This window comes from Bradyrhizobium sp. MI1.7 (genome assembly GCF_055811795.1).
In genome coordinates this window covers 152,790-210,460 of the sequence record NZ_JBVVPO010000004.1, presented here as the reverse complement: position 1 = coordinate 210,460, position 57,671 = coordinate 152,790, and the positions used below count along the sequence as shown (strand labels likewise).

The 57,671-nt window shown below is 64.0% G+C and carries 47 protein-coding genes; 25 read left to right on the top strand and 22 right to left on the bottom strand.

What is annotated here, in order from left to right:
- Positions 1-19: 19 nt before the first annotated feature.
- The 3 genes from AC0L3X_RS06915 to AC0L3X_RS06905 form a co-directional block, all read right to left on the bottom strand.
- Positions 20-1,687 (bottom strand): hypothetical protein, encoded by a 1,668-nt coding sequence (locus AC0L3X_RS06915; RefSeq protein ID WP_063984856.1) that lies wholly within the window; start codon positions 1,685-1,687, stop codon positions 20-22.
- Between the two features lie 4 nt (positions 1,688-1,691).
- Positions 1,692-2,396, bottom strand: a complete 705-nt coding sequence (locus tag AC0L3X_RS06910) for a cysteine hydrolase family protein (protein ID WP_063984857.1) — start codon at positions 2,394-2,396, stop codon at positions 1,692-1,694.
- A gap of 329 nt (positions 2,397-2,725) precedes the next feature.
- Complete coding sequence (locus AC0L3X_RS06905; RefSeq protein ID WP_063984858.1) at positions 2,726-3,679, bottom strand: hypothetical protein; 954 nt, start codon at positions 3,677-3,679, stop codon at positions 2,726-2,728.
- A 164-nt stretch (positions 3,680-3,843) separates the two neighbouring features.
- On the opposite strand from AC0L3X_RS06905, the gene AC0L3X_RS06900 reads away from it, so the two are divergent.
- A complete protein-coding gene (locus tag AC0L3X_RS06900) occupies positions 3,844-7,320 on the top strand; it encodes an indolepyruvate ferredoxin oxidoreductase family protein (RefSeq protein ID WP_231144390.1) in 3,477 nt (1,158 codons plus the stop codon).
- Between the two features lie 141 nt (positions 7,321-7,461).
- On the opposite strand, the gene AC0L3X_RS06895 is transcribed toward AC0L3X_RS06900, so the two are convergent.
- From AC0L3X_RS06895 to AC0L3X_RS06880, 4 genes are all read right to left on the bottom strand, one after another.
- Positions 7,462-9,192 (bottom strand): FAD-dependent oxidoreductase, encoded by a 1,731-nt coding sequence (locus AC0L3X_RS06895; RefSeq protein WP_063984860.1) that lies wholly within the window; start codon positions 9,190-9,192, stop codon positions 7,462-7,464.
- A gap of 59 nt (positions 9,193-9,251) precedes the next feature.
- A complete protein-coding gene (locus AC0L3X_RS06890) occupies positions 9,252-10,271 on the bottom strand; it encodes a S1C family serine protease (protein WP_283018522.1) in 1,020 nt (339 codons plus the stop codon).
- A gap of 106 nt (positions 10,272-10,377) precedes the next feature.
- Positions 10,378-10,827 (bottom strand): gluconate 2-dehydrogenase subunit 3 family protein, encoded by a 450-nt coding sequence (locus AC0L3X_RS06885; RefSeq protein ID WP_063984862.1) that lies wholly within the window; start codon positions 10,825-10,827, stop codon positions 10,378-10,380.
- A gap of 7 nt (positions 10,828-10,834) precedes the next feature.
- A complete protein-coding gene (locus AC0L3X_RS06880) occupies positions 10,835-12,433 on the bottom strand; it encodes a GMC family oxidoreductase (RefSeq protein WP_063984863.1) in 1,599 nt (532 codons plus the stop codon).
- Positions 12,434-12,634: 201 nt separating this feature from the next.
- On the opposite strand from AC0L3X_RS06880, the gene AC0L3X_RS06875 reads away from it, so the two are divergent.
- Entirely contained in the window at positions 12,635-13,423 is a 789-nt protein-coding gene (locus AC0L3X_RS06875) for a thermonuclease family protein (protein WP_063984864.1), read from the top strand.
- Positions 13,424-13,637: 214 nt separating this feature from the next.
- Here the strand turns inward: AC0L3X_RS06875 and cyoD are convergent, their stop codons facing one another.
- Genes cyoD through AC0L3X_RS06855 form a run of 4 tightly spaced genes read right to left on the bottom strand, consistent with a single transcriptional unit; the run spans position 13,638 to position 17,488 of the window.
- Entirely contained in the window at positions 13,638-14,027 is a 390-nt protein-coding gene (cyoD, locus tag AC0L3X_RS06870) for a cytochrome o ubiquinol oxidase subunit IV (protein ID WP_028150137.1), read from the bottom strand.
- The gene (locus AC0L3X_RS06865) at positions 14,024-14,665 is read right to left on the bottom strand and encodes a cytochrome (ubi)quinol oxidase subunit III (protein ID WP_063984865.1); all 642 of its coding nucleotides are present in this window, start codon (positions 14,663-14,665) and stop codon (positions 14,024-14,026) included. The genes cyoD and AC0L3X_RS06865 overlap by 4 nt, the downstream gene beginning before the upstream one ends.
- Positions 14,665-16,665, bottom strand: a complete 2,001-nt coding sequence (gene cyoB, locus AC0L3X_RS06860; protein WP_063986581.1) for a cytochrome o ubiquinol oxidase subunit I — start codon at positions 16,663-16,665, stop codon at positions 14,665-14,667. The genes AC0L3X_RS06865 and cyoB overlap by 1 nt, the downstream gene beginning before the upstream one ends.
- On the bottom strand, positions 16,655-17,488 hold the full coding sequence (locus AC0L3X_RS06855) for a cytochrome ubiquinol oxidase subunit II family protein (protein ID WP_063984866.1): 834 nt from the start codon (positions 17,486-17,488) through the stop codon (positions 16,655-16,657). The genes cyoB and AC0L3X_RS06855 overlap by 11 nt, the downstream gene beginning before the upstream one ends.
- A gap of 233 nt (positions 17,489-17,721) precedes the next feature.
- Here AC0L3X_RS06855 and AC0L3X_RS06850 point away from each other — a divergent pair, with 233 nt between their 5' ends.
- The 3 genes from AC0L3X_RS06850 to AC0L3X_RS06840 are packed head-to-tail and all read left to right on the top strand — an operon-like array spanning position 17,722 to position 19,902.
- A complete protein-coding gene (locus tag AC0L3X_RS06850; protein ID WP_063984867.1) occupies positions 17,722-18,534 on the top strand; it encodes an SDR family NAD(P)-dependent oxidoreductase in 813 nt (270 codons plus the stop codon).
- An 11-nt stretch (positions 18,535-18,545) separates the two neighbouring features.
- The gene (locus AC0L3X_RS06845) at positions 18,546-19,100 is read left to right on the top strand and encodes a carboxymuconolactone decarboxylase family protein (RefSeq protein ID WP_063984868.1); all 555 of its coding nucleotides are present in this window, start codon (positions 18,546-18,548) and stop codon (positions 19,098-19,100) included.
- 1 nt (position 19,101) lies between these two features.
- Positions 19,102-19,902, top strand: coding sequence for an SDR family NAD(P)-dependent oxidoreductase (locus tag AC0L3X_RS06840; protein ID WP_063984869.1), 801 nt, complete (start codon positions 19,102-19,104; stop codon positions 19,900-19,902).
- A 46-nt stretch (positions 19,903-19,948) separates the two neighbouring features.
- Here the strand turns inward: AC0L3X_RS06840 and AC0L3X_RS06835 are convergent, their stop codons facing one another.
- Positions 19,949-21,289, bottom strand: a complete 1,341-nt coding sequence (locus tag AC0L3X_RS06835) for a PQQ-dependent sugar dehydrogenase (protein ID WP_063984870.1) — start codon at positions 21,287-21,289, stop codon at positions 19,949-19,951.
- A gap of 236 nt (positions 21,290-21,525) precedes the next feature.
- On the opposite strand from AC0L3X_RS06835, the gene AC0L3X_RS06830 reads away from it, so the two are divergent.
- The 3 genes from AC0L3X_RS06830 (at position 21,526) to AC0L3X_RS06820 (ending at position 24,081) form a co-directional block, all read left to right on the top strand.
- Positions 21,526-22,716: a urate hydroxylase PuuD gene (locus AC0L3X_RS06830; RefSeq protein ID WP_063986582.1), complete on the top strand. Its 1,191-nt coding sequence runs from the start codon at positions 21,526-21,528 to the stop codon at positions 22,714-22,716.
- 152 nt (positions 22,717-22,868) lie between these two features.
- A complete protein-coding gene (locus AC0L3X_RS06825; RefSeq protein ID WP_063984871.1) occupies positions 22,869-23,726 on the top strand; it encodes a VOC family protein in 858 nt (285 codons plus the stop codon).
- Positions 23,727-23,805: 79 nt separating this feature from the next.
- Positions 23,806-24,081, top strand: coding sequence for a hypothetical protein (locus AC0L3X_RS06820; protein ID WP_063984872.1), 276 nt, complete (start codon positions 23,806-23,808; stop codon positions 24,079-24,081).
- A 157-nt stretch (positions 24,082-24,238) separates the two neighbouring features.
- On the opposite strand, the gene AC0L3X_RS06815 is transcribed toward AC0L3X_RS06820, so the two are convergent.
- Positions 24,239-25,213, bottom strand: coding sequence for a Bug family tripartite tricarboxylate transporter substrate binding protein (locus AC0L3X_RS06815; protein ID WP_354131732.1), 975 nt, complete (start codon positions 25,211-25,213; stop codon positions 24,239-24,241).
- Between the two features lie 422 nt (positions 25,214-25,635).
- Here AC0L3X_RS06815 and AC0L3X_RS06810 point away from each other — a divergent pair, with 422 nt between their 5' ends.
- From AC0L3X_RS06810 to AC0L3X_RS06800, 3 genes are all read left to right on the top strand, one after another.
- Positions 25,636-26,307 (top strand): hypothetical protein, encoded by a 672-nt coding sequence (locus AC0L3X_RS06810; protein ID WP_473316324.1) that lies wholly within the window; start codon positions 25,636-25,638, stop codon positions 26,305-26,307.
- On the top strand, positions 26,304-26,573 hold the full coding sequence (locus AC0L3X_RS06805) for an HGGxSTG domain-containing protein (RefSeq protein ID WP_063984875.1): 270 nt from the start codon (positions 26,304-26,306) through the stop codon (positions 26,571-26,573). The genes AC0L3X_RS06810 and AC0L3X_RS06805 overlap by 4 nt, the downstream gene beginning before the upstream one ends.
- 325 nt (positions 26,574-26,898) lie before the next feature.
- Positions 26,899-28,287, top strand: a complete 1,389-nt coding sequence (locus AC0L3X_RS06800) for a hypothetical protein (protein WP_063984876.1) — start codon at positions 26,899-26,901, stop codon at positions 28,285-28,287.
- A gap of 476 nt (positions 28,288-28,763) precedes the next feature.
- Here the strand turns inward: AC0L3X_RS06800 and AC0L3X_RS06795 are convergent, their stop codons facing one another.
- Together AC0L3X_RS06795 and AC0L3X_RS06790 are read right to left on the bottom strand one after the other, a co-directional pair.
- Positions 28,764-29,870 carry an FUSC family protein gene (locus tag AC0L3X_RS06795; RefSeq protein ID WP_063984877.1) on the bottom strand — a complete coding sequence of 369 codons (1,107 nt, stop codon included), beginning with the start codon at positions 29,868-29,870 and terminating at the stop codon, positions 28,764-28,766.
- A gap of 17 nt (positions 29,871-29,887) precedes the next feature.
- The gene (locus AC0L3X_RS06790) at positions 29,888-30,991 is read right to left on the bottom strand and encodes an HlyD family secretion protein (RefSeq protein WP_283018520.1); all 1,104 of its coding nucleotides are present in this window, start codon (positions 30,989-30,991) and stop codon (positions 29,888-29,890) included.
- 107 nt (positions 30,992-31,098) lie between these two features.
- Between AC0L3X_RS06790 and AC0L3X_RS06785 the strand changes: the two genes are divergently transcribed.
- The 4 genes from AC0L3X_RS06785 to AC0L3X_RS06770 all read left to right on the top strand — a co-directional run bounded on the left by AC0L3X_RS06785 (position 31,099) and on the right by AC0L3X_RS06770 (position 35,277).
- Positions 31,099-31,968, top strand: coding sequence for a LysR family transcriptional regulator (locus AC0L3X_RS06785; RefSeq protein WP_063984879.1), 870 nt, complete (start codon positions 31,099-31,101; stop codon positions 31,966-31,968).
- A gap of 142 nt (positions 31,969-32,110) precedes the next feature.
- Positions 32,111-32,428: a hypothetical protein gene (locus AC0L3X_RS06780; protein ID WP_354131731.1), complete on the top strand. Its 318-nt coding sequence runs from the start codon at positions 32,111-32,113 to the stop codon at positions 32,426-32,428.
- Positions 32,429-32,740: 312 nt separating this feature from the next.
- Positions 32,741-34,384 carry a hypothetical protein gene (locus AC0L3X_RS06775; RefSeq protein WP_473316322.1) on the top strand — a complete coding sequence of 548 codons (1,644 nt, stop codon included), beginning with the start codon at positions 32,741-32,743 and terminating at the stop codon, positions 34,382-34,384.
- Complete coding sequence (locus tag AC0L3X_RS06770) at positions 34,369-35,277, top strand: hypothetical protein (RefSeq protein WP_473316321.1); 909 nt, start codon at positions 34,369-34,371, stop codon at positions 35,275-35,277. Before AC0L3X_RS06775 ends, AC0L3X_RS06770 begins: the two co-directional genes overlap by 16 nt.
- 189 nt (positions 35,278-35,466) lie before the next feature.
- Here the strand turns inward: AC0L3X_RS06770 and AC0L3X_RS06765 are convergent, their stop codons facing one another.
- The 3 genes from AC0L3X_RS06765 to AC0L3X_RS06755 form a co-directional block, all read right to left on the bottom strand.
- Positions 35,467-38,649, bottom strand: coding sequence for an efflux RND transporter permease subunit (locus AC0L3X_RS06765; protein WP_063984882.1), 3,183 nt, complete (start codon positions 38,647-38,649; stop codon positions 35,467-35,469).
- A gap of 1 nt (position 38,650) precedes the next feature.
- On the bottom strand, positions 38,651-39,883 hold the full coding sequence (locus AC0L3X_RS06760; RefSeq protein WP_283018518.1) for an efflux RND transporter periplasmic adaptor subunit: 1,233 nt from the start codon (positions 39,881-39,883) through the stop codon (positions 38,651-38,653).
- Positions 39,884-40,192: 309 nt separating this feature from the next.
- Positions 40,193-40,600: a hypothetical protein gene (locus AC0L3X_RS06755; RefSeq protein ID WP_187387776.1), complete on the bottom strand. Its 408-nt coding sequence runs from the start codon at positions 40,598-40,600 to the stop codon at positions 40,193-40,195.
- A gap of 109 nt (positions 40,601-40,709) precedes the next feature.
- On the opposite strand from AC0L3X_RS06755, the gene AC0L3X_RS06750 reads away from it, so the two are divergent.
- The 9 genes from AC0L3X_RS06750 (at position 40,710) to AC0L3X_RS06710 (ending at position 51,441) form a co-directional block, all read left to right on the top strand.
- Positions 40,710-41,954, top strand: a complete 1,245-nt coding sequence (locus tag AC0L3X_RS06750) for an MFS transporter (RefSeq protein ID WP_063984884.1) — start codon at positions 40,710-40,712, stop codon at positions 41,952-41,954.
- 258 nt (positions 41,955-42,212) lie between these two features.
- Positions 42,213-42,974 (top strand): outer membrane protein, encoded by a 762-nt coding sequence (locus AC0L3X_RS06745; RefSeq protein WP_063984885.1) that lies wholly within the window; start codon positions 42,213-42,215, stop codon positions 42,972-42,974.
- 174 nt (positions 42,975-43,148) lie between these two features.
- On the top strand, positions 43,149-44,342 hold the full coding sequence (locus tag AC0L3X_RS06740) for a M20/M25/M40 family metallo-hydrolase (RefSeq protein WP_354131730.1): 1,194 nt from the start codon (positions 43,149-43,151) through the stop codon (positions 44,340-44,342).
- 90 nt (positions 44,343-44,432) lie between these two features.
- On the top strand, positions 44,433-45,194 hold the full coding sequence (locus AC0L3X_RS06735) for an alpha/beta fold hydrolase (protein WP_283018517.1): 762 nt from the start codon (positions 44,433-44,435) through the stop codon (positions 45,192-45,194).
- Between the two features lie 163 nt (positions 45,195-45,357).
- On the top strand, positions 45,358-46,446 hold the full coding sequence (locus tag AC0L3X_RS06730; RefSeq protein WP_063986583.1) for a mandelate racemase/muconate lactonizing enzyme family protein: 1,089 nt from the start codon (positions 45,358-45,360) through the stop codon (positions 46,444-46,446).
- 229 nt (positions 46,447-46,675) lie between these two features.
- Positions 46,676-47,824, top strand: a complete 1,149-nt coding sequence (locus AC0L3X_RS06725; RefSeq protein ID WP_231144387.1) for an amidohydrolase — start codon at positions 46,676-46,678, stop codon at positions 47,822-47,824.
- A gap of 293 nt (positions 47,825-48,117) precedes the next feature.
- Positions 48,118-49,545, top strand: coding sequence for a sodium:solute symporter family protein (locus tag AC0L3X_RS06720; protein WP_473316320.1), 1,428 nt, complete (start codon positions 48,118-48,120; stop codon positions 49,543-49,545).
- Positions 49,542-50,756, top strand: a complete 1,215-nt coding sequence (locus AC0L3X_RS06715) for a sialidase family protein (RefSeq protein WP_231144386.1) — start codon at positions 49,542-49,544, stop codon at positions 50,754-50,756. The genes AC0L3X_RS06720 and AC0L3X_RS06715 overlap by 4 nt, the downstream gene beginning before the upstream one ends.
- A gap of 4 nt (positions 50,757-50,760) precedes the next feature.
- Entirely contained in the window at positions 50,761-51,441 is a 681-nt protein-coding gene (locus AC0L3X_RS06710) for an SDR family NAD(P)-dependent oxidoreductase (protein ID WP_231144385.1), read from the top strand.
- A gap of 95 nt (positions 51,442-51,536) precedes the next feature.
- Here the strand turns inward: AC0L3X_RS06710 and AC0L3X_RS06705 are convergent, their stop codons facing one another.
- The 4 genes from AC0L3X_RS06705 to AC0L3X_RS06690 form a co-directional block, all read right to left on the bottom strand.
- Positions 51,537-52,469, bottom strand: coding sequence for a dihydrodipicolinate synthase family protein (locus AC0L3X_RS06705; protein WP_084795241.1), 933 nt, complete (start codon positions 52,467-52,469; stop codon positions 51,537-51,539).
- A gap of 93 nt (positions 52,470-52,562) precedes the next feature.
- Complete coding sequence (locus tag AC0L3X_RS06700; RefSeq protein ID WP_084795242.1) at positions 52,563-53,921, bottom strand: ABC transporter substrate-binding protein; 1,359 nt, start codon at positions 53,919-53,921, stop codon at positions 52,563-52,565.
- A 214-nt stretch (positions 53,922-54,135) separates the two neighbouring features.
- Complete coding sequence (locus AC0L3X_RS06695) at positions 54,136-55,191, bottom strand: LacI family DNA-binding transcriptional regulator (protein ID WP_063984892.1); 1,056 nt, start codon at positions 55,189-55,191, stop codon at positions 54,136-54,138.
- A 105-nt stretch (positions 55,192-55,296) separates the two neighbouring features.
- Entirely contained in the window at positions 55,297-56,484 is a 1,188-nt protein-coding gene (locus tag AC0L3X_RS06690; protein WP_063984893.1) for a CaiB/BaiF CoA transferase family protein, read from the bottom strand.
- A gap of 171 nt (positions 56,485-56,655) precedes the next feature.
- Here AC0L3X_RS06690 and AC0L3X_RS06685 point away from each other — a divergent pair, with 171 nt between their 5' ends.
- Entirely contained in the window at positions 56,656-57,543 is an 888-nt protein-coding gene (locus AC0L3X_RS06685; RefSeq protein ID WP_473316319.1) for a VOC family protein, read from the top strand.
- The last annotated feature ends 128 nt before the right edge of the window (positions 57,544-57,671 follow it).

Sequence of the window (57,671 nt, the reverse complement as noted above, 5' to 3'; positions counted from 1 at the left end):
GATCAATACTGGCCGATGCCTACTCCGCCGGCGCGGCGTGCATCTCCGGATGGGCGGCGTAGCGCTCGGTGGCGCCGAGCTTGCTGGCGGAAAACAGTCCCGCCGCCATCACCGCGTAGGCGAACGCCACCGCGGGCGTGACGCCGAAGCCGCCGCCAATACCCACGGCCTCGCCATGCATGAAGCCGAAGTAAGTGAGCACGGCACCGACCAGCGCGAAGGCCGAGGCCTTCTCGAAGTCGCGCTCGATGATGAAGACACCGATCGCACCCAGGATGAGGCCGCCGAGGATGGAGCCGCCGCCCATCACCTCTAAGCCGTGATAGAACACGCCCTGCTGTGGCAATGCTGCGATCGCCGCGGCCTTGACCGCGTCGGCCTTGTCGGCGGCGAGACCGCCGACAGTGGTCGCCGCCATCATGGTCGAGCCGAGCATCGTGTCGATCTGGAGCTTGGCCCAGGCAGCAAGATGCGGCGTCAGCGCCAGCACGATCGCGGGCGCGTGCTTGACCGGTGTGGTCTGGAACGCCTGCGCGCCGATCAGCATGCCGATATAGAGCAGGATCGGCGAGATCGCGACGACGGGCACCAGTGCCAGCAGCACCGAGATGATGCCGAACCAGGCCAGCACCACCACCATGATGCCGGTCGCAGCCGAATAGCCGATGCGGCCGCCCATCGCCTTCCAGCCGGGATGACCGATATAGACGGCGTTGATGAAGGGGTTGCCCATCAGGCAGCCGATCAGGCTGACGACGCCGTCGGCGGTCAGCACCCGCGTGGTGGGATATTCGTCGCCGGCCGCTTCCGCGCTCTCGACATTGTCCATGGCCTCGACGAGGTCGTAGATGCCGAAGGGAATGGCGGTAACCAGGATGACGCCTAGGAATTCGAAGCCGGAGAAGACATAGCCTACCGCCGGAATCGGCACCGAGAAGCCGAAGTTCGCGAAAGCGTCGCCGACGCCCTTGACGCTCAGCCCACCGAGACCGAGGCCGAACAGGTTCGAGCCCCAGGCGATGACCATGCCGACCGCGATCGCGACGAGGCCTGCGGGAATGCCGCGCCAATATTTCACGCCGCCGAACCAGCTCACCAAGATGATGGCGAAGCAGACCAGGCCGATTTGCGGCGTCATGTACATCTCTAACGCCGGACGCATCGAGATGAAGGTGACGGAGACGCCGGCGAGCGTGCCGAGCAGCGCCGCGCGCGGCGTGATCTTGCGGATGAACGGTGCGATGAAGCCGCCGATCATCAGGATAAAGCTCTGGAAGAACACCCAGACGAGGCCGGCCGACCAGCCCTTGAGCGGATCACCGGTCTTGATCGTGATCGGCAGCATGATCACGAAGGTGACGATGAACATGTGCGGTACGCTGACGCCCGAGGGCAGTGCGCAGACGTCGTTACGGCCCGTCTTCTGCGCCAGCCGATAGGCGAGATACGCGTAGTAGAAGGTGGAGAGACACATCATCAGCCCGAGCGCGGGCAGGATGCGGCCGAACACGAGACTATCAGGCATCTTCAGGACGAAGCGCAGCAGGCCCGTGAGCACCAGCATGTTGACGAGGATGTTGGTGCCGAAGCCGAAGAACGCGTTCCAGTCGCCCGATGTCCATAGTGCCGGCTTGAACTCGGACTTGCTCAGATCAGATTTACCGGCCGTCCCCGTCAATGTGCTCATGACATTACCCCTGTGTGGTCGAAGTCTTCATTGCCTCCAGTACTGCGGCTGAGTCCGCGACCCAGCCGAAGATGCCGCCCTGGGCCTTGATCATCTTCAGGCCCATCTCGTGAAATTGCGGGAAGTAGGATGCGCAGCCGTCCGAGATGACGACACAGCGATAGCCGCGGTCATTGGCCTCGCGCACGGTGGTGTTGACGCACACTTCCGTTGTGACGCCGCAGACGAGCAAGTTCTCGATGCCGTATTTCTCCAGCACGTCCGTGAGCTCGGTGGCGTAGAAGGCACCCTTGCCGGGCTTGTCGATCACGACTTCGCTGTCGAGCGGATAAAGCTCGGGAATGATGTCGTGGCCGGCCTCGCCGCGAATGAGAATGCGCCCCATCGGGCCGGGATCGCCGATGCGCAAGGACGGCGCGCCGCGCTCGACTTTTGCGGGCGGCGCGTCGGACAGATCAGGTAAATGCCCCTCGCGCGTGTGGATCACCAGCATGCCGGTGTCACGCGCCGCCTTCAGCACCGCGCCGATCGGCTTCACCGCGCGCGCGAGCTGGCTGACATCGTTGCCAAGCGTCTCGCCGAAGCCGCCCGGCTCCATGAAATCCCGCTGCATGTCGATGATGAGAAGTGCGGTGGCAGGCCAGTCGAGCCTGATCGGCTCGGGCTCGGCGCTGATGACGCCCAGTGTCGGCTTGGTTGAGTTCAACATAACTCAAGGCCCCCGCGAGAACTCTCTTTGCCAGGAGTTCTGCAAACGCCGTGCCATTGTGTACAATAGCGGTGGGGCACAGGCCGCGAGAGAATTTGCTGCGCACTCAGAAGGTTACGTCAGCGGCTGACGGCTGCTTATTCCCTGTGCGACGGCTTTGCGACGTGCAGTTGCTTAAAGGATGAGCGGGCAGCGACGGACTCGCTCGCCGTCATTCCGTGGCGACGCGACAGCGTCGAGCCCGGAATCCATCGGGCCGCAGTACGCGAGGAAAGTGGATTCCGGGTTCGCGCTGCGCGCGCCCCGGAATGACGGCGGAGGCCGTAGCGCTACCGCCCCGTGCCGTACAGCTGCCGATACTCCATCTCATACGGCGCATACGAATCCTTCAGCGTCGCCATGTTGAGCAGCATGGTGGCCACCACCGCGCCCGTCTTGCCGAACACGCGCGTTTTAATCCAGGCACTCTCGGTGCGGCGGCTGCCGGAGAGCGCGACAACCTCACGCTCGATTTCGTACTCCTCATCGACGAAGAGCGGCCCCTTGATCAGCCTGATCTCCTGATCCGCGAACAGGCCGACCGCCGGCCCCTTCGCCGGCAGCGGATCGTCCTTGGAACGGTACTGGAAGAGTACGCTCAACATCTCCATCGGGATGATGGCCTTCCCCCACGGATTGTCGGCGCCTGAATAATATGGCGAGTTCTCGGTGATGACGGCGAGCTTCTGCCGGAGAGAGAACGGATAGAGGTCGCCCATGTTCTGGTCCAACGCCATCCGCACCGTCTGCCGTTTGCTGGTCTGCGCCACCTTCACATCGCGCAGGATCACGGGATCGGCGAGCGGCTTGAGCTCGGTGAGGCGCGCCTCGAGCGCGGTCGCCGCATGAGGTTCGCCGACCGAGGCCGTGCCGCGCAGCACCTCGGTGCCGTCGCGCTTGACCATCTGGATCTGGCACTGGCTCGTGCCGGGCAGCGGCTTCGACAGCATCGCCTGCACCTCCTCACCTTCGAAGCAGGCGTTGCGGTAATGCGCGGACAGGCAACCGCTCTCGAACCAGGCCTGCCCCCACAGCCGCGCGCCGAGCGGGGCGAACTGGCTGAAATGTGTCGGGCCTTCGATGGTGCCGCCCTTGAAGCCGAGCTTTTGCGCGGTGGCATCGTCGTGGATCGAGGCGTGCGCGTCGTAGACTTGCGCGTGAAGCATCTGGCGCGGCTGGCGCCACGGGCCAATCAGCGCCTCGGCCGTCTCTGTAATCTCGGTGTCGAATGCGTTTGCAGCCATGGTGTCCTCCACAGGCAGCCATGACTAGCAGGAGCGCCACGGATGCGGCTAGCCGTATTGACTTCGCCGGCCCATGCTCTTGACTGTCGCAATTCGCGTCGCGCCGCCGCTATCCCTCCCGCAGCGCAACCCCCCACGCCGAACGAGAGACGAGGACTCCTGAAATGACGCTGATGCAGGTCGAGCTGGACGACAAATACCGGCTCGAATCGAAGCGGATCTTCCTGTCCGGCACGCAGGCGCTGGTTCGGCTGCCCATGTTGCAGCGCGAACGCGACCGGCTTCAGGGCCTCAACACCGGCGGTTTCATCTCGGGCTATCGTGGTTCCCCGCTCGGCATGTACGACCACGCGCTGTGGCGCGCGAAGTCGCACCTCCAGCAGCACGACATCGCCTTCGTCCCCGGCCTGAACGAGGACCTGGCTGCGACCGCCGTCTGGGGCAGCCAGCAGGTCGGCCTGTTTCCCGGCGCCAAGGTCGATGGCGTGTTCGGCATCTGGTACGGCAAGGGCCCCGGCGTCGACCGCTCGGTCGATGCGCTCAAACATGCCAATGCGGCCGGCACCTCGCTCAATGGCGGCGTGCTGGCACTCGCCGGCGACGACCACGGCTGCCAGTCCTCGACGCTGGCGCATCAGAGCGAGCAGGTGTTCGCGGCGGCGCTGATCCCCGTGATCAATCCGGCAACGCTCCAGGATTATCTCGACCTCGGCCTCTACGGCTTTGCGCTGTCGCGCTTCTCCGGCTGCTGGGTCGGCTTCAAGGCGATCAGCGAGACCGTGGAAAGCTCGGCCTCGATTGACAGCGATCCCGAGCGCATCAAGATCGTGCTGCCCGATGATTTCGAGATGCCGCCCGGCGGCCTCAACATCCGCTGGCCCGATCCGCCGCTGGACGCCGAGAGGCGCCTGTTCGGCCCGAAGATGGCCGCCGTGCAGGCCTTTGCCCGCGCCAACCAGCTCGACCGCATCGTGCTCGATTCCAAGCCGGCACGGCTCGGCATTCTCGCGACCGGCAAGGCCTATCTCGATCTGCGCCAGGCGCTGGCCGATTTGGGCATCACCGACAAGGAGGCGCAGGACCTCGGCCTGCGCATCTACAAGGTCGCACTGACCTGGCCGCTGGAGGAAAGCGGCGCCAAGCGTTTCGCCGAAGGTCTTCAGGACGTGCTGGTGGTCGAGGAGAAGCGCGGCTTCATCGAAGACCAGCTGATGCGCATCCTCTACAATATCGATGCCTCCAGGCGGCCGACGGTCACCGGAAAACGCGACGAGCGCGGCGCGCCGCTGCTGCCGAGCGAGGGCGAGCTGACGCCGACCATCGTCGCGGGCGCGCTGGTGGCACGCTTGCGCAAGCTCGGGCATCACAGCCCGGTGCTGGAGCAACGCCTCGCCCGGCTCGAGGCCTTCGACAGTCCCGTCACATCAAGCACGCAGATCAAGCTCGCGCGCACACCGTTCTTCTGCTCGGGCTGCCCGCACAACTCCTCGACGCGCGTGCCCGAGGGAAGCCGCGCCATGGCCGGCATCGGCTGCCACGGCATGGCCTTGAGCATGCCGACCCGCCGTACCGATCTGATCTCGCATATGGGCGCCGAGGGCGTGAACTGGATCGGCCAGTCGCCCTTCACCACCGAGAAGCACATCTTCCAAAACCTCGGTGACGGCACCTACACCCATTCTGGCCTACTTGCGCTGCGCGCGGCTTCCGCCGCCGGCATCAACATCACCTACAAGATCCTCTACAACGACGCGGTCGCGATGACCGGCGGCCAGCCCGCCGAAGGCGCCTTCAACGTCGCGCAGATCGCGCATCAGGTCTGGGCCGAGGGCGTCAAGCGACTTGCGATCGTATCGGACGATCCGACGAAGTATCCGGAAGGCAACTACTTCCCGCAGCGCGCGACCATCCATCACCGCCGCGAGCTCGACGCCGTCCAGCGCGAGCTGCGTGACATCAAGGGCCTCACGGTCGTGATCTACGACCAGACCTGCGCAGCCGAAAAGCGCCGCCGCCGCAAGCGCGGGCTCTATCCCGATCCCGCAAAGCGTGCCTTCATCAACGAGCTGGTCTGCGAAGGCTGCGGCGACTGCTCGCAGGCCTCCAACTGCGTCTCGGTGCAGCCGCTGGAGACGGAGTTCGGCCGCAAGCGCCAGATCGACCAGTCGAACTGCAACAAGGACTTTTCCTGCGTCGAGGGTTTCTGCCCGAGCTTTGTCACCGTGCACGGCGGCAGCCTGAAGCGGATGAAGACGTCGGCGGTCGATTCCGGACAGTTGTTCGCCGACCTGCCGCTGCCTCCTGCCCGCGAGCTCGAGGCGCCGTACAACATCCTCGTCACCGGCATCGGTGGCACCGGCGTCATCACCATCGGCGCGCTGCTCGGCATGGCCGCCCATGTCGACGGCCGCGGCTGCTCGGCGCTCGACTTCACCGGCCTGTCGCAGAAGAACGGCGCGGTGATGAGCCATGTCCGCATTGCACGGAGGCCGGAGGACATCTCCGCGGTCCGCATCACCACCGGCGGCGCCGACGTCATTCTCGGCTGCGACATGATCGTCTCGGCAGGTCCCTCCGCGCTGAGCCGTGCCGAACGCGGGGTGACGAAGGCGTTCATCAACGCCGACCTGCAGCCGACCGCGAGTTTCGTGCAGAATCCCGATCTCGACTTCGAGATGGGCACGATGCAGACCGTGCTGCGTGACGCCGTCGGCGACACGAACCTCGACATCATCGACGCGACAGGCATTGCCTCGGCCCTGATGGGCGACTCGATCGCGACAAATCCCTTCATGCTCGGCTTCGCCTTCCAGAAGGGCGCGATCCCGCTGTCGCTGGAGGCCCTGCTCCGCGCCATCGAGATCAACGGCGCGGCGATCGAGATGAACAAGCTGGCCTTCACCTGGGGACGGCTGGCCGCCCACGACATGTCGCGCGTGCGCAGCGTGCTGCAGTTCAAGAGCCGCGCTTCCGCGCCGACGAAGTCGCTCGACGACGTGATCGCGACCCGCGCGGAGTTTCTGACCGGCTATCAGGACAAGGCCTACGCCGACCGCTATCGCACGGCCGTCGCCAAGGTGCGCAAGGCAGAGAGCACAGTCTCGCCCGCGTCCACGGAGCTCACCGAGGCGGTCGCCAAAAACCTGTTCAAGCTGATGGCCTACAAGGACGAATACGAGGTTGCACGGCTCTACACCGACGGCAGCTTTGCCAAGAAGGTGTCGGAGAAGTTCGACGGCGACTTCACGCTGAAGTACCACCTCGCCCCGCCGATCTTCGCGCAGCGCGACAAGACCACCGGACACCTTCAGAAGAAGGAGTTCGGCGGCTGGATGATCCACGCCTTCCGCCTGCTCGCCAAGCTGAAGGTCCTGCGCGGCGGCGCGTTCGACCCGTTCGGCCGCACCGAGGAGCGCCGGACCGAACGGAAGCTGGTCGCGGATTATCTCGGCATGATCGACCAGCGGATGGCCGGGCTGAAGGCGGAGCAGATCCCGCTGCTGGCGCGGCTCGCCCGCGTGCCCGAGACGATCCGCGGCTTCGGGCACGTCAAGGAAGCCAATATCAAGCTGGCGGCGGCCGAGACAGCGCGGCTGGAGGCCGAACTGGAGAACAGCCGCTTTGCGGCGGCGGCGGAGTAGCGGGGGTGCTGTCGCCTCATTCTCGGTGTCATCGCCCGCGAAGGCGGGCGATCCAGTACTCCGAGGCGGTTGTGGTTGAATCGATAGGCCGCGGCGTACTGGATGCCCCGCCTTCGCGGGGCATGACGGTGGAGGTAGTGGCTAGACCGAAGCTGACACGCCGGCAGCCGTCTCACGCGCCGCACCACCCTCCGCCAGATGCCGCCCCGCGATATACCCGAACGTCAGCGCGGGCCCGAGCATGATCCCCGGCCCCGGATAATTCCCGTTCATGATCGACCCCATGTCGTTGCCGCAGGCGTAGAGACCTGCGATCGGGGCCCCGTCCTCGCGCAGCACGCGCGCCTGGGCATCCACCTTCATGCCGATGGCCGTGCCGAGATCGGCCGGATGGATGCGCATCGCGAAGAACGGCGCGCGGAGGATCGGCGCGACGCAGGGATTGGGCTTGTGCGTGGCATCGCCGAGGTGGCGCTGATAGATGGTGCTGCCGCGGCCGAATTCGGGATCGCGGCCCTGCTTCGCATCAACGTTGTAACCAGCGATCGTCGCCGTGAGCACGGACGGATTGACGCCGATCTTCGCCGCGAGCTGCGCGATGTCTGGAGCCTTGAGCAACTCGCCGCTCGCCAGATAGCGCCGGAGGTTGAGCGTAAACGGCTTGATGCGGCCGAGGCCATAGCTCCACAGGAACTGACGGTCGCAGACGAGATAAAACGGCCGGTCCGGCTCGCCATTGCCGTCGCGCAACATCGCCAGCACGAACTCATGGTGCGACTGCGCCTCGTTGACGAAGCGACGGCCGGCCGCGTTGATGGCGATCACGCCGGGCTTGGCGTGGTCGGTCACCGTATGCGGAAAAACGCCACGGCTGCCATCGTCGCGACGGAACAGCGAGGCCGGCACCCAATAGGCCGGACTCGTCGCCTCCGTGTTGAGCGCGGCACCGGCCGTGGCCGCAAGCCGGAGCCCGTCGCCAGTGCCAGCGGTGCTGGCCGCCGAGACGAAACCAGCCGCGGCCGGGAAGAAGCGTTTGCGCAACACAGCGTCGTGCGAAAAGCCGCCGGTCGCAACCACCACGCCGCGACGCGCTGAGATCAGGCGGTCGCGGGAGCCGTGGCGGATGACAACGCCGCCGACGTGATCGCCCTGCATCGACAAGTCCTCAACATCGGCGCAGAAGAGAATCTCGACCTGCCGCGCCAGCAGCGAGGCATAGAGCCGCGCCGCGAGCGCGTTGCCGAGATGCAGCGTCGTGCCGCGCCGATTGCGTAGCCGCTGCAACGCGTATTCCGAAACGAGCCGCGCCGCGCGCAGGGTCGAACGCAACGATTTTCCGGCCCGGCGCAGATGCGGGATGTCGAGGCGGTTGACCATCATCCCGCCGAACAGCGTGAGCTCCGGCAGCGGCGCGCGCAGCCGCGCGAAAGGCGCGCCGAGCCGGGTGCCGTCGAACGCGACCGGCTCCAGCACGCGCCCGCCTGATGTCGCGCCCAACCGCTCCGGATAACAGTCCGGACAGGCTTTCACCGGCTGGAGGCGCACTTCCGTGTTGGCTTCGAGATAGGCGACCGCCTCCGGCCCGCGCGCGAGGAAGGCTGCGCGCAGGCCGGCATTGGCAGGCTCCGGCACCGTGCTCGACAGATACCGGACCGCGTCCGTGATGCTGTCGGACAGCCCGACGTCCTTCATCTTGGGATTGGCGGGGATCCAGACCATGCCGTCGCTCCAGGCGGTGGTGCCGCCGACGAACGCCGTCTTCTCGATCACCAGCACGCGCAAGCCTTCAGCGGCGGCCACCGCCGCGGCCGTCATGCCACCGGCGCCAGCGCCGACGACAATGACATCGTAGGTCTCATGCGCCGGCATCATGCGGCAAGGGTCCGGGAAAGAGGCATGACGCCGTCATACCTCGCCCGGAGGCACCAACGCTAGCGCGCCGGCTTGCGCTCGATCGGGTCGATATCGATCGCCCGCAAGCGGCCGAGCCGCAGCACGTCCATGGCGAGCCGCCGGCCGATCCGGTCGCGGTCGAGCACGCGGATCAGATCGTCGACGCCGTTGATATCGACACCATCGAGCTTGATGACGACGTCGCCGGGCAACAGGCCCGCCTTCGCCGCCGGTCCATTCGGCTCGATCTGCATCAAGAGCGCGCCCATCTTGTTGTCGACGCCGGCCAGTACCGCGTGCCGCCGCGGGACCGGTGCAGTCTGCCCGGCGACGCCGATAAAGGCGCGGCGGACATAGCCGTGGCGGATGATCTCCGACAGCACGAACTGCGCGGTGTTGCTGGCGACCGCGAAGCATATGCCTTGCGCGCCATTGATGATGGCGGTGTTGATGCCGATCACCTCGGCATTCGACGACACCAGCGGCCCGCCGGAATTGCCGGGGTTGAGCGCAGCATCGGTCTGGATCACGTCCTCGATGGTGCGGCCGCTCACTGAGCGGATCGAGCGCCCCAGCGCCGAGACCACGCCGGCGGTCACGGTCGACTCGAAGCCGAGCGGATTGCCGATCGCGATCACGAGCTGGCCGCGCCGCAGGGTCTTGGAGTTGCCGAGCGCGGCATAGGGCAAGTCGCGCACACCATTGGCGCGCAGCAACGCAAGGTCGGTGTCGGGATCGACGCCGAGTACGCGGGCCTCACCGACGTTACCCTCGACGTCCCGCAGCCGGATCTCCCTGGAGGAACCGACCACGTGGCTATTGGTGAGCACGAGCCCGTCCGGCGAGATCACGATGCCGGAGCCGAGCCCGCCGCGCTCGCGGCCGTTCGGCACCTTTGGCCCGGTCTCGACGCGCACGACGGCGGGGCCGACACGGTCGGTCACGTCGATCACGGCATTGGAATAGGCGTCCAGCAGAGCCCGGTCGTCGACCGGGGCAGACGCTGTCGCTCGCGATGACGCGGCGTCATCGACGATGTCTGAGGTAAAATCCAGCATGGCAAGAGTCCTTGAGGCTCACACAGATGGTGGCCTGTTCCTGCCAACGCAAGGGACCCGCCTGGGGCGCAAGGCTGGGCTGTCAGGACTTGACCTACCAAGGTGGCTAGGGCGCCCGCCGCAGCGTGCCCGCCCTCGCCTTGACCGGGTCGAGCAGCGACCAGTCGCCGTCCGGGAGCACGTAACCCTTGGGGAACGGCGCGCGCAGCTCGAGCCCGAGCGAGCGCAGCACCCGGTCGTCGCGGTAGTAGCATTGCAGGACGACGCGGACGAGCGTTGCGGCAGCCGCGCCGCCGGAGCTGCGGAACTCCTGCGCCACCGCATCGCGCCTGGCGGCATCGAGCTCGGCGAACGGTTGCCCTGCGAGCCGGGCCAGATGGTCCAGCGCCGCCGCCACCAATTTGGTGTCGCGGCCCAGCGTCGTCAGAATATCGGCCTGGATCGCGGGGTCGTCGGCGCCGGGCACCTTGTACTCGTCGCTGGCGGGCACGATCATCGCAGCGATGGTGCGGAGATCGTTGCATTGGGCGCGCGTGAGTTGATTGTCTGCGGACATGACGGCCTCAGTCGAACAAGTTTGCGAGGCGCTGCTTCATCTGGTCGGCGATGTAGAGCGCGAGGGCCTGGATGGTGGACGTCGGGTTCACGCCGCCCGAGGTGACGAAGATGCTGCCGTCGACGATGAAGAGATTTTTGACGTCGTGCGTGCGGCCCCATTCGTTGACGACGGAGCGTTCGGGGTCGGTGCCCATCCGCGCGGTGCCGAGCAGATGCCAGCCGCCCCACGGGATCGGCGAGTTGACGCAGATGTCGGTCGCCCCCGCCATTTCCAGAACCTCGCGGCCGCGCGCGAGCGCATGCTCCATCATCTTCCGGCTGTTCTCGCTGATCGAGTAGTCGATCTTCGGTGCTGGAATGCCGTGGCTGTCCTTCAGGACAGGATCGAGCGTGACGCGATTGTGCTCCTCCGGCAGGTCCTCGCAGATCGCGGAGAATCCCAGCCGATGGCCATTGAGCTTGCGGAAGACGCGGTGATGATCCGCGCCCCACGGCAAAATGCCCCTCTGCTCGCTCACGACAGCCTCGAACACCGGTCCTGCCCCGCGCACGAACTGGACGCCGTAGCCGCGTACGAAACCGCGCGACAGGTCGGTGTCATACCATTCCTTGCTCCACAGGCAGGTCGGCGGCGCGCGGTTGCTGTCGGTCGGCTCCTTCACATAGCCGTAGATCTGCGCATAGGGATGGAACATCAGGTTCTTGCCGACGAGGCCCGACGAATTGGCAAGACCGTGCGGGAAGCGGTTGGATGCCGAGTTGAGCAGCAGCCGGGGCGTGCCGACGCCGTTGCAGGCGATGATGACGACATGCGCCGGCTGGAACTGCTCGACGCCGTCCTTGTCGTAATAGACCGCGCCTGAGGCCATGCCGTTCTCGTCGGTGGTGATCTCGCGCACCCGGCAATGCGTGCGCAGCTCGACGCCGGCACGGATCGCGTGCGGCCAATAGGTAATGTCGGTCGAGGACTTTGCGCCTTGGGCGCAGGCCGGCGTGCAATGGCCGAGATTGATGCAGCGCGCGCGGCCCTCATAGTCCGTGGTCGCGACTGTCGTGTCCGACGGCCACCAGTGCCAGCCGAGCTTGTTCATGGCCTTGCCGATGATGGCGCCGGACAATCCCATCGGCTGCTGCGGCATCGGCGGATGCGTCAGCGGTGACAGCGGATCGCCCGATAGCCCAGACGTGCCCATGATGCGGTCGTTCTCTTCGAAGAACGGCGTCAGCGCGTCGTAGTCGATCGGCCAGTCGTCAGCGACGCCGTCGAGCGTCTTCACCTTGAAATCGGAGGGATGCAGCCGCGGCCAGTGCGCGGTGTACATCACCGTCGAGCCGCCGACCGCGTTGTAGTTGACGACCTTGATCGGCGAATTGTCGTCGTTGATCGGATAGTCCTCGGGCCGGCCGCGGACATTCGGGCTCGACGACCACTCCCCGTAGAACTTGGCCTCCCAGTCGCGGCCCGTGCTGGGATATTCCGCCGGGTTCATCCAGCCGCCCTGCTCCAGGCAGAGGATGTGCATCTTGGTCTCGGCCAGCGACCACGCGATCGCGGCACCTGAAGCGCCGGCGCCGATGATCAGGACGTCCACGGGGTCTTTCATCGAACTTTCTTCCTCCCGCCCTCGCCGCTTCAAGGGCGATTCGGTCTACGCAGGTTTTTGATCGTGCCGAACGATAGGGGCAGACCGGCCGGTCAGTAAAGGCTGGCCCGCGAATGTCGCACTTCGCAGGGCGCAGACCATTGGTATCGCGACCTCCGGATGCTAGGAACGAGGCGCCAGAGCAATCGATAGCGAGACGTTATGTCCTTTAGGAATTCATTTGCCGCCGCCCGCGCCTTCGCGCTTGTTTCGTTTCTCGCTCTGTCCGGGTTTCTGGCCTCTTCCGGGCCCGCCTCCGCGCTGACGGCGGCCGCGACCGTCCGGGACGCCAATTCGATCCAGCTCGGCGACGTCACCTACCGCCTCGACGGCGTCGACGCGCCCGAGCTGGACCAGGTCTGCATCGACGATCACGCCGATCCCTGGACCTGCGGCATCGAGGCCCGCGACCAGCTGGCGAAGCTGATCAACAAACGCAGCGTGCGCTGTGACGATGTCGGGCCGGAAAAGAGCTTCGGCAAACGGCACCGGGCGATCTGCACCGCCGAGGGCGACAAGGTCTCGTTGAACGAGCAGCTGGTCAAGCTTGGCTATGCCATCGCCCGCGAGCCGATCAAGGCGAACGTCAAGGCTGCCGCGGCCGATGCCAAAACCGCGTCAGCCGGCATCTGGAAGGGCTGCTTTGTTGCACCGCAAGAATTCCGCATGGGCAAGAAGGACGGCACGCTGCTCGGCGCCGCCTGCCGCGCCGACCGCGACAAGGAAATCCGCGCGGCGCTGTTTCCGGAGGAGCTGACCATGCCGCCGAGTTGCAGCATCAAGGGCAAGCTCGCCGTGCGCGCGCGCGTCACCGGCAATATCGGCATCTATCACTTGAGAGGCTGCCCAAGCTATCCCGCGACCACCAAGCCGGACCGCTGGTTCTGCTCGGAGGACGACGCGCAGGCCGCCGGCTTCCGCAAGGCCTACAATTGCCGCCGGCCGAAATGAGGAAGCCCGTCACGAGCATGTGAGCGGTAGCCGGAGACAGTATTGATCCGGAATTGAACTCTCTCGGTGGTTGCTACATCTAATATGTACGCAAGCGCTTTGCGCGAGCGTTCCTTGGCAGCAATCCGGCTTCGGTCCGATTGCTTTGCTCGGGCGTTTCCTCCCTAGACTTGGGCCGCTTGTCACAACAAGCGGCTCTTCTTTTTTGTGCGCCCTATTTCCGCATCGGCATGATCTGGTCCATCGGCGGCATGTTTGCATTCAGATGCCCCATGATCCAGACGGTGCCGCCGACGACCAGGAAGACGACCAGAAGGCCGAAGGCGAGCGCCAGCACGTTGTTGGTATTGTCAGGCCCGGTCGTGATGTGCAGGAAGAACACGAGGTGCACGCCCATCTGCGCGATCGCCAGCACGATCAGAGCGACGGGGATCGATGGCTGCCAGACCAGGTCGGTTCCGGCGATGAAGAATGACGTTGCCGTAAGCAGCAGCGCGAGGCCGAGCCCAACGACATAGCCGAGCACCCGCTCGCCGACGCTGTGTTGCTCTTCCTCGCCCGGTGCGAGATCGTGTCCGGTCCGCACATGCGTCTGATCGCTCATACGGCACTCCCAAGCAGGTAGACGACGGAGAAGACCCCGACCCAGACGATGTCGAGCGCATGCCAGAACAGCGCAAAGCACATCATCCGGCGCAAGACGTCGGCGCGAAAGCCCTTTGCGAATACCTGGGCTATCATGGTGAGCAGCCACAATATGCCGGCCGAGACGTGCAGGCCGTGGCATCCGACCAGCGAGAAGAACGAGGTCAGGAACGCGCTGCGCGACGGGCCATAGCCGCGTGCGACGAGGTCCGCGAATTCGCGGAACTCGATAGTGAGAAAGATCAGTCCGAGCACGCAGGTCACGGTCATGCCGAGATAGAACCAGAACCGGTTGCGCACGTCGGCGGCAATGCTGGCCATGCCGCAAGTGAAGCTCGACAGCAGCAGGCAGACCGTCTCGATCGCGACGTTGCGCTGCTCGAAGATCTCCGAGCCGCTGGGGCCGCCCGCGGTCTGGCCGGACAGCACCGCATAGGCCGCGAAGAAGCAGGAGAACATCACGATATCGGAGAGCAGGAAGACCCAGAAGCCGTAGGCGGTCACGATCCGCTTCGATGCCGGACCTGGATGCTCGACAACGAGCCCGATATGGTGGGGGTCGGCATGCGCGCGGCCCGCGGTCGCCGTCATCGACATCAGAGCGCTCCCGCCATGCTGACGAGGCTGCGCCGTTCCTCGATATTGATGCGATCGATCGCTGCGACCTCGTCGGCCGGAATGACGTATTCGTCATGGTCGCGCCAGGCGAACACGACGAAGGTCGCGAAGGCGCCGATGCCGCCCAGGATCACCATCCACCAGATGTGCCAGATCAGCGCGAAGCCCATGATGGTGGCGAAGAACGCGCAGACGAAGCCGGTCGGCGAATTCCTGGGCATCTCGATATCCTGATACTCCGGCCGATCATGCTCGAGCTGCTGCTGCTTGGCATGGGCCTTCTGATCCCAATAAGCATCCTCGCCGCGCACATCCGGATAGAAGGCGAAGTTGAACACGGGCGGCGGCGACGAGGTCGCCCATTCCAGCGAGCGGCCGTCCCAGGGATCGCCGGTGCGGTCGCGCAGGGCCTCGCGGTTGCGGATGCTGACCACGAGCTGCACGATCTGGCAGATCACGCCGATCGACAGCACGGCCATGCCGGCGGCCGCCACGAACATCCATGGCCGCCAGGCCGCGACGTCGTAGTGCTGCATGCGCCGGGTCATGCCGAGCATGCCGGCGATATAGAGCGGAATGAAAGTGACGTAGAAGCCGAGGAACGTGAACCAGAACGCCGCCTTGCCCCAGCGCTCGTCGAGACGAAAGCCGAACGCCTTTGGGAACCAGTATTCGAAGCCGGCGAAGGCGCCGAACAGCACGCCGCCGATGATGACGTTGTGGAAGTGCGCCACCAGGAACATGCTGTTGTGGAGCATGAAGTCGGCCGGGGGCACCGCGACCAGCACGCCCGTCAGCCCGCCGATGATGAAGGTAACCATGAACCCGACCGCCCACAGCATCGGCGTCGCAAAACGGATGCGGCCGCCATACATCGTGAACAGCCAATTGTAGATCTTCACGCCCGTCGGTATCGCGATGATCATGCTGGCGATGCCGAAGATGGCGTTGACGTCGGGGCCAGCGCCCATCGTGAAGAAATGGTGCAGCCAGACCATGAAGGAGATGACGCAGATCGCCATGGTCGCGAGCACCATCGAGCGGTAGCCGAACAGCGCCTTGCCCGAGAAGGTCGACACCACCTCGGAGAAGATGCCGAAGGCCGGCAATACGAGGATATAGACCTCCGGGTGCCCCCAGGCCCAGATCAGGTTCATGAACATCATGACGTTGCCGCCGGCTTCATTGGTGAAGAAGTGGAAGCCGAGGTAACGGTCGAGCAGCAGCATCGCGAGCGTGGCGGTGAGGATCGGAAAGGCGGCGACGATGAGCAGGTTGGAGGCCAGCGTGGTCCAGCAGAACATCGGCATGCGCAGATAGTTCATGCCCTTGGTGCGCAGCTTCAGCACGGTGGTGACGAGGTTGATGCCGGCGACCAGCGTGCCGACGCCGGAGATTTGCAAAGACCACGCGTAATAGTCGACGCCGACGCCGGGCGAATAGGACAGTTCCGACAGCGGCGGAAAGGCCAGCCAGCCGGTGCGCGCGAACTCGCCGACCACGAGCGAGATATTGACCAGCAGCGCGCCGGTCGCGGTCAGCCAGAAGCCGACCGAATTCAGCGTTGGGAAAGCAACGTCGCGCACGCCGAGTTGAAGCGGCACGATCAGGTTCATCAGCCCGATCACGAACGGCATCGCCGTGAAGAAGATCATGATGGTGCCGTGCGCCGAGAATATCTGGTTGTAGTGCTCCGGTGGGAGATAGCCTTGTGACTGGTAGGCGACCGCCTGCTGGAGCCGCATCATGATGGCGTCGCTGCCGCCGCGCAGCAGCATGACCGAAGCGAGCAGGATGTACATCACGCCGATGCGCTTGTGATCGACGCTGGTGATCCATTCGTGCCAGAGATAAGGCAAATGACCTTTCACGACGACCCAGATCAGCACGCCGAGGATCGCGACCAGCACGACGGCACCCGCGACGAGGGGTATCGGCTGGTCGAACGGAATCGCCGACCAATCGAGCTTACCGAGCATCGTGGCCTCCACTATGCGGCCTGCCGGCATCGGAGAGTAGCTCCGGGCCGGGCCCTGGCGGAATGTGCTGGGTTGCGATCAGGTCGAACAGACGGGGATCGTCCAGGCGAAAGGTCAGCCTGTTCTTCTCGATGCCCTGCTGCATCAGCTTCGTATAGCTCTCCTCGTTCAGCACGGCATCGGTCTTCGCAATGGTCGCGACCCAATCCGGGAAGGCGAGCGGCGAGATCACGTTGACGTCGAACATCATGTCGGGAAAGCCGTCGCCGGAGAAATGCGCCGACAGACCCTGCAGCTTGCCCTCATTGTCGGCACGCAGGTTCAGCTTCGTCACCATGCCGTTCATGGTGTAGATCATGCTGCCGAGCTGCGGGATGAAGAACACGTTCATCACGCTCGACGACGTCAGCTGGAAATTCAGCTCGGCACCAGCCGGCACCGTCAGCGTGTTGACGGTGGCGATGCGCTGGTCCGGATAGATGAAGAGCCATTTCCAGTCGAGCGAGACCGCCTGGATGCGGACCGGACTGCCGGTGCCCGGCACGGGCGCGGCGGGATCGAGCTGGTGCGAGCCGATCCAGGCGACGCCGCCGAGCAGGATCACGGTGAGCGCTGGGATCGCCCACACCACCATCTCGACGCGGCCGGAATAGACGAAGTCGGGCTGGTAACGTGCTCTCGGATTGGACGCGCGAAACCAGAACGCAAAGGCCAAAATCGCGAAAATGGTCGGCACCACGATCACGAGCATGATGAAGACGGAATCGACCAGGATGGTGCTGTTGGCGGCAGCCACCGGCCCTTTTGGATCGAGCAGATTCATCGGCAAGCCACTGGCGATTGGGAAACCCCAGGCGAGAGCCTAGCGCGGAAAAGCCCCCGCAACAAACGCAAGCTCGGCAGAACGGTTCCGCGATACGCCCGCTTAATTGTGCGCCGTGCCGCCCGGCGGCATGCAATTCCATGCGATGTCAATGACATCTGCGCGGGACCATCGGCCTTCTCTCCTGTCAGGGCGATTGCTAATCTGCACGAAAATAATTGGGATGAAACGACATGCAGGGCCCCGAGGACGATGCCGGCCTCGCCGGCAGGGTGGCACTGATCAGCGGCGGTGGCGCCGCTGGCGACGGCATCGGCAACGGCCGCGCTGCAGCAATCCTATTGGCCCGCGCCGGCGCAAAAGTGCTGGTGGCCGATCGCGACCTCAGGCTCGCCGAGCGCACGGTGGAGATGATCATGGCCGAGGGCGGCACGGCAGCAGCACATGGCGGCGACGTCACCAGCGAAGCCGATTGCAAGACACTGGTCGAGGCTACGCTCGACCGCTGGGGCCGGCTCGATTTCCTCGACAACAATGTCGGCATCGGCAGCCGCGGCAGCGTGGTCGACGAGACTCCCGAGCAGTATCGCCGTGTCATGCAGGTCAACGTCGAGACCATGTTCCTGCTCTCCAAGCACGCGATCCCCGCGATGATCAGGACCGCCAAGGGCGGCGCGATCGTCAATATCTCCTCGATCTCGGCGCTCAGGCCGCGCGGGCTCACGACCTACACGACCTCAAAAGCTGCGATCATCGGCCTGACCCGCGCTATGGCGGTCGATCACGGTCGCGACAACATCCGCGTCAACTGCATCTGCCCCGGACCGATGTACACGCCGATGGTCTATGCCCGCGGCATGAGCGAGCGGGCGCGCGCCAACCGCGCCAGGGCCTCCCTGCTCAAGACCGAAGGCACCGGCTGGGATGTCGGCCACGCCGTCAAATTCCTGCTCAGCAATTTTGCGCGCTACATCACCGGCCAAGTGCTGGTGGTCGACGGCGGCGTGACGCTGCAAGCGCCGGAACGTGAATCACAGGAACACTGAAAGGAACACGGATGGCCCGCCTGCCCTATCTCGAGGCCGACCAGGTCGCGCCCGAATATCGCGACATGCTCAAGCGCAACACCAACCTGCACAAGCTGCTGGTCAACTCGCCGGAGATGGCGCGCGCCTTCAACGGCATCGGCAGCTATATTCGCTTCAAGAGCAAGCTCGACCCGCGGTTGCGGGAGCTCGCGATCCTCCAGGTCGGCTGGATGGAGAAGTCGGAATACGAATTCACCCACCATGTGAAGATCGGCAAGGAGTTCGGCGTCACCGACGAGGACATCGCAGGTCTGATGGCGGAGACCGACGGCAAGCCGTCGAAGCTGGAGCCGCTCGCCAGGGCGATCCTGAAAGGCGCCCGCGAGATGGTGCGCGAGCTCGCGATGTCGGACGCGACCTTCGCCGAGATCAAGAAAGATCTCTCTGACGAGCACATGGTCGACCTCGTGCTCACCATCGCCTTCTATTGCGGCGTGGTACGCGTGCTCGCCACTATGAAGATCGACAACGAACCGTATTACAAAGAGGTACTCCAGCAGTACCCGATCCCGGGAGTGAAGTGACATGCGCTTGAAGGACAAGGTCGCGATCGTCGTCGGCGCCGGCCAGAGCCCCGGTGAAGGCATGGGCAACGGCCGCGCCACCGCGCTGACCTTCGCGCGCGAGGGTGCCAAAGTGCTGTGCGTCGACCACCACCTGGAATCGGCGCAGGAAACCGTCGATCTGATCGCAGCGGAGCAAGGCACCGCCGCGGCTTTCAAGGCCGACGTGACCAAATCCGCGGACATCAAGGCGATGGTCGCGGATGCGCTGGCGCGCTGGGGCCGCATCGACGTGCTGCACAACAATGTCGGCGTCAGCCTGTCCGGTGGCGATGCCGAGCTGCTTCAAATCACCGAGGAGGCGTTCGACCGTGTCGTCGCCATCAATCTGAAGAGCTGTATTCTGGCAGCGAAGGAAGTGATCCCGATCATGCGCACGCAAGGAAGCGGCGCCATCGTCAACATCTCCTCGATGGCCGCGATCACGACCTATCCTTACGTCGCCTACAAGGCGACGAAGTCGGCCATGATCGCCTTCACCGAGCAGCTCGCCTACCAGAACGCCGAATACGGCATCCGTGCCAACGTCATCCTGCCCGGCCTGATGAACACGCCGATGGCCGTCGACACCCGCGCCCGCGAATGGTCCAAGCCCCGCTCTGAAGTCGAAGCCGAGCGCGACAGCAAGGTGCCACTGCGCAGGAAGATGGGCACCGGCTGGGACGTCGCGAATGCCGCACTGTTTTTGGCGTCGGACGAGGCGAATTTCATCACCGGCGTGACGCTGCCGGTGGACGGTGGCGCGAGTGTGAGACGGGGGTAATTCGAGCGCGCTGCTTACCCTCCCCTGGAGGGGGAGGGAAACAGCGTCACTGCGGTGCGCGCGTCGCCCGCCAGATGGTGCCATTGCCGTCCTCCGACACCAGCAGCGATCCATCCTTCGCCACGGCGACACCAACCGGCCTTCCCCAGACCTCCGTGTCACTCACGACAAACCCCGTGACGAAATCCTCGTACTCGCCGGTGGGCTTGCCGTCCTTCATCCTGATACGGATCACCTTGTAGCCGGTGCGCTTGGAGCGGTTCCAGGAGCCGTGCTCAGCGGCGAAGGCATCGCCTTGATAGTCGGACGGAAACTGCGTGCCCTGATAGAAAGTCATGCCGAGCGAAGCCGAGTGCGGCTGGATCAGCACGTCGGGCACCGTCACCTTGTCCTTGAGGTCCGGCCGCGCGCCGGCGTGACGCGGATCTTCGTTGCCGCCGATATAGAACCACGGCCAGCCGTAGAACGCGCCCTCCTTCACGCTGGTGACGTAATCGGGCACGAGATCGTCGCCGAGCCCGTCGCGCTCATTGGTCGAGCACCAGGGCAGCCCGCTCTGCGGCTCGATCGCAAGACCGACGCAATTGCGGATGCCGGTGGCATAAATCTTCCGGTCCTTGCCGTCAGGCGTGAAGGCCATCACGGTGGCGCGCTCGAGCTCACTGGCCCAGGCCGCGCCGAGCGGCTGCGTCTTCGACCAGCCATCCAATCCGCCCGGCGGCGTCCCCATGCCCTCGGCGACGTTGCTGAGCGAGCCGACCGAGACCAGCATGCGCTTGTTGTCGGGCGTGAAGACGATGTCGCGGGTGGAATGGCTGCCGTCCTGCGGCAGGCTTGCCACGATCGTCTCCGCCCTGCCGCGCGCCTTGAGATCGCCGGCCTGATAGGGAAACCGGACGACGCTGTCGGTGTTGGCGATATAGACCCATTGCGGATTGTCGCCGTTCGGAAAGAAGGCGATGCCGAACGGCCGTCTCAATCCGCTGGCAAACACCTCGTTGGTCGCAGCCTTGCCGCCATCCCCGGCGCGCAGCACGCGGATGGCGTCGGCCCGCGTCTCCGCGACGAAGACATCGCCGTTCGGCGCGACCCTCACAATGCGCGGCGCGCGCAAGCCTTCGGCGAACAGCTCGATCTTGAAACCCGCCGGCACACGTGGCGTGGCCTCCGGCGGTCGCGACGCCACACGCGCGGTGCTCGCAACCGACCGTGTCGCGCCGGGCCTGACGAGGTCCTGCGGCCGGATCAACCTGACCGTGCCGGGCTTGTCGGCCTGCCAATCGCCATAGGCGTCCTTGCCTTGCAGAACCGGCTCGGCCTGCGCGCTGGCAGCAACCGCGACCAGCAATCCCGCAGCCGTTGCTGCGGACGAAATCCTGCTTTTCACGTCGTTTTCCTCCCAGCCTGCGCGTCCTGAACGTCGACGCTTATAGGTCCGCAAATGTTCTGCGGCAGTACAAACACCTGCCGAATCCCACGTCAGCTCATGCCCGCACGATGTGCATCAGCCGCAGCCCATCGTACTGGAAAATGCGGCAGATCGGTGCGACACATTGTAAGGGCGCGACCGCCGGTTGCGGTCATCAAAGCTGCGGCATCCAGGTCGCAATTGATGGGGTGATCATGTGGGGATCCATCATATCGGAATGGGCGAGCCTGCTGCTGCGCTGGCTGCACGTGGTGGCGGCGATCGCCTGGATCGGCAGTTCCTTCTACTTCATCGCCCTCGATCTCAGCCTGCAGCCGAAGACTGACCTGCCGGACGGCGTGCAGGGCGAAGCCTGGCAGGTCCATGGCGGCGGCTTCTACCGGATCATGAAATATCTGGTGGCTCCGAGCCAGATGCCGGAGGAGCTGACCTGGTTCAAATGGGAGGCCTACACCACCTGGCTGTCCGGCTTCGCGCTGATGGTGGTGGTGTACTATCTCGATGCCGACCTGTTCCTGGTCGACAAGTCGATTCTCGACCTCACACCGATCCAGGCCGGGCTGTTCAGCTTCTGCAGCCTGGCGCTGGCATGGCTGCTCTATGAGGCGGCCTGCCGCACCGGGCTTGCGCAGCGCGAGCTGCCCTTTGCCATCGGCGGCTATCTGTTCCTGGTCGCGCTCACTTACGCCTTCACCCACGTCCTGAGCGGGCGCGGCGCCTTCAACCAGATCGGGGCGATCATCGGCACCATCATGGTCGCCAACGTGTTCGCACTGATCATCCCGAACCAGAAGAAGATCGTCGCCAGCCTGATCGCGGGCCAGGCGCCCGATCCGAAGCTCGGCAAGGCCAGCAAGGAGCGCTCGGTTCACAACAACTACCTGACCTTGCCCGTCGTCGTGCTGATGATCAGCAATCACTATCCTCTGCTCTACGCGACGCGCTTCAACTGGATCATCGTCGCGATCATTCTGGCGCTCGGCCCCGTGATCCGCCACTTCTTCAACGAGCGGCACGCGGGGCGCAAATCGCCGTGGTGGGTGTGGGGTGTCGCCGCGTTGGGCGTGATCGCGATCCTCCTGCTCTCCGCGGCCGGCCCCCGCGAGGTCAAGACGGGCGCGCTGTCGGCACAGCCGACGCGCGCCAATGTCGAGGAGATCGTGATGTCCCGTTGCAGCATGTGCCACGCGGCCGAGCCGGTCTGGGCCGGCATCGTGACCGCGCCCAAAGGCATCTTGCTCGACGCGCCCGAGCACATCCATCGCAACATCCGCCTGATCGGCCGCGTGGCGGCGTGGTCCAATGCGATGCCGCCGGGCAACATCACCGACATGACCAGCGAGGAGCGCGCCATCCTCGCCGCCTATATCGAGCAGGCGCAGTGACGCCATCACGCGTCGATACCGCATTTCGCGAAATGAAATTCCGCATCCGCCCCCGATTTGAAAATGACTTGATCGCCTATCCGGCGTAGACAGGGCCAGCGGCCGCTGGCGCGGTCCAGATCCAAGTTTGCATCTGCTGCGGGGAAAGAACAGTGGCCCTCAAGAACATCATCGGTATCGACCACGCCGTGGTCATGGTTCGCGACCTCGACAGGGCCGCCGAAAACTACAGGCAGCTCGGTTTCACCCTGTCGCCGCGCGGCACCCACAGCGCGCATATGGGCACCGGCAATTACACCATCATGTTCGACCCCGACTATATGGAGCTGCTCGGCGTGCTGGTGGCGACCGAGCACAACGCACCGGCCCGCGCCTTCGTCGACAGGCACGGCGAGGGCATCGAGCGCATCGCCTTCACGGCGATCGACAGCGCGGCCGGCGCCGAGGAGATCCGTGCGCGCGGCCTGACGCCGATCGGCCCGACCGATTTCGAACGGCCGGTGACGCTACCCGATGGCACGATCTCGGCGGCAAAATTCCGCACCTTCATGTGGCCGACCGCGGAGGCGCCCGGCGGCGTGCGCATCTTCGCCTGCCAGCACAAGACCCGCGAGACGGTGTGGATTCCTGAATTGATGAAGCACGCCAATGCGGCGAAGCGGATCAGGCAGACGCTGATCGCAACGCCCGAGCCCGCGCAGGATGCGGCGCATCTCGGCCGCCTGATCGACCGCGAACCGAGGACGGAAGCCGATGGTGCAGTCGCCGTGCCGTCCGGCGGCGACCGCGCCGACTTCGTCTATTTGACGCTGGAGCAGCTCGGCAAACGCTATCCCGGCGTGCCGCTCACCGGTCTTTCCGCGCGCGGCGGCGCGGCCCTGGTCCTCGTCAGCGGCGATCTCGCAGCCACCGAGAAGGCGCTGGGTCCGGCTACGTTGCGCAGCGGGGCTGCGATCTGCGTGCCGCCGGCCAAGGCCAACGGCACCCTGCTCGCCTTCGTTGCCGGCTGATTTTAACTAATTCTTTAACGAGCGTTTACCCGGCGGCACTAGGACTTTCGGGCTTTCCACGCCGCCCGAGGCCAAGCGCATGTTCAAAGAGGAATCGCCGATCGCCTATGACGCGCCGGCCGAGCTGAAGAAGTGGCCGTCGCTGAAAGGCGAGAGACAGAAGGACCGGGGTCCGCCCTATCTCGTCTACAACGGCACGCTCGCCGACTGCGTTCGCGTGCTCATGGATAAGCCGATCAAGGGCATCTCGCTCTACGACATCATGACGAAGCCGCAAGCAGCGTTCGAGCAGACCGTGCTGTCGCCCGGCGACGCCGCCGAGATCGCGATGCGCAAGGATTTTCCCAAGGACTAGCTCGAAGCCCGCTTCGCGGCCAGTTTTCCCTGCTGCTTTAATGAGGATTCCGTCGGCGCATCGAGGAAGACGACCGGCGCGAAGGTCCGCGCCGTGCGCCTCGCATCGAGCGAGCGCTGATCCGCTACCGCAAGCAGATCCTCTCGCCCTGACGCCCCTACTCCGCCTTGATGTTCGCGGCCGCGACGACCTCGGCAAGCTCCGTGGTCTCCTTCGCGATCTTCGCGGCGTAGTCGGCCGGGTTGAGCACGCTGACGACGCCTTGCGACTCAAGCCGCTCCTGCACCGCCGGATCTTTGGCGGCGGCGACGATCTCACGGTGCAGCGTCTCGCGGATCGGCGCGGGCACGGCCTTCGGCATGAAGAAGCCGACCCAGAACGAGATGTCGAAGCCGGGATAGCCGGCCTCCGCGACGGTCGGCACATCAGGCAGCGCCGGCAGCCGCTCGGCCGATGACACCGCGAGCGCGCGCAGCTTGCCGGCCTTCACCAGCGGGACGGCGGACAAGGGATCGAACACCGCCAGGACCTCCTGCGCGAGGATGCCGACCTCGGATGCCGCGCCGCCGCGATAGGGCACGTGGATCAGCTTGATGCCGGCCTTCTGGCTGAGCAGCTCCATGGCGAGATGGGCAAGGTCGCCGTTGCCGCCCGAGCCGTAGGCGAGCGCGCCCGGCGCGGCCTTCGCCGCCGCGACCAGATCGGCGACGGTGTTGATGTTGGCCGTCTTGGGATTCTCGGGATTGACCACGAGAACGAGCGGCGCCGAGATGACGGTGGTGAGCGGCGCAAAGTCCCCTTGCGGATCGTAGCGGGCGTCCTTGAACAGCGTCTTGTTGAGCGTGATTGTGGACGAGTTGCAGGCGAGGATGGTGTAGCCGTCCGCGTCCGCGCGCGCCACGCCCTCGGCTGCGATCATGCCGTTGGCGCCGGCGCGGTTCTCGACCACGAAGGGCTGGCCGAGCTTGTTGCTCAGCCGGTCGCCGATGATGCGCGCGACCACATCGACCGGGCCGCCCGCGCTGAAGCCGACCATGATCTTGACCGGACGCGTCGGATATTTCTGCGCGAGAGCCTCGGTCGTCACGCACAATCCGGCGACAATCGCCAGCAGGCGAATCGTTCGTTGCATTCGTTCTCTCCCCGGACCCGCGCTGCCGCTTTTGCATGGTGCGGCGCCTCTGGAGATCATGATTAGCGGTCGCGCCGGATTTCGCAATCGCGTTTGCGCGCCGTCATTCCGTCGCGCGGCACGCGAGAGCCGCATCCAGACAAAAAATGCGAAAACAACCCCATGCACAGTAGCCGGCCCCGGTCAGGACAAGGACTTGCGCAGGACAAGCACCTTCGGATACCACGAAATGCAATTTGACACGTCGGGCAAAACACCGGCATGATGGCATCATCGCAACAATCGCCAGCGTCCAAGCCGCCCGCTCCTCGGGCGCCTCGCCGCGATCGCGCGTAAGCCTCTCATCGACATCTCGAAATTGGTAGCCGCGCGCAGCACGCGGGCGGGCGGTCGCGCACCTGCGCCGGCAAAGGACACGACACATGACGACATCCCCAAATCGCCACACCACGCCACCGGTTGCGGCAACCGATCGCAGCGACCCGGCTGCGAGCCCGCGCATCAAACTCTACAGGCGCCGCATTGCCATCGACCATCCCGACCCGAAAACCGGCGAACGGCTGCTGGCCGACGCGCTCGGTGCCGTCGACCGCGATGCGCTGCACGGCATCTTGAAGCAATTGGTGAGAGCCAGCGTGATTGCGCAGAAGCCGGACGAGGCCAATCTCGCCTTCATGATCTCGATGATGAAGAGCATCGCGCCGAGGGACTCCATCGAGGCCATGCTGGCGGCGCAGATGGTCTCCATTCACGTCCTGGCGATGCGCTGCGCCCATCGCCTCGCCTTCGCCGACGACATCCCGCGGCAGGACAGCGCCTCACGCGCGCTCGCCAAGCTAACGCGAATCTTTCCGGCCCAGGTCGAGACGCTCAACCGGTACCGCAACAATGGCGAGCGGGCGATCACGGTGCAGAGTCTGACGGTGCAGGATGGCGCGGGAGCCACCGCGAGCCACGCCGTACAGCACGCTGGAATGATCGTAACGGAGCAAGGCGTCGCGGACACGCCGATGGGAGCAGGATCGATCTCGCCTCACGAAGCCGGCGAAGGCGAACATGAACTGGTCGATGCCGCACAAGGCGCCAGCGCATGAGCGGCGATCACTCCCGCAACATGGCTGCGATGCTGGCGAGTCCGCGCTGCGGCGCCAGGACACGCAGCGGCACCGCCTGCCTCGCGCCGGCGGTGCACGGCAAGACCCGCTGTCGCATGCATGGCAGCGCCGCGAGGTCAGGCGCACCGAGAGGAAATCAGAATGCGCGGAAGCATGGGCTATTCACGCAAGACCGGATCGCAGAACGAAGGGCGATACGGGCGCTGCTGGGCGAGACGCGGAAGCTGCTGCAAGAGCTGGGCTAGGCCGTGTACCCATAAACCCCGCGGCGTGATGCGACGAAGGCTACGCCTGCTTTGCCCCAATAGCGACCAGGTTCGTGCGGCAGCACAAGAGGTCGCGATGGGCCATTCGCGACATTCTAGCTGTGCGCCGACGAATTCCGGTCTACCCCGATAGGCAGACATAACGCATTCGTGAACCTCGCCACAGGGCGACCGCTGTCCTTGCGAATGAACACAAGGGACGGCAGGGGCGACCAACCCTACAGCGGGAAGACTTGCCACAGCGCCTGCCTCGGCTGCATGTCAGGACGTTCGAGGCAGCATTCCCGTTCCGGGGAGGCGCGATATGCTGCAGTTGAAAGACAAGGTCGGACGGTTCGCGACGACAGGGCGCAGCTGCCAAAACTGGAAAAAGGATCAGGAGCTGGTCATTTCGCTGCTCAACAAGATCGCCATTTCCGACGGCGGCGCCGAGAACACGCTTAAACCACAGATGGTCGTGACCGGTTACGCCAGCGACGGCCTTTACAACTCGATTCTGTACTTCCAAAAGAAGAACTTTCCCGGCACGCCTGACGGCTATGTTCGGCCTGCCGGCCCGACGTTCAGTCGGCTCGTTGAACTGTCGACGAAGGCGGCTGCCAAGCCCGCCCTGCCAAAGGGCCAATGGGACGCAATCGCGACTCCTTCCGTCGATGCTGCACTTCGCAAAGGCCTCATCGACGATTCAAAGCTGGACTACGCAGAGATCGTTGACATCATCCGGGCTACCGTCGCAGACGGCATGGTCACCGCATTCGAGCTGGACGACCTGACCACCATTGCGAACACCTCCAGAACGCTCTCCCCCACCTCGAAAAAGCTCATCACGCTCTTCGTCGGAGAAGAATACAAGGAGAAGCGCGGGATCGGACCGTACGACCTCAATTCCGACCAGAAAAAACTAGCCGCGGAAATGGTCTGCGATTTCCTGAAAAACACGAGGACGACGTTCTTTCCGAAGCTCGACCCACACCGCGTCGGCATAGGTATTCTCAGGCGCATTGCGAAGCCGAGCCTCATCAATCAAGATCAGGGAAGTCTGTGCGGGCCATCCGCCCTGATGTTCGGCTACGCGTCCGACAAGCCAGGGTCTTACGCGCGGTTCGCGATCGATCTCTATCAGAAGGGGCAGGCGAACCTTGGCCGCCTGCTGATCAAGCCGGGAAAGGATGTGAGGAACTTCACGCCACCCTGGTCGCTGGACCACGTCGATTGGCTGACATGCGCCTCCATACGCGATTCGGAGAACTGGTTCCTCGATTTCGACGACACAGGCAAGATCAGCGATCTTGCGGGTGTCACCCTGCCGAGCGAAATGGAGCAATGGTTTCGCAAGGCAGGATACCGGGACGTGCGGGAGAATACCAACATTTCGCGATACAACAAAGACATCGACGATGTAAACGAAGCCAACCGGCTGCTCGACAGCGGATATCGCGTATGTCTTTTCATAAGCGCCAATATGATCGACTATGACGACCAGTCCGATAAAGGCTCCGCGTTTACAATGCACTGGGTCGTGCTGCGCGAGAAGATACAAGTGATGAACGGGTACGTGAAGGCGAAGGTCTTCTCATATGGCGATGGAGACTACGTGATACCGCATCCGCAGGAAAAAACCGGTGCCGTCAAGCCCCTCGCCGTTCGGGACTTTCTTATGAATTTTTATGGGTACGTTGCTGCCAAGGGGTGACCGGGGCGAGAAGCGCCGAAGGCATCATCATGCTGGTCACGCACGAGATGGCCTTCTTCCGATGTCTCGACCTGCGTCGGCTTCATGAATGCCGGCATCATGGCCGAGGATCGGCACGCCCGAGGAAACCATCCGCCAGCCGCGCAGCGAAACGGCTGAAGGTTCTTGAGCCGGTTTCACGAGGCGCACCGAGGCTTGTACTCGCAGAACGCCCGGCAGTCAGGGCGCGTATGAGGTCCGCTGTGCCCCTGATAGCGGCGCAATAGCGGATCTCAGCAGAGGTCGGCTTTTGGTCAAAAGCAGCGATCAGGGGTAAGCGCGGGGTGTGTCGGGTTTACCTCCGTCAGCTGACACGCTGAGACCTGAAGCACGGTTCGGCTCGACGATCGCATTCGCGATGTCCGGCCGCTTGAGGGGACATACGAAGACTGGTCGGTCGACATTGGGAAGACGGCGGTTAGCCTCCGTCGGAGATGCTACTGGTCTTGAACCAAAGGCCAAGCGAAGGTCGTCAGACACAGCATGGCGGAGCCGATCGCGATGCCAACTAAACGCTCTAGCCCAGGCGTAATATCTGTGATCGGAGCTGGTCCCTGAACTAGGGTGATGAGAAGCCCGAGCGTGAACTGCGTTCCGAGATAGTTGATCTCCCGTCCTGTCTGGATTTGGTAGCCGATCCAGACGCCGGCAGCGAGGGTGAGCACGGTTACCGGCAATCCTGTGCCGAACAGGCCAATAGAGACAAGAGCGACCGCGCTACCAAGCAGGCATCCGAACGCCCTGTGGGCTATCCTCTCGTAGATCGTAGCATATCGGCGGTTCCCCACCGCGGCCGATGGGACGATCATGATGACGTACGATGTGACCGCAGTTTGTGAGAACTCCTCAATGCCGAACCACCGCCAGATGAGGGGAAGCAAGGCGACGGCCAGCGCCGCGCGCGTACAGTGCTCGAGCAGCAGCCAATTCTCTCGTAGCCAGCTCTCATTCAACACATCACGCAGGCGTCCACACCAGAGCATGTCGTAAGCATGTTGTTCCCTGCGGCTCGGTGTATCCGGGAACAGGCTTGCAACAACAAGGCATGCGCACGTTCCGACCGTAATCTCCGCCACCCGCGTGGCGGCGAAATGCACGACAGAGTCTGGCGAGGCGAGCGCCTCGGTGATGACCATCCCGGCCGTAAGGCCAAAGAACAGCCATGCGTAACTGTAGTTGGTCGCCAGCGACTGAAAGGTGCCGATCCATGACACAAGGAAGAGGAAAACGATTAGCAGCAAAGGGGCGTCCGCTGCGCTGGGCGCAAGCAGGAGCCCCAGCAGTGCTCCACCGGCAGTGCCCACGATTCGCATCAGTCCCCGCCGGAATGTCTCGGCGAGGCTGCCACGTATCACCATGTAGCCGCTGAACGCTGCCCAGGAGAGATCATCAAGGTTGAGAATGGTTGCCGCCGCGACAGCAACCAGCACCGAGATCGCGAGTTTTGCTGCGTCTCTGGCGCGCGGGCCGCGAAGCTCGAGCGATTTGAGCTCACGCACCAGGGCTTGCGGTATGGGTCGCAGGGCCGATATCAGGAGCGGCATCGTCAAGATTCTCCCAATCAGTAGATGACCAGGACGCGGGCGTCGACGCCCATGAAGAGTTGGTCGCTCCCAGGAGATTCGAGCAGCGTGAATCGAACTGGAATCCGTCGTTGCAGGCGAATCCAGTTCACCGTTGGAGATACGTAAGGGACAAGTGTCTCGCTTCCTTGCTGGCGACTAATGCCGTGCGCCAGACCTTGGATGCGCGCGCGATAAAGATGCCAGGGATGGCTGTCGAGCCAGATCCAGGCGAGGCCGCCGGGATGGAGGTGTCGTAGATAATATTCCTTGTAATTGGCAACGACGCGCCAGGCGTTTCCATCGACGATCGCAACCGCTGCCTGGCTCGTGGAAACCATGTCGCCAGTTTGAATGGCAAGATGCGTCACGAAACCATCAACGGGCGCCACGACTTTGGTGCAGCCCAAGCGCCATTCGGCGAGAAGACGTGCAGCGTGGGCCGATGAGACGGCAGCCTTATCCAGGCTGAGAGTCTCGCTCTCCTTCTGCAAGGCAGCTTCGGCAGCATGTTGCTGGGCCGCGCTTTGCTCCTCGGTGGTACGAGTCGTGTCGAGGGCCTGCGCGGAGATCGTACCGGACTGGGCAAGCGGCGTGTCACGGCGCAGGTTTGCCGCAGCGAGCCTCTCGGCAGCACCCGCCGCTTCCTTCTGCGCCTGCAGAACCTGCAACTGCGCCCGGTCGACCGGCAGCTGAGCCTCAGTTCGCGCCTCCTGCGCGCGCGCTTGCTCTACGGCCAATCTGAACGGAACCGGATCGATGGTAAAGAGGAGGGTTCCCCGCTTCACCCATTCGTTGTCTTTCACAAGAACCGCTGCGATCGGACCCGTAACTTCCGGCGTGATCGACAGCACATCGGACGTGACGTATGCGTCGTCCGTATAGGCGAACAGATGGCCCGATATCCACCAGGCTAAGACAGTTGCTGCAACGGCGAGGAGGAACAGCAAGGCGCGCCGGCGGTGCGAAAAAACGCGCGATCGATCGAGTTCGGGTGTCGCGGAAAGCGAAGGTGCAGCAACCGGGAGACGGGGTTCCATGTTCCCAATCGCCGGCTCGGGGATGGACTTGTCTTTCAGACTGACGTTCAGATTCTGGTCCAATTTCGATCGTCCAAGTCAATCGGCGCCCCCGATAGGAGATATTTGATTTCGATAATCGCGCAGTCAAATATATAGGAAGCACGATCTCGATAGCTTTTGGCACTGACATGGAACTGCGCCACATCCGCTATTTCCTCGCGGTTGCCGAGGAGAAAAACTTCACACGCGCCGCTGCGCGCGTTGGAATCGGGCAGCCGCCGCTGAGCCAACAGATCAAGGATCTTGAGGCCGAAGTCGGGGCTGCGCTCTTCCATCGCATTCCCCAGGGTGCTGAACTGACCGAGGCAGGGCGCGCTTTTCTAGAGAACGTGCGGGTCATTCCTATGCAGGCGGAGCGCTCCATTCGCGCCGCGCAGAGGGCTGCGCGGGGTCAAATCGGTTCGCTGCGGGTCGGCTTTACCAACTCGGCACCATTTAATCCCGTTGTTACCTCGACAATCCGATCGTTTCGCCGAGCTTATCCCGATGTGGATCTGACGCTGGAGGAAGCAAGCACATCCCGCCTCCTTGCGGGCCTTCGGGAAGGAGAGCTGGACGCGGTGTTCCTGCGCCCCGATGAGGGCGAGGACGATCTACAGTTTCGGCGTCTCTCCAGCGAGCCGATGCTCGTCGTATTGCCCGCAAGCCATCCGGTGGCGAAGTCGACTGAAATCGATCTTATCAGGCTCAAAGGGGATCCGCTCATTCTGACGCCGCGCGGATCGGCCTGGGTTGACACAGTCATCGCGGCCTGTCGGCGGGCGGGCTTCGAGCCGACCCTCGGGCAGTCCGCGCCGCAGATCAGCTCTGTCGTCAGCCTGGTGGCAGCTGAGCTTGGCTTTTCGCTCGTGCCGGCGTCAATGCGCCAGCTTCATGTAACCGGCGTCACCTATCGTGAGGTCAAAGGGGACGCTCCAATCGTGCGCTTGGCTCTGGCGTTCCGGCGTGGCGAGACCTCGAAGATCGTCCGCAACTTCATTGCCCAGGCGGTGGCGTGAAACAGGGGGAGACCTCGGGCAACGCTCAACCTGCTGGCAACCATACGGGAAATAGACGCGACCGGCTCGGCTCAAACAAGCATAGATTGCGGCAGTTCGTCTCACGAGGGGCCAAGTGTGCTTGCCCGGGAAGGCGCAAAATATGTTACCCGCAGATTACGTTTTTGATCTGGCTGTTGCGTTAGTTGTAACCCTAAACCTCTATTTCGCGCCTCGTATCGAGCGGGACCGCATCGCAATGCAGTGGGGACGCAACGGCGAGCCAACATGGAGCGCCCCAAACTGGTTCGCGATGTGGGGAGTGGTTGTCTTCATGGGAGCTGTTCGGCTTTTTATTTGGCTGGTTTCGACCTATGCGCCGCAGAGCGTGCACGGCGTTGAACTAGGAATAGTCATTTTCTCGGTGGTCGCTTTAGCCTCCCATTTGTTCGTTTTGATGAAGGCGAGAGCGGCACACTGAGCTGGGTCATGAAAGTCGGCTAAGGGCCACGAGCCGTCATCAATGTGGTGTTGTGACGCGGTGGCCTGAGGCGGCCCGAAACTGGTGAAAGCACAACCTTTAGTGTATTGGTATCAGTAGCTCGCGTGGACGCCCCTTGAGCTTGGACGCGCTGTCGTAGGTTGCGCCCCTTGAGAGCACCGTCCGCGGTTGAGACTAGCCTTCGACTGATGACTGGCTGAGGCGTTCAAGCGTGCATCACGGCTACGGCGAGATACCTGTAACACCAACGATGATCCAGGCAGTACACCTGAACACAGGGACGACGACGTCATGGATGCGCACAACTATCCATATATACGGGACACAGTCGTCATTAATGCCTATGTGCAGGGCTTCTATAATAATTTTGTAGGATCGGGCCCCGTCTTTCTACTCGGGCGAGTTGTGATCCATGAGGTTGACCTCATAGTAGGTCAGAAGCCCCTGATCATCATCGCCGACGAGTATCACGGCAACGGGAAGATAATTAACGCAAGGGGAGCATACCCCGGCGGGGGTGGCGGCACCGTCATTGTCCGGTGCAAACGATCAACCGGCGCCTATGTCAGCGTGTCTGGTGGCCACGGAGCCGCCGGCCTAACGGGAGCCGATGGCACCGAAGGCGTGCCCGACACCATTATCGAGGGATACTGGATCACGGTCCCCGATCCCTGGCCCATGGAAACCACACACGAGGAATGGGTTCCCGGCGAGATAATTCCCGGCACGCCAGGAAGTCCTCCCAGCATGGGCACCAGCGGCGGAGCAGGAGGAAATGCCGGCACGCTGACCTTCACGACCATGACCGAAGATGGCTTTCCCGCACTTGAAGCGGAGGGCGGTGGCGGTGGTGCGGGCGGCGCCGGAGGGTTCCTGGGTGACGAACAAGCCCAGTCTGGCGCGGACGGAGCTTCGGGCATCTCGTCGGCCATCGCTTACACCGTTGTTTCCGAAGCGGAGTTCCTGGCGCTTGTGCGCGGTGATCTTGGCGTTTACGCCAATTACTGGGCCCCGTTCCGTATTGCTGTCGGGGACTATTTTTATCACAGGTACAACTCTCGCGTGACCGATCGCGCAGGCTATCTGACGCTTGCTGCAGGTGAGTTCGCGGCCGCACTGCAGTTTCAGCCGGACAATGTGGAGGCCCTTCGTCTGCAAAGACAGATGGTGGGCTTTCCTGAACCCGTTGCAGGGACGAACGAGGTGGTGTGGAAGGGTGGCGGCAACAACGCGCTGGGCCTGCCGCGCGAGATGGACCTGTTGCCGCGGTTTGACTACTACATCGCCGCCTATACCGGCTTTGGGTCCCTGACGCTGAGCTTCCTGACCATCGGCACGTCATGGCTTTTGGGCGCGGAGGGAATCGCGGTCATGAGTGAGTTCGCGGCGCAGCAACTCACGGAAGTCCTCGCGGCGCGCGCAAACAGCAGTGACGAGCTCGACATAGCGAAGACCGAACTGAAGAACTCAGTTGACGAAGTCACCTATGCGAAGCAACGGCTCGACAAGGTGACCGCCGAAATTCAGACGGCGCTGCCGGTGATGGCGACCAAGAGTTTCTCTTTCGGCGGATTCCTCGGCACGGTGGCGTCGATCGGCGCGGCGGTGGTGAGCATCGTAGCCGCTATCCCGACAGCGGGCGCGAGCGTCGTCGCGCTTGTGCCGTCATTGGTCGCGCTTTCCAACTCCCTCAGCGACAACGCGGAACCGATCGTAAAGGCTCTGATCGACGACGCAAAGGTCAAGGACGCAGACCTCAAGCAGGTCAAAAAAGCCTACGAGGAGGTGGGCAAGAACGTCGACGCTGTCGTCAAGGGCGGCAAGTCCATCGTGAGCTTCGTGAAGCTGGTGCAAAATCTCAACGCCACCACGGCGCCCGACAGCTCCAAATATGTCGCGCTGGTCAAACAGGGTGTGAGTTGGCTCACGAACTGATGCTTGCCGGGAACCGGGCGACCTTGGCCCAGCAGCGCCTTGACGCCGCAACCGCCAAACTTGCGCGGGCCGAAGCGGTGGTTGCATCGGTGAATAAGCTGATATCCGACCTGCTGAACAGGCAGCACACGATTCGGCAAGTTGGACTGGCCGCCATAGACATAGCAGCCTCAAAGGCCCAATCGCTGCAGACACTGGCCTTCCGGGCGCAAAGATCGGTCGAAATATATACGCTCGACGACCAGGAACAGAACGTCTTCCTGGATGCTGGAATGATTAGTCCGGACGTCAGCCGGGCCTTCTACGAAGGCGAAAAGGACGAAGCCGCTCTCGCAAACGCCTTGATCGCGTCCTGGGGCAGCATCCTGAACCCCGTCAATATGCAGCTGTCCTATATCTCCTACTTTGACGCCAGGCCCGACTGGGACACCCATAGGCTCTCGTTCACGGACGGTCCGGAATTAGCATCGCTCCGCAATACACATAGCTTCAGCTTTCGGCTTGAAGCGACGGACCTGCCCGAAGGCCACTTTGAGACCAAGGTCAAGAACGTGCTCGTCTCCTTTGTTGGAGCGCGCAATCAAAGCGGAGAAATCTCATGCGTGGTGCGGCACGGCGCGCAGTATGAGCAGCGTCGACTGGATGGAACGGTTGAGGTGCAGCATCTGGCGCCGCAGACCGTCAATCGCCGGGCGGAAACGACGCGGCTGGACCGCCCCGTCGAGAACACCGACCCACCGATCGATGCTCCTACGTCATTGGCCATCTGGGGCCGCGGCGTGGGCGGAGATTGGGACGTGACGATTGAGCCGCACGAAATCGAAGCGGGCTCGTTGGACTTGAGCGGACTATCGGAAATTCAGGTTTGGATCGATTATCAGTTCACTCGCTAGCAATACCGTTTCGTGGCCAGGCTCTCTGATGCAGTGAAGGACCGCTTTGGGTCATTCGCATCTATCGAGCACTCCTCGGTTTCTGTCAGCTCCCCTGAGAGCCGACATGTGAAGTGCCGGCAGAGCCACCATCAAAAAATTTTTCTAATTGACCGGACCGCGCTCGCCGTCGGCGTGGATGTCAAACAGTCACTCCGCCGCAAAGACCCCTGATTTCTTCCGGTCCAGCTTTTTGAAGACGTCCAGATCGCCGTCGTCGACAACGTCCTCTTCCTGAGGATCGCTTCCTGCGTGTGGTTTCGGACTGAACCATTGCGAGACACGGTCCAGATAAAGATAGACAACCGGCGTGGTGAAGAGCGTCAGGACCTGGCTGACCAAGAGACCGCCGACCATGGCGTAGCCGAGCGGTTGACGCAGCTCCGAGCCGGTGCCGTGGCCGAGCATCAGCGGCACGCCGCCGAGCACCGCCGCCATCGTGGTCATCAGGATCGGACGGAAGCGCAGCAGGCATGCCCTTCGAATGGCCTCAACCGGCGACAGGCCCTGATCCCGCTCCGCCGCGATCGCGAAGTCGACCAGCATGATGCCGTTCTTCTTGACGATGCCGATCAGCAGGACGAGGCCGATCAACCCGATCAGACTGAAGTCGAAATGGAAGATGAGGAGCGTCGCCAGCGCGCCGACACCGGCCGACGGCAGGGTCGACAGAATCGTCAAGGGGTGAATGTAGCTCTCGTAGAGCACGCCGAGAATGAGATAGACCACGATCAACGCCGCCACGATCAGCAGGGGCACGGAGGACAGCGACTCCTGGAACGCCTTCGCCGTGCCTGCGAAAGTCGAGGTGATCGCGGCCGGCACGTTCATCTGCCTTTCCATCGCGTCGATCGCCTGCGTTGCCTGGCCGAGCGCGACGTTGGGCGCGAGGTTGAAGGAGATCGTCACCGCGGGAAACTGGCCCTGATGGTTGATGGCCAGAGGCCGGACCGGAGCCGTGGTCCACTTGGTGAACGCCGACAATGGCACCTCGCCTCCCGTCGTCGGGGAGCGGAGGTAGATCTGCTCCAGCGTGGACGGGTTCTTCTGCAGCGAGGGCAGCACCTCGAGGACGACATAGTAGGTCGACAATTGGGTGAAATATGTCGCGATCTCCCGCTGCCCGAATGCGTCATAAAGGGTCGCGTCGATCACGTCGGGCGTGATCCCGAAACGCGCGGCCTGATTGCGGTCGATCGACAGCGTCAGCGTGGTGCCCGACGTCTGCTGGTCGGACGCGACGTCGCGAAGCTCGGGCATCTCCTTCATCTTCGCGAGCAGCTTCGGGGCCCATGTGTTGAGCTGGTCCATGTCGGTCGACTGCAGGGTGAACTGGAACTGCGTCCGGGACGCCCGGCCGCCGACACGTACGTCCTGCGCCGACTGGAGATAGAGCCGCGCGCCCTGAACCTTCGCCGTCTGGACCTGCAGACGACGGATGACCTGGTCGGCCGAGTCGGTGCGTTCATCCCGCGGCTTCAACGTAATGTACATCGTGCCGTCGTTGAGCGTATTTCCGCTTCCGCCCATCCGCATCGCCATGTGGTCGATCGCAGGGTCCTTCAGCACGATCGCGCCGATCTCCTGCATGTGCTTGGCCATGTCGGCGATCGACACGTCCTGCGACGTTTCGACGATTCCGGTGATCAGCCCGGTATCCTGTTGCGGAAAGAACCCCTTCGGGATGATCACGAACAGATAGACCGTCAGCGCGATCGTCGCAAAGAACACCATCAAGGTGGCGAAGCGGAAGCGCAGCACGAGGTCGAGGCCGCGCGCGTAGCCGTCCACGAGGCCCTGGAACATCCGCTCGCTGAGCATATAGAGCCTGCCGTGATGCTCCTCGTCGTGCGATTTGAGGAAGCGCGACGCCATCATCGGCGTCAACGTCAGCGATACCAGGGCCGACACGGCGATCGTCATCGCGAGCGTCACCGAAAATTCGCGGAACAGGCGGCCGATAATCCCGCTCATGAGCAATAGCGGAATCAAGACCGCGATCAGCGAAACGGAGATCGAGATGATCGTGAAGCCGATTTCGCTGGCGCCTTTGAGCGCGGCGGCCATCGGCGTCTCGCCCTCCTCGATGTAGCGGGTGATGTTCTCCAGCATCACGATGGCATCGTCGACCACGAAGCCGACCGCGATGGTGAGCGCCATCAGTGACAGATTATCGAGGCTGTAGCCGGCTATCCACATCAGCGCGCAGGCGCCCAGCAACGCAAGCGGCACCGTGATCGACGGAATAATGGTGGCCCAGACGCTGCGCAGGAAGACGAAGATCACCATCACGACGAGGCCGATCGTCAGCAGCAGCGTGAACTGCACGTCCTTCACCGCCGCGCGGATCGTCTGCGTGCGGTCCGACAGCACCGAGACCTTGATGGCCGGCGAGATGCCGGCCTGCAGGTGCGGCAGCTGTTTCATGACGCTGTCGACGGTATCGATGACGTTGGCGCCGGGCTGCTTGAAGATGACCAGGAACACCCCGGGCTTGCCGTCGACCCAGCCGTACTGGGTATTGTCCAGCGGCGCACTGACGGCATGGCCGATGTCGCCGACACGGACGGGACTGCCGTTCCGATAGGCGATGACGATGTCGTTCCAGGCCTCGGCCTTGGTGAACTGGTCGTTGGCATAGACGGTGTAGGTGCGGGTGTCGCCGTTGAGGGTTCCCTTGGGATTGTTGACGGTGATCACCGAGAGCGGGGTGCGCACGTCCTCCAGCGACAGGCCCTTGGCGACCAGCTTGGCGGGATCGATCTGGACACGGATCGACGGCGCCTGCTGTCCACCGACACTGACTTGGCCGACACCGCTGATATGGCTGATCGCCTGCGCGAGCTTGGTGTAGGTCTCGTCGGACACCTGCGTCATCGGCAGCGTCGTCGAGGTGGCGCCAAGCGTGAGAATGGGCGAGTCGGCCGGATTGACCTTTCTGTAGGTCGGCGGGGTCGGCATGTTCTTGGGCAATTGCCCGCTCGCCGCATTGATGGCTGCGAGCACGTCGGAGCCGGCGCCATCGATGTTGCGCGAGAGATCGAACTGCAGAACGATCTGGGTCGAGCTGGTCTGGCTCTGCGACGTCATCTCCGAGACGCCGGGAATGAGCGCAAATTGCGATTCGAGCGGTTGCGCCACCGAAGAAGCCATCGTTTCCGGATCCGCGCCGGGAAGGTTGGCGGAGACCTGGATGGTGGGGAAGTCGACTTCCGGCAGCGGCGCCACCGGCAATTGCGGATAGGCGATGATCCCGACGAAGACGATGCCGACCATCAGCAGCGACGTCGCGATGGGGAGGCGAATGAAGGGAGCCGAGATACCGCCAGCCATGTCAGTCAGCCGATCCGGTCTTGGTTCCGCTCTTGGTTCCGCTCGTGGCCGGAGTGGCAGTGGCGCTTGCATCCGCCATCGGCGCAGCCGCAGGCGCTTCCTCGACCAACGCGCCATCGAACAGGCGTGACTGTCCGGCCACCACGATCCTGTCTCCGACGTTCAGCCCTTCGGAGACCACGGCATTTGCATCGCCGCTCTGACTGACCTTGATCGGCCTCGCGCTGACCTTGCCATTGTCGCCGATCACGTAGGCGAACAGACCCGACGGCCCGTGCTGCACGCCATCCTGCGGCACGACGATGACGTCCTTGCGCGTATCGATCAGCATCCGCGTGGTGACCGACAGGCCGGGCCACAGCGCATTGTCCTTGTTGTCGAAGCGCGCTTTCAGGCTGATGGTCCCGGTGGCCTGGTTGACCGAATTGTCCATGACCACGAGCCTGCCTTGCGACAGTGTCCTGGTTCCGTCCGAGGTCAGCGCCTCGACGGGCACCTCACCGGCGTCAAAGGCCTTGTCGATGGCCTGCAATTGCTCTTCAGGCTCCGTGAACTGCACGGCGATCGGCTGCAGCTGGGCGATGGTGACGATCCCCGTCGTATCCGCGGCATGCACGATGTTGCCGGGGTCAACCAGCCGGAAACCCGTTCGTCCGCTGATCGGCGCCTTGATCGAGGTGTAGCCGAGATTGGTCTGCGCATTGTCGATGGCGGCCTCGTCGCCCTTCACCTGCGCGATCATCTGATCGACCAGGGCCTGCTGGGTATCGAGATTTTGCTGGGTCTCGAATTGCTGTTTCGCGAGCTTCTGAAATCGCTCCAGGTTCAACCGGTCGTTCCTCAGATTGGCCTCGTCCTGGGCCTTCTTCGCCACCGCCTGCTCGAGAGCCGCGGTAAAGGGGCGTTGATCGATCTCCAGAAGCGGATCGCCCTCCTTCACCATCTGCCCCTGTTTGAAGAACACCTTGATGATCTGACCGTCGACGCGGCTCTTGACCGTGACCGTCTTGAACGGCGAGACGACTCCGAGACCGTAGGCGCGTACGGGAAAGTCGGCCTTCTTCACCACGAACGAGGTGACGGGAATCTTCGCCGCAGCCTGACTGGCAGCGCTTTGGGCGGCCGCTGCGGCTGGCTTGACGCCCCCGAGGAGCTCATACCAAACGCCATAGGCCACCGCGGCTATTGCAAGGATTCCAAACAGCGCAACGCTGAGCTTCGGTCGCGTTGACAAATTGATGGCCCTCTAACTGTTTGTACCTGCCTTCAGATAAACCGACTGATTGCAGGTGAAACCGCCGCCTCGGATTGGAAGTATCGCGGACAAAATCCCAGCGTCAAAATGACGATCGCGTGCGAAAATCTGTACAAATTTTCATGTTCGCTCGCTGCAAAACGCAGTCGCGCAATCAAAGCGTCCAACGAAGGACAGGCAGAAACAAACAGAAACGAAATGGAAAGACGCGAGAGATCACCGCGGCATCACGCTGAATTGCGCCGGTGCTCGCGAATTTCAGGATCGCTCGCCTCAAGTCAGGCCTTATCATTGAAGTTCAGCAAGCGCTGCTTGATGGGAACGAGGCGCGAGATGAAGGCTGATCAACCGAACTTCCGGGGAAATGTCGTACCGTTTCGGACGCGATCGGGAAGCGGCAGAGATCCGGTTGATCATGCACGGTCCGGCAACATCTTGCGCATGCTCGACCTCTCGAAGTTCGAACACCATCGCCCCGCTGTCGAGAACCGCCCCAGCATGCGTTCCAACATCGCGGCAATGGTTCTGCTCGGACTTCTCGTATTCATCGCGACAGAGGACTTTTCCAGGCTCGAGCAATCGAACCTTTGCTTCGATAAATCGGAATGCAGGAATTGAACAGCGCTCGTCATCAACTGACGGCGTAACGACGAATCGCAGTTTCAGCGGCATCGACGCGGGGCCTGGCTCGATCATCGGCTCTCCGGAAGACACAAAGCATCACACACCGGATCGGCCCTCCCCCATTGGCACCGTCCCGCCAATCGTGTAACCCGGCCGAAACCCTCGCCGGGACGGGACGCTGATGAGTGCGGTTGCCACTGATAACGCGGGAGATGGCACCCGCGCGCTGATCTTTGCGCTGCTTGCGCTCGCCTGCGGGCACATGCTCTCGACCTTGCTGCGCACGATTCCCGCCGTCAGCCTCGACCTGATGGCGGCGGATTTCCACATCGAGCCGCAGGCGCTGGCGAGCCTCACCTCGGTCTATCCCTTTGCCTTTGCCGCCGCGCAGATTCCGGTCGGCGCGGCCATGGATCGCTTCGGCGTGCGGCCGGTGTCGCTGAGCCTGCTTATGGGAACCGTGATCGGCGCCATCGCGTCGGGATTCGCGACGGGGCCCGAAAGCTTCGCGGTCGGGCAGGTGATGCTCGGCATCGCGACATCAGGCATGCTGATGTGCCCGATGACGCTGGCGGCCAAGCAATTGTCGGCGGCGCGGTTCGGGCTGTGGTCCGGCGCGATCCTCTCGATCGGCAATATCGGCATGCTGCTGTCGTCGAGCCCGCTCGCTTTCGTGGTCGATCATTACGGCTGGCGCGCCGGGTTCTGGATCTCGGCGCTCGGCGGCGTCCTCGTCGCGCTCGCGGTGTTCTTGCTGGTGCCGAGGCAGCCGGCCGAGCACAAGGACGAGTCCTCGCCGCTGTCGCAGATGATCGAGGTGCTCAGGCTCGGACTCTCGCGCCCCCTGCGTGGCCTGATCGCGCTGGCGCTGGTGTCGCTCGCGACCTCGCTGGTGCTGCGCGGCCTGTGGGGCGGACCTTGGCTGATGGAGATCAAGGGACTGACGCGGGTCGAGGCCGGCAACCAGCTCGGCGCGTTCACGCTGGCGATGATCGCAGGTCCCCTGTGCATCGGCATGATCGACCGCAGGCTCAGTCGCCGCCGCGAGCTGGTGGCGGGCACGCATATGGTCGGCGCGCTGCTGCTGGCGCTGATGGCGCTGGGGGCGCCGCATTATGCGGTCTCGATGCTCTTCGGCGTGCCCGTGATGCCGCCGCAATATGATCTCGTGCTGTTCGTGCTCATCGGCCTTGCGACCTCCGCCCAGCCGCTGCTGTTCGGCATGTCGCGGCAGCTGGTCGATGCGCAAACCGCGGGCAAGGCGCTCGCGGCGATCAACCTCGCCTTCTTCCTTGGCGCCGCCCTGATGCAGTCGATGACGGGCGCGGTGGCGGCGTTCGCGGGGCTGCCGGCGGTGCTGCTGTTCATGGCGGCGGCGCTACTTCTGGGCGCGCTGTTCTTCCTGGCCTATACGCGCACTGCGTGAAGCAGCCTCGTACAACAGCGTGGCGCAGGGGATGCTCCCGATTCTTCCTGTCGCGCCAGCCTCTGTGAAAAGTCGCAACCTGCAGTGGCCGTTATTTCCACTGTGACCCGGTGGTTACAGCCGCCGCATGACTCGCCGGATATTGTGACCGGATCGCGAAGTCGGACAACTCACCAGATGAAGTCGCTGGCCTGTGCGATGCCGACACGCACGATGCGCCTCAGGCGCCATTGCCGTTAGTTGAAGGAAGATCCTCGCATGACCACCAAAACCCTTTTCAGCGCCATTGCGCTGGCCGTTTCGACGTTGACCTCGGCCATGGCGGCGGACGTGTCGATGCCGTACAAGGCGGCGCCCGCGGCCCCGGCCTTCTCCTGGACAGGTTGCTATGTCGGCGGCAATGGCGGCGGCGGCCGCGGGGTCAACGAGCAGCAGCCCATCGTCGGGCAAGCATTCACCGCCAATCACAACAGCGGCTGGCTCGCCGGTGTGCAGGGCGGCTGCGACTATCAGGTCGGCTCCCTGGTGGTCGGCCTCGAAGGCCAGTTCGATTGGGCCGACATGAAGGACACCAGCACGACACTGATTCCGGGCGGCGCCGCCGGCTTCCTGCTGACGACCCAGCTCGATCGCGTCGCCACCGCGACCGGCCGCATCGGCTACGCCTTCGATCGCGTGCTGTTTTACGCCAAGGGCGGCGCCGCCTTCGCCCGCTTCAATTATCAGATGACGCAGACCGATTTCGCCGCCTTCTCGGTTGATTTCAAGGGGTCGCGCGATGTGACGGGATTCGTCGTCGGCGCCGGCCTCGAATATGCGCTGCTGCCAAACCTGTCGTTGAAGGCCGAATACAATTATTTCGACTTTGGAACGAACGGCTACACCCTGAACTGCACCAGCAGTCCCGGATGTGCTACTCCCTTCTTCCCGGCCACCGTCCGGCAGAACATGCAAACCGTCATGCTGGGCGTGAATTGGCGATTCAATTCTGCCCTCACCCCGCTCGTCGCGCGATACTGATTTTTGTGCCGAAAGCGTCGGCGGCGCGTCGTGTTCGGCGCGCCGCCGCATGCAGCCGCCGTGGCTTTGATGCGGTCTGCCCCGCCCTAAAACTCACCGGACTGTCCGAGAGGCCTTGCGAAACACGGCGCAGCGAAGGATGCTGACGCGTACCGTGCATCAAAGGACCATCTCATGCCTGTCGATACCAAAGCCGCCACCGACCGCCTCATGCGCTTCCTCTCCGTCGAGGGCGTCACCGGACAGGAGGCGGCGATCGGGCGTGAGCTCACCGCCGCGCTGAAGGAAAGCGGCGTGCCGGCCAAGGCGATCCGGCTCGACGACGCCAACACCCGCATTCCCGTGCCGACCGAGACCGGCAACCTCATCGTCGACCTGCCCGGCCGCGGCGCGCTGCACAACCAGCCGCGCATCATGTTCATGACCCACATGGACACCGTGCCGCTGTGTGCCGGCGCCAAGCCGAAGAAATCCGGCCGCAAGATCGTCAACGAGGCCAAGACCGCGCTCGGCGGCGACAACCGCTGCGGCTGCGGCGTGCTGGTGACGCTGGCCGCCGAGCTCGCCAAGCAGAAGCTCGATCATCCCCCGATCACGCTGCTGTTCTGCGTGCGCGAGGAGAGCGGGCTCTACGGCGCACGCCACGTCAAGCTGGGCGAGCTCGGCTCGCCGGCGATGGCCTTCAACTATGACGGCGGCTCGGCCTCCAACGTCATCATCGGCGCCGTCGGCGCGGACCGCTGGAATGTCGAGATCTTCGGCCGCGCCTCGCATGCCGGCGTCGCACCCGAGCGCGGCATCTCCTCGACCATGATCATGGCGCTCGCGCTTGCAGACGTGAAGGCCGGCGGCTGGTTCGGCAAGGTCGTGAAGGGCAAGAGCCAAGGCACCAGCAATGTCGGCCCCGTCACCGGCGGCGAGGGCCGCCCGGCGGGCGATGCCACCAACGTCGTCACCGACTACGTCCATGTGCGCGGCGAGAGCCGCAGCCACGACGGCAAATTCTTCAAGGAGATCACCAAGGCCTACAAGGCCGCGTTCGAGAAGGCCGCCAAGAAGGTGACGAACGCGCAAGGCAAATCCGGCAAGGTCAAGTTCAAGGCCGAGACCGACTATTTTCCGTTCCGCATGAAGGACAATCAGCCCGTCATCAAGCGCGCGATCGAGGCGGTGTCCGCGGTCGGCGGCACCCCGAACGTCCGCACCGCCAATGGCGGCCTGGATGCCAACTGGATGGTCCGCCACGGTGTTCCCACCGTGACCTTCGGCGCCGGTCAGAACGAAGCGCACACGATCGACGAGTGGATCAATCTCGACGAATACGATCGCGCCTGCGCGCTGGCCGTGCAGCTTGCGACGATGCGGTGAGGCGCGTTGCGCGTGAGCTCAGAGAGATCATTTGTCGCCAATGACGGCACCGTCATTGGATATCGGCAACTGGGCTCAGGCCCCGGACTGGTGCTGCTCCATGGCGCGCTGCAGAGCGCAGCGAGCTTTACTGACCTTGGCGCAGCGCTGGCCGACCGCTTCACCGTTCTGATCCCGGACCGGCGCGGTCGAGGTCTGAGCGGACCGTTCCGGCCCGACCACTGCATGGCGACCGAGATCGATGATCTCGGCCGGCTTCTCGCCGAGACGGGCGCACGCAATGTGTTTGCATTGAGCGCCGGGGCCTTGGTTGCCATGCACACCGCGCTCGCCAATCCGGCGATCGCGCGCCTCTCGCTTTACGAGCCGCCGCTCGAATTCGGCGGGGTCCAGCCGCGCTACTGGGCCGCTGGCTATGAGGCGGCCCTGGCGAAGGGGGATCTGCCGGGCGCCCTTGTTGCCGTGCTCAAAGGCACCGGCGACAACGAGATCATGACAAGGCTCCCTGCGCCTGTCCTTAAATCGTTCTTCGCCATGATGATGCGGCTCCGTCCCAACGCGGCCGTTGGCAACGGGCCGCCTCTGGCCACGCTCATCCCCACAGTCCACTACGACATCGAGCTGATTGCGGAGAAAGCCGGCGATCTTGACCGCTTCAGGAGCTTGAGCACGGAAACGCTGCTGCTTGGCGGCGATCGGAGCCAGGGCTATCTCGCCACCGCTCTCGATGCTCTCGCCGCGATCCTGCCGAACGCGACGCGCGTTGAATTCAAGGGCGCCGGACACATCGCGGCAGACAACGAAGGCGACCCGATTCGCGTTGCGGCGGAGCTGCGTCGTTTCTTCGCATGAAGTCGTCCGCAGGATGGGGAGAGCGCAGCGAAACCCATCGCCGCGGTCACGAAGATGATGGGTTTCGCTGCGCTCTACCCATCCTACAGAACTGCCCTGCATCGCCCGCGGTTGCCCGCCGATGCCTGCCGGCCTAGCCTGCAAGGAAAAGCAGGAAGGAAACATGGCACGCATCTCGACAATCGAGACCGGGTTCTACCGGATCCCCCTCCCCGTCACGCTGTCGGACTCAACGCATGGCGAGATCGCGGCGTTCGAGCTGATCACCTGCCGCATCCGCGATGCCGACGGCGCCGAAGGCGTCGGCTACACCTACACGGTCGGGCGCAATGGCGGGGCGACTGCGGACATCCTCAAACGCGAGATTCCGCCGCTCGTGGAGGGACGCGAGGCCGACGACACCGAGGCGATCTGGCATCACGTCTGGTGGGGCCTGCATTATGGCGGGCGCGGCGGACCGGCGGTCTTGGCGCTGTCCGCGCTCGACATCGCGTTGTGGGACCTGAAGGCGCGGCGCGCGAAATTGCCGCTGTTCCGCCTGCTCGGCGGCTTCGATGCGCACGTGCCTTGCTATGCCGGCGGCATCGACCTCGATCTCTCCGTCGAGGCGCTGCTCGCGCAGACCGACGGCAATCTCGCCAAGGGCTTTTGCGCCATCAAAATGAAGGTCGGCCGGCCCGATCTCAAATCCGACGTCGCGCGCGTCGCGGCCATGCGCAAACATCTCGGCGACGGCTTTCCGCTGATGGCGGACGCCAACATGAAATGGACGGTGGAGGACGCGATCCGCGCCGCCCGCGCATTCGTCCCCTACGACCTCACCTGGCTCGAGGAGCCTGTTATCCCCGACGACGTCGCGGGCCATGCCCGCATCATGCAGGCCGGCGGCGTGCCGATCGCGGCCGGCGAGAATTTGCGCTCGCTGTGGGAGTTCAAGAACTACATCGTCGCCGGCGCGGTATCCTACCCCGAGCCTGACGTCACCAATTGCGGCGGCGTGAGTGCGTTCATGAAGATCGCGCGGCTCGCGGAGGCGTTCAATCTCCCGGTCACCAGCCACGGCGCGCACGACATCACGGTGCATTTGCTCGCGGCCTGCCCGAACCGCTCGTATCTGGAAGCGCATGGTTTCGGGCTGGACAAGTATATCGAGCACCCGCTGGTGCTCGCGGACGGCAAGGCGCTGGCGCCGGACCGGCCGGGCCATGGCATCAGCTTCGACTGGAAGGGACTGGCGAAGCTCTCGCCGTAGGGCAATCCGTCATGGCCGAAGCAAGACGTGGATGGCCGGGTCATAGGCGAGCGGAAGCGACGCCGTCCTTCGGACCGCTATGGCGAGCGGAAGCGACGCCGTCCTTCGGACGGCTATGCCCGGCCATGACGATGTTGCTGCACGCGAGACACTCGCAGGCGCTTGACGGGTCGGCTCAATATTCGGCTATGCTGGCATTAGCCGGCCCTCCTTACGAAAGATCCCCGCCTTGCCCCCCGAGCTGCACCAGAAACTGACCCAGTGGCGCCGGCATCTGCATGCGCACCCGGAACTGGGCCTCCACGAGAAGGCCACCTCGGCCTTCGTGCAGGAGAAGCTCACCGAGCTCGGCATTCCCTTCGAAGCGGGCATCGGGGGCCACGGCGTGGTTGCGACGCTGACGCGAGGGTCGGCGCAGGGCCGCGTCGGCCTGCGCGCCGACATGGATGCGCTGCCGATCACCGAGGACACCGGCCTGCCCTACGCCTCGACGACATCAGGCGTGATGCATGCCTGCGGTCATGACGGGCACACCGCCTCGCTGCTCGGCGCGGCCGCGCTGCTGGTGGCCGACACCAGCTGGAGCGGCACCGTCGACTTCATCTTCCAGCCGGCCGAGGAAGGACTTGGCGGCGCGCGCGCGATGGTCGGCGCGGGCCTGTTCGACCGCTTTCCGATGACGCGGGTGTTCGGCTTCCACAACTGGCCGGGGCTCGCAGCCGGCACCATCGCGGTCCATGACGGCGTCGTGATGGCCTCCGGCGGCCGCGTCAGCATCACCATCGACGGCCATGCCGGACATGCCGGCATGCCGCATCTGACCCGCGATCCCGTGATGGCGGCGGGACACCTGATCGTGGCGCTGCAATCGGTCGTGTCGCGCAGCATCGATCCGCTCGACACCGCCGTGCTCTCGCTGTGCACGCTCGAAGGCGGCACGGCGCGCAACCAGATCGCAGGACGCGTCACCATCGGCGGCACGCTGCGGTATCATCGCGACGCGGTGAAGGACGTCATCCTGGCGCGGATCGGAGAGGTCTGCGCAGGCATTGCAACGACCTTCGGCGTCAAGGTCACGCCCGAAATCGTCATGGGCGTCGGCGTGGTGGTCAACACGCCGGCCGAGGCGGGCCTGGCGCGCCTCGCCGCGGAGAGGGTGCAGACCGAGGTGCGACGCGATCTCGCGCCGAGCATGGCCGGCGAGGATTTTGCCTTCTTTCTCAAGCAGTGCCCCGGCGCCTTCGCCTGGATCGGCAACGGTGAATTGCGCGACGGCGCCGAGCTGCACGGCCCGCGCTACGATTTCAACGACGCGATTTTGCCGGTCGCCTCGAGCTGGATGGCCGAGGTCGCCAAGGTGGCGCTGAAGTCGAACTGACCCCGGAACGGCAGGGCCTCGGATTCCCTGCGCATGACGTCGGCCGTGCGCCGACCGTCCCGCCGCACTGTCCCACCGACACTTTTTCTTTGGCCTGCAACCCTTTGAACATGCAGCGGCGATGACTGCCCGACCGGGCGCGTTGCAGCACCGCACCGCTGCGCGCGCTTGACGCGGGACGTGCGGGCAGGAATAATGAAATTAAAGAACAATTGTTCGCATTCCGAACAATATGCAGCGGGATCAAGCGGGCTCACAACACCGCATCCGCGCCACCAGAGGAAACGTCATCGATGCAAGCCATCCTCAATGGCGACAGCACGCTCATCGTCGCGATGATCGTCGCCTACATCGCCTTCACGTCCTGGCTCACGTTCAGGCTGCGCAGCAGGACCAGCGATCAGTTCATGACGGGCGCACGCGCGATGCCGGCGGTGGTCGTCGGCGTGCTGATGATGTCCGAATTCGTCGGCGCCAAATCGACCGTCGGCACGGCGCAGGAAGCGTTTCAGTCGGGCATAGCGGCGGGGTGGGCCGTGCTCGGCGCCTCGATCGGCTTCCTGCTGTTCGGGTTCCTGATGGTGAAGAAGCTCTACAGTTCCGGCGAATACACCATCTCGGCGGCGATCGCGCAGAAATACGGCAAGTCGACCATGCTCACGGTGTCGGTGATCATGATCTACGCGCTGCTGCTCGTGAACGTCGGCAACTATGTGAGCGGCGCGGCCGCAATCGCCACCGCACTGCATGTCAGCATGCCTGTTGCGATGTGCATCATCGCCGTGGTCAGCACCTTCTACTACGTGTTCGGCGGGCTGAATGGCGTCGCCTGGGTGACGATCCTGCACAGCGCCATCAAGGTCGTCGGTATCGTCATCATATTCTCGGTTGCGATGTCGCTGACCGGCGGCATCGCGCCGATCCAGGCCAAGCTGCCCGCCTATTACTTCAGCTGGGACGGCAAGATCGGCTTTGCGACCATCTTCGCCTGGACCTTTGGCACCGTCGGCGCGATCTTCTCGACCCAGTTCATCGTGCAGGCGATCTCATCGACGCCGAGCGCCGATGACGCGCGCAGGGCCACCTTCTATGCGGCGGCGTTCTGCCTGCCGCTCGGATTCCTGCTCGCCTTGATCGGCGTCTCCGCGAAATTCCTCTATCCCGACATGAACAGCCTCTACGCGCTGCCGGTGTTTTTGGAGAAGATGCCGCCGCTGGCCTCGGCTTTCGTGACGACCTCGCTCGTCGCCTCGATCTTCGTCAGCGTCTGCACGGTTGCGCTCGCGATCGCCTCGCTGGTGGTCCGCGACTTCTACGTCCCCTACTGGAAGCCAACGCCGGAGCGGGAGCTGAAGATGACCCGCCTGTTCTCGGTGGCGATCGGCATCGCGCCGCTGGTCTTCGTCTTCTTCATCCCGGAAATCCTCAAGCTGTCGTTCTTCACGCGCGCGCTGCGCCTGTCGATCACTATCATCGCGATGATGGGGTTCTATTTGCCGCTGTTTGCCAGCAACCGCGGCGCCACCGCGGGCCTGATCGGCGCGGCGATCTCGACGACGGCCTGGTACATGCTCGGAAACCCCTTCGGCATCGACAACATGTATGTCGCGGCCGCGACGCCGCTGGTGGTGATGGCGGTCGAGCGCCTGGTGATGGGCCGCGCTCCGGCCGCCGCCACGACGCCGCAGCCAAATGCATTGATGGAAAGGACTTCGACATGATCATCGATACCGGGATCGTGACCACCGACATCGGGACCGCCGCCGATGGCGTCGTTCGCCCGGCCGCCGGCGATCCCGACCGGTCCGACGCTTTCATTCCCTCGCCTTGCGTGCAGAACCACGCCGCCAATCTGATGCCGCTCGCGAACGGCGATCTGGCCTGCGTCTGGTTCGGCGGCACGCAGGAGGGCATGTCGGACATCTCGGTCTATTTTTCGCGCCTGCCCCGCGGCGCGACGCAGTGGTCTCCCGCCGAAAAGCTGTCCGACGACAACGGACGTTCGGAGCAGAACCCGGTGCTGTTTCCCGCACCTGACGGCACGCTGTGGCTGATGTGGACGGCGCAGCTGGCGGGAAACCAGGACACCGCGCTGATCCGCCGCCGCCTCTCCCGCGACAACGGCAAGAACTGGGGCCCGATCGAGACGCTGTTTCCCGAGCAGCGCGGCCGCGGCACCTTCATCCGGCAGCCGATCGTCGTGCTCGACAATGGCGACTGGCTGCTGCCCGTGTTCTATTGCCACAGCACCCCGGGTCGGAAATGGAACGGCGACGAGGACACCAGCGCGGTGAAGATCTCGTCCGATTCCGGCGCGACCTGGCGCGACATCGACGTCCCCGGCAGCCGCGGCTGCGTGCATATGTGCATCGCGCGGCTCGACGACGGCTCGCTGATCGCCCTTTACCGCAGCCGCTGGGCAGACAACATCTATCAGAGCCGGTCCACCGATCACGGCCGCACCTGGTCGGCGCCGGTCCAGACCGTGCTGCCCAACAACAACTCCTCGATCCAGGTCACGCGACTTGGCAACGGTCATCTCGCGCTGGTCTTCAACGATTCCAGCGCCAGGGATGCGACCGGGCGCCGCCTCTCGCTCTATGACGAGATCGAGGACGATTTGCCGCCCGTGCTCGCCGGCGACGGCAAAAGAACGGATGAACGCACCGCGTTCTGGGGCGCGCCGCGGGCGCCGATGACGCTGGCCGTCTCCGCCGACGGCGGGCGGACGTGGAGCAAACGCAACGTCGAGACCGGTGACGGCTATTGCATGACCAACAATTCACGCGATCAGACCAATCGCGAACTGTCCTATCCTTCGGTCAAGGAGACCGCCGACGGAGCGATCCACATGGCCTTCACCTTCCATCGCCGCGCGATCAAATATGTGCGCGTGACCGAGCCATGGGTGAAACGCGCCATCCGGGACTGAGAGCATGGACAAGAGCCCGCACGCGCTCGTCACGGGCGCCAGCTCAGGGATCGGCGCTGCGATCGTCGAACGGCTGCTGCGCGATGGCTGGCGCGTCACCGGCATCAGCCGCCGTCCCGCGCCATTCAACCATCCGGCCTTCGATCACCTCTCGCTCGATCTCGGAGAGGTCGATAACATTGCGAACGCCGTCGCAGGCATCGCGCCGACCGCACTGGTTCACGCGGCCGGCATGCTCAAGGTCGGCGAGCTCGGATCGCTCGACCATGACGACGGCACCGCGATGTGGCGACTGCATGTCGATGTCGCCGAGCGTCTCGCCAACGCGCTGGCGCCGCGCTTGCCGAAAGGAGGACGCATCATCCTCATCGGCAGCCGCACCGCCTCGGGCGCGGCCGGCCGCGGTCAATATGCCGCGACCAAAGCGGCGCTGGTGGCGCTCGCGCGATCCTGGGCCATCGAGCTCGCGCCGCGCGGCGTCACGGTCAACGTCGTTGCGCCCGCCGCAACCGAGACGCCGATGCTGAAAGACCCGACCCGCGCCAATGTCGCACCAAAACTGCCCCCGATCGGCCGCTTCATTCGCCCGGAGGAAGTCGCGCACGCAGTGGCGTTCCTGCTTTCGCCGGAGGCTGCGGCCATCACCGGACAGCAGCTCGTCATCTGCGGCGGCAGCTCGCTCTAGGCGCACGGCCGCAATCACGGTCGACCCGCAATTGCGCGAGGGACAGCCCTCGCGCGGCGGTTACCCTCACATCATCGAGATGGCAACGGCCGCCATCAGCGCGTGGCCGCGATCCTTGCGCGGAAGCTCGCCTGCCCCTGCATGATCTTGTCGAGCAGTGCATCGAGCGCCCAGAAGCGCTCACGGATGTCGAAATCGATGGTCCGGCTGTGGGCGCAGGCGAACGTGCCGAGCCTCTGATGGTACAGCTTCGCCAGCTTGGGATATCCCATCGGCTCGGCCATCGCCGCGAGCGCGAGATAGACGGAGAGATCGTCCGCCAGCGCCGGATGCCGCGCGCTGTCGGTCAACAGCCATTTGTAGAGATCGGGATGGAAGTTCGTGAACACGCCGGTGAAGCCGGCGGATCCGCTTCTGATGGCGTCGAAGGCGATCGCCGCATTGGCATTGACGATGGCGAGCGAGGAATTTTTCGTCAGCGCCACGCGACGCTTCACGGTCTCGAGGTCGCAGGACACGTCCTTGAGGATCGCGAAGCGCCCGCTCTCGGCGCAGAACGCCAGCTCGTCGTCGGACATGAGCCGCCGGAACGGCGCGGGACATTCGTAGAGGCCGAGCGGAAGATCGGCGGGCAGCGCGTCGAGCAGATGGCGCAGATTGTCCATGAAGACCGTGCCGCCCTGCCCCTTCGGATCGAACCGGTTCGTCACCAGCACCAGTCCGTCCACGCCGGTCGCGGCGATGGAGGTCAGCTCGGTCACTTGATCGTCGCGGGATTCACTGACGTGGCCTGACGCGATGACGGGCACCCGGCCCGCCGCCTGCCGCACGACGAAGCGCGCCAGCGCGACGCGCTCCTCCAGGCTCAAAAACTGCATCTCGCTCGACTGGGCCACGGCGAACAGCGCATCCGCGCCATTGGCGATGTACCATTCGACGAGGTTTTCGAGGCCCGCATAGTCGATCGCGTCGGCTTCAGTGAACGGCGTCAGCATCACCGGAATGATGCCCTTGATGGTTGCGGTCACAAATCGGCTCCCAAGACGTTGAATTCGGTGACAGGCAGGAGCCTGCCGCTCACGCGTCTTGCAACGCGTGAGCGTAGCTGTTCGGGCTGGCGGTCAGTTGCCGGCTACTTCCTTAATGCGCGCGATCATGTCGTCGACGGCCTTGTCGACCGGCACCTTGTTGGTGACGATGGCGTTCACGGCCTTCATCCAGACGTTCTCGTTGTTCAGGGTGGTGAACTTGTAGTTCTTGCTCATCTCGTAGCCGCCGACGCCGGCGAAGAACTGGTCGCGCACGGCGCGGCGATGAACGTCGCCGTCCCAGAAGGCGGACTTCTGTGCGGCCGTCTTGACCGGGAACCAGCGGCCGAGCGCGCCTTCGACGTAGGGCTGGAGGTTCTCGTCACGCAGCAGGAACGAGACGAACTCCTTGGCGCGGTCCTTGTTCTTGGCCTGCTCGAAGATCAGGCCGACCACCACGGAGGCGCGGGTGTGGACCGGCGTACCATCCGGCTTGTTGGGCCAGACCATGGTGCGGATGCGGTCATTATAGTTCTTCTTGGCTTCGTCGCGCTGCTCGGCGGTGAGCGTCTCGTTGCCGGCGTCGTCGAGCCATTTGCCGGGGAGCGAAACCGTCGAATTGTGCGTCATGATCGTCGTCTTGTTGTGGAAGGCGACGTTGTTGTCGGGATCCTTCCAGCTCGTCGCCGATTGCGGCGTGCAGCCTTTCGCGGCGAACTCGACATAGTCCGTCATGGCGGCGACGAGGCCCGCCTTCACCTTGGGATCGTCGACCAGGAGCTTGCCGTTGTCGTCGACGAGCACGACGTTGTAGGCGTCCATGAACACCAGGAACGAGATGAAGCTGTCGGTGGCGTCGACACCCATCGGATGGCCGACGCCGTAGATGCGCTTGCCGGACGCCTTGCGCACCGCCGGTTGCGCCTTGTCACACCAGAACGACCAATAGCCCTTCCAGTCCTTCGGGATGTCGGTCTCCTTGAGACCTCCCTCCTCCAGCATGTCCTTCCAATAATGCAGATGCAGCGTCGCCTGCTTCAGCGGGAAGGCGTAATAGGCCTTCGCCTTGGTCTTGTCGTTGTACAGCATGACCGTTTCGAGCGACTGCGGAGAGAACTCGCCCTTGATCGGCGCGAGCACGGAGCCGAGATCGACCAGCTTGCCCTCGGAGGCCCACTTGCCGGCGCCCTGGAAATGGTAGGTGTCCGCATAGGTCACGTCGGGCGGACTGCCGGCATCGAGCGCCGCCACCAGCTTCGGCATCATGTCCTGCGTCGCATATTGCGACAGCTCGACCTTGACCCCGGTCTTGGCCTCGAACTTCTTGATGACGGCGAGCAGCGCGTCTTCCTCGGCCTTGTAGTAGCCCTTGTTCCACCAGACGACGAGCTTCTCCTCGGCGGCCGCGGGGCTCGCCGTTCCCATCATCGGCAAGACCAGCGAAACCGCCATCGAACAGTTTCTGGCCCACCGCAAAACGCTATTCCGCATTGTCGTTTCCTCTCCGTCTCATCCGGCGAGGGGCCCGCCGGTTGCTCTCATGGCGTTTAAAACGCAGTTATGTAAGCGCTTACATATGAGGAGTCAAGCAGCCCTTTGAGAGGGAAGCAGCCCTCTTGGCGGGACGATATGCGCGCTATCGAAGAGACGACCGCTCTCTGCGGGATCAGGCGCCCCTGGCGTGACCTGCGCTGTCGCGGATTTTCAGGACGGGCACGACTTCGCGGGACTGCGCCTGCGCTTGCCGGCCCGCGATCACGGCGAGAAGCTCGTTGGCCGCGAGGACGCCGATCTCCTGATTGTCGACCTTCATCGTCGTAAGCCCCGGAGAAAAGCGCGATGAAATCGCAAGATCATCGAAGCCGGTGATCGAAAAATCCCCGGGCGCGTCCAGGCCGCATTCCCGCGCAGCCATCAACGCACCGAGCGCCAGATTGTCGTTGCCGCAAACGATCGCGGTCGGCCGAACGTCGACGGCTTGCGTCATCAATCCGGCAAAGCTGGCCGCCCCGAACTCCAGCGTCGAGGGACCCATCATCAGATCCTGCGCGGCAATTTCCAAACCCGCGGCCGCGAGCGCTTCGCTGACGCCGCGAAGCCTGTCCTTGACGCGGTCGTTGTTGGTGTCGGGCTGGAAGATGGCGGCAAACCGGCGATGGCCGAGCGACAGCAGATGCTCCGTCATGCGGCTGAACGCGGCGCGATTGTCAAAGCCGATGCACGGATGCGGTGACAGCTTGTTGTAGGAGTACGTCACCACATAGGGAATGCCGCGCGAGTTGAGCGCATCAAAAAGCTCGGGGGGATGATTTTCACCGACCACGGCAATTGCTTCCACGCCGCGCGCAAGCATCGCTTCGGCCTGCCGCAAGCCCTCGTCCGGATCGTAGTTCGAGCAGCCGAGGAACAGCGTGAAGCCGCGTTCGCTGAAGACGGTCTGCATGCCGCCGATCTGGTGGGCGAAGATTTCATCGTCCAGGGTGGGAATGATGGCGCCGGCAATATGCGTCCGGCGCGAGGCCAGCGCCCGTCCGGCAGCATTGGGAATCCAGTTCAGCGCGCGTGCGGCGTCCTTGACCCGCTGCCTGACCTCTTCGGAAACCTTGTCGGGTTCGTTGAAGGCGCGCGAGACGGTCGCGGTCGAGACATTGGCCTTGCGGGCGACCTCCTCGAGCTTGACGCGGCCGCTGCCTCCACGCGCTCTCTTTGAACCTGCCACCATCCCCGCCACGTCGGTCGAACGCTTGATCGATCAATACCTTGCCATGGTATTGACGACCACTGGAGTCCTCAATGAAAATCTCCTGGCGTGAGGCGCGCGCGCTTCCTAGACGATCCCGCCCTGCCGAAGCGTCGCGATCGCAGCCACGTCGTAGCCAAGCTCCGTCAGGACGAGGTCGGTATGCTCGCCGAGCATCGGCGGACGCGATGCGATCTCGCCGGGCGTTTCCGACAGTCGGACGGCAGCGCGGGCGACGGGAGCGCGTTTCGGCAGGCCGGGATATTCGACCTCCTGCATGAAGCCAGCGGCGCGAATATGCGGATGGTCCAGCGCCTGTTGCGGGCTGAGGACGGGCCCGGTCGGAATCATGGCCTTGCCCAGCATATCGACCGCCTCCTGCGTGGTGCGCTCGGCGCACCAGCGCGCCATCCGCGCGCTGATGACGGGGCCGTTGTTACCGCGGCTGATATCGTCGGCAAAGCGCGGATCGTTCAGCCACTGCTCCTCCTCACCCATCAGCTTCGCCCAGCGTTTGAACAGCGGATGCCCCGTGACCTGGCACAGCACCCAGCCGTCCCTGGTGCGATAGATGTCGGCCGGCGCTGCGGTCTGGCCGAGATTGCCGGTCGGAACACGGTTGACGTTGATGACCGCCTGCTCGATCAGCGTGGCATTGGTGAAGGACAGCGCGGTGGCGAGCAGCGCGCCCTCGACGATCTGGCCGCGTCCGGATTTGCCGCGCTCGATCAGGGCTGCGAGGGTCCCGAACGCGCAATGCAGCGCGGTGCCGAAATCGACCCAATTCACCGCGGCCCGATATGGCGGGTCGCCGGCACCGGTCATGTACACCGAGCCCGACATGACTTGGCCGACACCGTCGAAGCCGACGCGGTCGGACCATGGCCCCGGCCCGCCGAACGCGGTGGCGGTCGTCAGGATGATGTCGGGCTTGATCGCCTTCAAGGAGTCGTAGTCGAGCTTCATCGCGCGCAGGGTCTGCGGCGGCAGATTGGCGACGACGACGTCCGCGGTCGCGATCAGGCGGCGCATCACCTCCTGCCCCTCCGGCTTCATCGGATCGAGGGTGATGCACTTCTTGTTGCGGTTGACCTGAAGAAACAGCGCGCCTTCGCCGCCCTCGCCGACCGGCGCCACGAAGCGGTCCTCGCTGCCGTCGCGCTTTTCCACGCGGATGACCTCGGCGCCGAATTCGGCCAGCAAGGTCGCGCAATAGGGCCCCGCGATATAGCGCCCGAAATCGAGGACGCGCACGCCCTCCAAAACTCCTCCCATCGATCCCTTCCCATATTCATATGTTCTCGCCAGATTACAGGGACTGGCCGCCACGGCAAGGCGGCAGAGGACATCATGCCCCTGCCCCCAAGATGTGATCGCCTGACTGTTTCGGCTGGCGGAAATTCTGCTCTAGTATTGCCCCGTCCGTCCCCCAGCCAGAGCACATCCATGCCGCAACAATTCGATCGATCCGCAGAAGATCTCGGCAACGCGATCCATTTCGAGCACGTCAACATCCAGGTCCCCGACCAGCGCCTCGCCACGCTGTTCTACGTGACCGGGCTTGGACTGACCCGCGATCCCTACCTGATGGTGTCCGACACCAACATGTGGATCAATGCCGGACGGAGCCAGTTTCACCTGCCGAGCGGCAGGCCGCAGGTGCTGCGCGGCCATGTCGGGCTGGTCATCGAGGGCCGCGAGGCGCTGCTGGCGCGGCTCGCGTCGGTCGCGAAGAAGCTCGAGGGCACGACGTTCGCGTTCGCCGAGCACAACGATCATGTCGAGGCGACCTGTCCGTGGGGCAACCGACTGCGCTGCTACGAACCGGACGCTGCGCGCTTCGGGCGCATCGCGCTCGGCATTCCCTATGTCGAGTTCGACGTGCCGGAAGGCACCACGAAGGCGATTTGCGCCTTCTACCCCGAGATCATGGGCATGCCCGCAAGCTTGCGAAACGGCGACGGCCAGATCGCCGCCGTGAGGACCGGCCGCGACCAGCATCTGTTATTCCGCGAGACCGATCGGCCGCAGGGCGACTACGACGGCCACCATGTGCAGATGTACATCACCGACTTCTCCGGCCCCTACCGCAAACTGCTGGCGCGCGACCTGATCTCGCGTGAGGACAATCAATACCAGTACCGCTTCTGCGACATCGTCGATCTCGACAGCGGCAGGCATCTCTTCACGGTCGAGCACGAGGTCCGCAGCGCAACCCATCCGATGTTCATGGGGCCGATGGTCAATCGCAATCCGGCGATCAACAACCGCAATTACGCGTTCGGCCACGACCATTCGCTCTGGGCGATGGGGCCGGATCAATACGAGGGATAGGGAACGGCGAACGCGCGCCCGGGGGGGGGCGCGCGGCCAAAACAACGCCCGGCCCCAACCCCCCCCCCCCCAGGAGAAACCCCCGGGGGGGGACAATTTGGGCCCCCGGCGCCGACCCGGGGGGGGGG

What these genes read in the sequence shown, in the direction of transcription:
- AC0L3X_RS06710 (WP_231144385.1), top strand. Translation starts at nt 50,761, where the DNA reads ATGGACAAGAGCCCGCACGCGCTCGTCACGGGCGCCAGCTCAGGGATC.
- AC0L3X_RS06800 (WP_063984876.1), top strand. Translation starts at nt 26,899, where the DNA reads ATGCTGCAGTTGAAAGACAAGGTCGGACGGTTCGCGACGACAGGGCGC.
- cyoB (WP_063986581.1), bottom strand. Translation starts at nt 16,665, where the DNA reads ATGCTCGGTAAGCTCGATTGGTCGGCGATTCCGTTCGACCAGCCGATA.
- AC0L3X_RS06810 (WP_473316324.1), top strand. Translation starts at nt 25,636, where the DNA reads ATGACGACATCCCCAAATCGCCACACCACGCCACCGGTTGCGGCAACC.
- AC0L3X_RS06700 (WP_084795242.1), bottom strand. Translation starts at nt 53,921, where the DNA reads ATGGCGGTTTCGCTGGTCTTGCCGATGATGGGAACGGCGAGCCCCGCG.
- AC0L3X_RS06900 (WP_231144390.1), top strand. Translation starts at nt 3,844, where the DNA reads ATGACGCTGATGCAGGTCGAGCTGGACGACAAATACCGGCTCGAATCG.
- AC0L3X_RS06740 (WP_354131730.1), top strand. Translation starts at nt 43,149, where the DNA reads ATGCCTGTCGATACCAAAGCCGCCACCGACCGCCTCATGCGCTTCCTC.
- AC0L3X_RS06815 (WP_354131732.1), bottom strand. Translation starts at nt 25,213, where the DNA reads ATGCAACGAACGATTCGCCTGCTGGCGATTGTCGCCGGATTGTGCGTG.
- AC0L3X_RS06805 (WP_063984875.1), top strand. Translation starts at nt 26,304, where the DNA reads ATGAGCGGCGATCACTCCCGCAACATGGCTGCGATGCTGGCGAGTCCG.
- AC0L3X_RS06865 (WP_063984865.1), bottom strand. Translation starts at nt 14,665, where the DNA reads ATGTCGATGACGGCGACCGCGGGCCGCGCGCATGCCGACCCCCACCAT.
- AC0L3X_RS06905 (WP_063984858.1), bottom strand. Translation starts at nt 3,679, where the DNA reads ATGGCTGCAAACGCATTCGACACCGAGATTACAGAGACGGCCGAGGCG.
- AC0L3X_RS06685 (WP_473316319.1), top strand. Translation starts at nt 56,656, where the DNA reads ATGCCGCAACAATTCGATCGATCCGCAGAAGATCTCGGCAACGCGATC.
- AC0L3X_RS06845 (WP_063984868.1), top strand. Translation starts at nt 18,546, where the DNA reads ATGGCCCGCCTGCCCTATCTCGAGGCCGACCAGGTCGCGCCCGAATAT.
- AC0L3X_RS06715 (WP_231144386.1), top strand. Translation starts at nt 49,542, where the DNA reads ATGATCATCGATACCGGGATCGTGACCACCGACATCGGGACCGCCGCC.
- AC0L3X_RS06890 (WP_283018522.1), bottom strand. Translation starts at nt 10,271, where the DNA reads ATGCTGGATTTTACCTCAGACATCGTCGATGACGCCGCGTCATCGCGA.
- AC0L3X_RS06875 (WP_063984864.1), top strand. Translation starts at nt 12,635, where the DNA reads ATGTCCTTTAGGAATTCATTTGCCGCCGCCCGCGCCTTCGCGCTTGTT.
- AC0L3X_RS06765 (WP_063984882.1), bottom strand. Translation starts at nt 38,649, where the DNA reads ATGGCTGGCGGTATCTCGGCTCCCTTCATTCGCCTCCCCATCGCGACG.
- AC0L3X_RS06850 (WP_063984867.1), top strand. Translation starts at nt 17,722, where the DNA reads ATGCAGGGCCCCGAGGACGATGCCGGCCTCGCCGGCAGGGTGGCACTG.
- AC0L3X_RS06880 (WP_063984863.1), bottom strand. Translation starts at nt 12,433, where the DNA reads ATGAAAGACCCCGTGGACGTCCTGATCATCGGCGCCGGCGCTTCAGGT.
- AC0L3X_RS06775 (WP_473316322.1), top strand. Translation starts at nt 32,741, where the DNA reads ATGGATGCGCACAACTATCCATATATACGGGACACAGTCGTCATTAAT.
- AC0L3X_RS06820 (WP_063984872.1), top strand. Translation starts at nt 23,806, where the DNA reads ATGTTCAAAGAGGAATCGCCGATCGCCTATGACGCGCCGGCCGAGCTG.
- AC0L3X_RS06755 (WP_187387776.1), bottom strand. Translation starts at nt 40,600, where the DNA reads ATGATCGAGCCAGGCCCCGCGTCGATGCCGCTGAAACTGCGATTCGTC.
- AC0L3X_RS06910 (WP_063984857.1), bottom strand. Translation starts at nt 2,396, where the DNA reads ATGTTGAACTCAACCAAGCCGACACTGGGCGTCATCAGCGCCGAGCCC.
- AC0L3X_RS06690 (WP_063984893.1), bottom strand. Translation starts at nt 56,484, where the DNA reads ATGGGAGGAGTTTTGGAGGGCGTGCGCGTCCTCGATTTCGGGCGCTAT.
- AC0L3X_RS06780 (WP_354131731.1), top strand. Translation starts at nt 32,111, where the DNA reads ATGTTACCCGCAGATTACGTTTTTGATCTGGCTGTTGCGTTAGTTGTA.
- AC0L3X_RS06830 (WP_063986582.1), top strand. Translation starts at nt 21,526, where the DNA reads ATGTGGGGATCCATCATATCGGAATGGGCGAGCCTGCTGCTGCGCTGG.
- cyoD (WP_028150137.1), bottom strand. Translation starts at nt 14,027, where the DNA reads ATGAGCGATCAGACGCATGTGCGGACCGGACACGATCTCGCACCGGGC.
- AC0L3X_RS06795 (WP_063984877.1), bottom strand. Translation starts at nt 29,870, where the DNA reads ATGCCGCTCCTGATATCGGCCCTGCGACCCATACCGCAAGCCCTGGTG.
- AC0L3X_RS06785 (WP_063984879.1), top strand. Translation starts at nt 31,099, where the DNA reads ATGGAACTGCGCCACATCCGCTATTTCCTCGCGGTTGCCGAGGAGAAA.
- AC0L3X_RS06730 (WP_063986583.1), top strand. Translation starts at nt 45,358, where the DNA reads ATGGCACGCATCTCGACAATCGAGACCGGGTTCTACCGGATCCCCCTC.
- AC0L3X_RS06695 (WP_063984892.1), bottom strand. Translation starts at nt 55,191, where the DNA reads ATGGTGGCAGGTTCAAAGAGAGCGCGTGGAGGCAGCGGCCGCGTCAAG.
- AC0L3X_RS06750 (WP_063984884.1), top strand. Translation starts at nt 40,710, where the DNA reads ATGAGTGCGGTTGCCACTGATAACGCGGGAGATGGCACCCGCGCGCTG.
- AC0L3X_RS06895 (WP_063984860.1), bottom strand. Translation starts at nt 9,192, where the DNA reads ATGATGCCGGCGCATGAGACCTACGATGTCATTGTCGTCGGCGCTGGC.
- AC0L3X_RS06915 (WP_063984856.1), bottom strand. Translation starts at nt 1,687, where the DNA reads ATGAGCACATTGACGGGGACGGCCGGTAAATCTGATCTGAGCAAGTCC.
- AC0L3X_RS06885 (WP_063984862.1), bottom strand. Translation starts at nt 10,827, where the DNA reads ATGTCCGCAGACAATCAACTCACGCGCGCCCAATGCAACGATCTCCGC.
- AC0L3X_RS06855 (WP_063984866.1), bottom strand. Translation starts at nt 17,488, where the DNA reads ATGAATCTGCTCGATCCAAAAGGGCCGGTGGCTGCCGCCAACAGCACC.
- AC0L3X_RS06720 (WP_473316320.1), top strand. Translation starts at nt 48,118, where the DNA reads ATGCAAGCCATCCTCAATGGCGACAGCACGCTCATCGTCGCGATGATC.
- AC0L3X_RS06840 (WP_063984869.1), top strand. Translation starts at nt 19,102, where the DNA reads ATGCGCTTGAAGGACAAGGTCGCGATCGTCGTCGGCGCCGGCCAGAGC.
- AC0L3X_RS06745 (WP_063984885.1), top strand. Translation starts at nt 42,213, where the DNA reads ATGACCACCAAAACCCTTTTCAGCGCCATTGCGCTGGCCGTTTCGACG.